Genomic DNA, 53,385 nt, shown 5'->3' on the forward strand with positions numbered 1-53,385 from the left:
CGCGACAGCGCATCCCACTCGACGTCAGACAACTCATAGCGACGACCCACGCCCTACATCATCCGACACCAAGATCCTTTGAAGACACTGCCTAGGGGGTGACGCGCTGGCGGTGGTAGTGGCGGGCGGCCTTGGCGCGGGCGCCGCAGCCGTCCATCGAGCACCAGCGCCGGGACCAGGATGCGGACGGCCCGTTGCTGCCCTGGGGTTCGGTCGCCGTGGTCGAGCGCCGCGACGACCACGGCGACCATGAGCCCCGCAGACGTCAGTGCGTGCTGCGCGGCCTCGGTGTCGCCGCCGCGCCCGAGCGCTTGAGCAGGAACGCCCCGCCGACGATGAAGACGACGCCGAGGATCCGCATCGTGTAGCCGCCGACAGACCTGACCCGTTCGTTCGCCATGGTGTGCCTTCTGCCCGAGGCGCCAATCGCGTAAACGGTGCGGCGTGGATCAGGCCGTTGCCGTCAGCCGGCGGTGATCTCACTCCACCTTGGTGAGAAGTGGTTTCCCCTTCTCGACGACGTACGTGGCCAGTTCGACAGCGATACCGTCGCCAACGTTGCGGGCCTGGTGGTGCACACCGTACGGGACAGTGAGCGCGTCGCCGGGATTGCACACCACGGGTGGCTGCCCCTCCAGCCGATATTCGAGCGTTCCCTGTAGAACGCAGATGATTTCCTCGCCGGGGTGGAAATGCTTGAACGCTGGCGAATCCGGAGTGAACTCCACCCGAGTCTGAATGACCTCTCGCCCAGGGATGCTGAGGTCGTGCCGTTGCAGATCGATCCGCCACAGCCCTGGTGCTGACTCCACCGCTGTGGGGCTGATCCCCTCGGGTCGGTCCTTGGTGCTCATGACGGCCTCCTGTTAGCCGTCGGGCCGACGGCCATTACTCGGATTGGTGCATCCCCGTCGAGGATAGGTAGCCGCAGACGGTCAGGGGCGGGGATGCCGACACGGAGGTTCGATTCCGCGAAGCCGGCCTGTGCCGGCGCGTAAATCGGCTTGTGCTGTTTCCTGAGGGCTGCTTCGCTGTTGCCTGTGACCGAGCTTCGTACGCCGCGACTGCGCCTGCACCCCATCGACACCGCAGAGGGTGAGCGCATCGTCGGGCGGCGCGCCGGGGCCGGGGACGACTGGGCCGAGGACTTCCCGTTCGACGGCGACGTCCTCGGCGTGCGGGGCTTTCTCGCCGCCACCGCCGCCTACGGCGACCGACGTCCGTTCGGGCACTACCGGATCACCCGCACGGCCGACGGCAAGGCCATCGGAGGAATCGGCTTCAAGGGTCAGCCGGAGGACGAACGCATCGAGGTCGGTTACGGTCTCACCCCGTCAGCCCGGGGAAACGGCTACGCGGCGGAGGCGCTCGCCGCCCTGCTCGACCTCGCGACAGCACACGGACTGTCCCGCGTCGTCGCCGAGACCACCGGCGACAACGTCGCCTCCCGGCGGACCCTTGAACGTGCCGGCTTCCGACACACCGGCACCAACGATGATCTCTACCAGTACGAGGTAGTCCTCGGTGCCCCTTCGCGACCGACTCGGACGCCATAGTCCGATCCCCCGCGGCCTGCGGCAGCCGAGTTCACCGACGGGGCAGCAGCCCTCGTTCGGTCATGTGGGCGCGCAACGTCTCGGCGTCCTCGGCGGACATCAGCCAGCGCGGGATCACGGTCGCGGGCATTCGGCCGACGTACACGACCCAGAAATCCCCGGCGTCCCGCACCTGGGCAACCCCGTCCCAGGCGATGCCGCCGGACTCCGAGCCGCTGCGCATCATGATGTTGTCATCGGTGATGTCGTAGGCGCCCTCGACGGCGTAGCTACCGGAACGGCGTCGGGCGCGCGCCAGCACCCACGGCCGGTACAGCATCGACAGCACGCCGGCCACGAGCAGCGCGGTCCAGAGCGGCGAACTCCGCTCGCCCCACCCGAACCCCCGCGAGACGACGAGACCGATGACCCCGACCGCCGTCAGGACCGCTCCGATGTAACCGAATCTGCGGAGCCGGACGTTGCCGAGCGCAGCGGCCACCCGACTCGGGTAGGCGGGATCGGCGGGGACGTCAAAACGGATGTGCACGCCAGAACGATAGTGCCTCCACCCGCCCCGGAAGGCGCCTTGCCCCGCCCCACCTCACAAGCCAGGGGCGTCCGGGTGCGGCAGTCTGATGAGGTGAACGCCGACGACGTCCGAGTGCCCCGGGCCCAGGCGGGGTCGAGCCCGCAGCATCTGTTGACGACAGTTCTCGGCGAGTACCTCGACTCCTCCGACGCGGACCTGCCGTCGACGGCGGTCATCGCGATTCTGCGGGAGTTCGGGATCAGCGAGTCCAGCGCCCGTGCCGCGCTGTCCCGGCTGGTCAAGCGTGGTCTCATCGCGACGCGGAGGAAGGGCCGGTCGCCGGTCTACCACCTCACCCCGCAGGCGATCGCCAAGCACCGCTCCCGGATGCGGCACTTCCTGAACTTCGGCTCCCACCCGGCGCCCTGGACCGGTGATTGGGTGCTGGCCACCTTCTCGGTTCCGAACGCCGGCCAGGCGTCCCGTCATGCGCTCCGCAGGTCGTTGACCGCACTGGGGTTCGTGGGCCTGTACGACAGCGTGTGGATCCGGCCGGGATCCGACGTCGCGCCGGCGCGGGAGGCGCTGCGCGCGCTGCTGCACCACGTCGAGGGCGCCCGATGGTCGGTCCTGCACGCCCGGTTCGACGAGGAGGCAGGGCCACACGGGCCGGCCTCCGCGTACGACCTGACCGGTCTCGCTTCCGCGTACTCGAGCTTCATCGAGCAGTACGCGGAGCTGCGGGTAGCCGCGCACGACGGGAAGGTGGACCCGGCCCGGGCGCTGGTGGCTCGGACCTCCGCGATGGATTCCTGGCGGAAGTTCGCCGACGTCGACCCGGACCTCCCCTCGCACCTGCTGCCGGAGTCCTGGCCTCGCCAGGAGGCCAGGGAGACCTTCCTGGACATCCACACCACTCTCGGCTCGCTCGCTCAGGCGCGTCTGGTCGAGGTGGCAACTCCGCACTGGCCGGATGCCGCCTCGTGGATCACCCACTTCCAGGCGTCGAGGGATCCCTCGCAGCCGGAGCCGACTGGCGGAAGGCACGGCAGCGGCCCACTCGCCGGTTGACGACGTAGCGGCCGGTCAGAGCCGGCAGTACATTGACACTTTTCGTTGCGACAATGATAGTAACTGCATACAGCTCCCATCGGAGCGCCTGCAGGGACCGCGGCCGGGCGGTCGCCGGCGCTGAATGAGCGGGCAGTGGCGACCGAGGGCACGGCCGCCGCCCAGGCCGCGACGCGCCCAAGTCGGCCAGACCCGTGGCCAGCGCTGACCACTCTCGTCGAGGCGCGAGTGACACCACCGCCACCGCTGGGAGCGCCACCGTGACTGTTCCTGGAGGATCCAATGAGAAGGCGAGCAAAGATCTACGCGGGGCTGGCGGCTGCCATCGTTCCGGTCACCTCCGTGATCATGGCGCTCGGCGGGACGCCGGCGTCCGCCGCCATCGGCGGCTCCGGCCCCTATCCCGCCGACTACGAAACCTCGGCCACCCTGGCCAACCACACCATCTTCCGGCCGCAGACCCTCCCGTCCGAACGCCTGCCCATCGTCGTCTGGGGCAACGGCGGCTGCTCGGCCAACGGCCTCTCCCAGGGCAACTTCCTGCGCGAGATCGCCTCCCACGGCTTCCTCGCCATCGCCAACGGCGCGCCGAACGGATCCGGCTCCACGACCTCCCAGATGCTCACCCAGTCCATCGACTGGGCGGTCGCGGAGAACTCCCGGCAGGGCAGCAAGTACTACAACAAGGTCGACACGAGCAAGGTCGCCGTCGCGGGCTTCTCCTGCGGAGGTCTGGAGGCGTACGCCGTCTCGAACGACCCGCGCGTCACGACGACCGGCATCTTCAGCAGCGGTCTGCTCAACGACGCCGACGACTACCAGCTCAGGAGACTGACCAAGCCGATCGCCTACTTCGTCGGCGGGCCCAGCGACATCGCCTACCCGAACGCCATTGACGACTGGGGCAAGCTGCCCGCCGGCCTGCCGGCCTTCATGGGCAACCTGAACGTCGGGCATGGCGGCACCTACGACCAGGCCAACGGCGGCGAGTTCGGCCGGGTGGCGACTCTCTACCTCAAGTGGCGCCTGAAGGGCGACACCACCGCCGGCCGCACCTTCGTCGGCGCCGACTGCGGTCTGTGCAGCAGCCAGTGGAGCGTCCAGCAGAAGAACCTGACGCTCGACGACGGCACGCCGCCGCCCACCACCCCACCGCCCACCACCCCGCCGCCGACCGGTACCCCCGGCTGCACCGCTGTCTACTCCGTCCAGGATCAGTGGAACGGCGGATTCGTCGCCAACGTCAGCGTCACCGCGGGAACCACGGCGCTGACCGGCTGGCGGGTCACCCTCACCCTGCCGAGCGGCGCGTCGGTCAGCTCGCTCTGGAACGGGGTCGGCAGCGGCACCAGCGGGACCATCACTATCGCCAACCAGAGCTACAACGGGCGACTGGCCGCAGGTCAGGCCACCAGCTTCGGCTTCCAGGGCACCGGCAGCGGTAGCGGAACCACAGCGAGTTGCACCGGAAGCTGACGCCCCGGTAGATCGAGTCGTTCGTTGGGCCGGTGCCCCGGCACCGGCCCAACGAGGCACGGCGGATAGGGAAGACTGGCGTGCATGGCTGATCTGAGCGATGCGAAGGCCGCGCTGCACGACTACCTCCGGGAGAACCGCGAAGACCTCATCTGGAAGCTCGACGGACTCAGCGAACGGGAGGTCCGGCTGCCCCGCACGGCGACCGGGAACAACCTGCTGGGGGCGCTCAAGCATTGCCTCAATGTCGAAGCGGGCTACTTCGGGCCCACCTTCGGTCGCGAGTTCCCGACGCCTGACGAGCTGGTCCCCATGGCAGCGTTCGACGAGGACCCGCAGGCAGACTGGTACGCCCGTGAGGACGAGACGAAGGACGGCCTGATCGACCTGTATCGCCGAGTCGGCGCGTTCGCCGACCAGACGATCGACGAGCTACCGCTCGACGCGCCGGGGCAGGTGCCGTGGTGGCGACCAGGTCGGCAGGACGTGACGCTACAGCGGATCATCATCCACGTGACCTGCGATCTGGCCCGGCACGCCGGGCACGCGGACATCATGCGCGAACAGCACGACACGGCGGTCGGCCTCCGGCGGAACAACAGCAACATCCCCGACGACTACGACTGGCCGGCGTATGTCAGCAAGCTGACGAAGCTGGCCGACCACTTCGGATGATCGGCAAAGCTGTCGGCGTGCGAGACGACCTCAATCAGATCGAAGCGGCTTTCCTGGGCACGCCACTGGCCGGCCTGCCGATCGGGCACGGCCCGTCGGGCACCATCCTCGTCGCCGACGTCGACCCCGACCGTCTGTACGAGTTCTGGCAGGCCGCCGAGGCGCTGGTGCCGGTCATCGGACGCCGGCCCGTCATGGTCACCGACGACTTCGACGACGCACTGACGATCCGGTCCGAGCCCGAACGGGGTCCGTCGGAGTTGGAGCTGCGCGCGTTCGTCGAGGCGGCGGCGTCTTCCGACCCCTGGCTGTCCTACCGCCACTACAGCGAGGACCAACAGGTCGACGCGGACGAGATCGAGTTCTGCGCGCGTGGCACGACCGGCGTCGACCTGACCGCCCTGGTGCCGGACGTGGTGCTGCCCACACCACTGCCGGTGCTGGAGCGGGCGCTGTACGACCGGCTGCTCGCCGACGCCGACCTGCACGCCCAGGTGCGTGGCAACGTGCGGCTCGTGACGCAGACCGAGTACTGGTACACGCCGGACAGCGTCCTGCTTATGTTGCTGCCCACCAGCGACGTCCGCGGGTCGGCGTACTGGGTGGACTTCTACGGTGCGCTCACCGAGGAGGACCGCCAGCGGCTCGCCGAGGTGCTGACGCAGTGGCGGCACCGGTGGGACGCCCGCCTTGTCGCATCGTGGGGCACGATGCTCCAGTTCCAGGTGGGTCGTCGCCCGACGCCGGGTGACGAGGCGTGGGCCGCCGCCGGTCAGCTCAAGGCGCTCGCTCCGGACCTCGAACTGAGCCAGTGGGAGGTCGCCGTCGCCCTACCGGCCGGTGACGCGTGGTTCGTCCACAACCGACCCTGACAGACCTGGCTACTCCGGTTGCCCCGTTACTGGCCTCGCGGTCTGCGTGGCCCCTTCCTGGCGCAGTTCGAGGACGTGGGGCTGGTCGTCGGTCCGGACGAACCGAACCTCCAGATCGAGGTCCGGGTGCCGGTAGCTACCGTCCGGGTCCGCCAGGAGGACAACCGGTTGCTGGGTCGAGGCGGCGAAGGTCAGTTGACCGTCGGTGAGTGCGACGTCGATCGGGTAGTCGTCGCGCAGAACGTAGCGGCCCGTGACGTTGGCAGGCGGCGCGGCGGTGACTCTGGTGGTGGCGTAGCGACGGTCCGCGGCGGCGCGGATGCTGACCAGCAGCTCCCAGCCATCCTCGGAGTTGGTCATCGCCGCTACCGCGGCGCCGCTGTCGGGCCACACGTAGGAGAAACAGGTATAACCGACGTTCGACCCGGTGTGTCCGAAACGTCGACGCTCGGCGCGGTCGTCGAGTTCGGTGCCGAGCCCGTAGCTGCCGCCAGGGATCTGCGGTGCGCACATCTGGGTGGCCAGGTCGCGGTCGAGCAGCTTCGAACGTCCCGAGACGGCTCGGGCGATTTCGAGGTCGAGCCGGAGCAGGTCGGTCGGGGTGCTCCACAGTCCGGCGGCGGCCAGCTCCGGTTGCGTTCGCCAGCCGCCCGGAATCCTGGTGCCGCCGCCGTGGTGGCCATGCGCCACCTGACCCGGTCGCTGGTGGGGAAACTGCTGGTCGAAGCTGCTGTCGGCCATGGCCAGCGGTTCCAGCACCAGAGTTCGCAGGAGGTCCTCGAACGGAGTTCCGGTCGCGTCCACCATCAGCTGCTGGAGCACCGAGTAGTGGCTGCCCGAATACCGGAAGCGGCTACCCGGTAACACTGTCGGTCGGACCGGTGGAGTGGTCGTCGCGCCGCTGCCTTCCAGGACCTGCAACAGCGACGGGGCGCGATCTGCGGGGTAGCCGCGGTACCAGGTGTCGGAGAGTCCGGCGGTGTGCGCCAGCAGCTGTCGTACCGTGACTCCCTGCTGGCCGTCACGGCCGGGCAGGTGCCACGAGGTGAGGTACTCGCCGATGTCGGCGTCGAGATCGAGGACACCGACCTGGACCAGTCGCAGCGCGCCGACCGCCGCGACATGTTTACTGATCGAACAGGCCGCGAAGGCGGTGCTCGCGGTCACCGGAGTCGACGTCCCGACCGCCATGACGCCAAACCCGGCCGCCCACACCTGCCCGCTCACGTGGCCGACGGCGATGCTGACCCCCGGCACGTCGTAGCTGCTCATCAGCTCGGGCAACGCCGCCGTGTCCGGTGAGAGCCGCCCGGACGACACCTGCCGGTCAAGTCCGCTCAGCAGCGAGACCCAGTCCTGGTGCATATCCACGACGTCGATTCTCGACCGCGCCCACCGGTGGATCAACTCCGGTCAACCGGTGGGGCTCGTGACGGTACGAGAGACCTCCCGGATCAGATCGAGCGGTTCCTCGGAGCAGTAGGAGGCGAGGGCGAGGTAGGTCTTGATGTCGCCGGCAGGGCGAGCCGTGACCAGCCGCATAGGATCGGGCGACCTCGTACGCCGGACTTGAGGAGCGCGCGTGACCCTGCTGGAGCGTCTGCACCTGGCCGGTATGCGCGAGGTCGTCACGGTGCAGCCGGTGACCGGCGGGCTCGCGGCTCTCGCGGGCATCGCCACCCGCCGGGATGCCTCGCCGGTGTTCGTCAAGGCGTTCGCCGACCGGCCGGCCGACGACGTCTTCGCGGCCGAGGCCGAAGGGCTGGCCGCGCTGCGCGAGCTGGGCGGTGTGGCGACACCCGAGGTGATCCTGGCGGATCGGGACGTCCTGGTGTTGTCGGTGTTGAGCGAGAGGCCGCGCAGCGAGGCCTTCTGGGAGCAGTTCGCACATCTGCTCGCCCGCCTGCACCTGAATACGACCCATCCCCGTTTCGGCTGGCACCACGACAACTGGCTGGGCCGTCGCCGCCAGGTCAACACGTGGAACGACGACGGCTTCGCCTTCTTCGCAGAGCACCGGCTGCTGCGTTGGCTCGACGAGCCCCGCGTCGAGGCGGCGCTCGACGCCCAAGACCGTTCGGCGCTGGAACGGCTCTGCGACCGCCTGCCCGACCTGCTGCCGGAGCGTCCGGCGTGTCTGACGCACGGCGACCTGTGGGCACAGAACGTCCTGGCCACAGCGGATGGAGAGCCGGCGCTGATCGACCCGGCCGTGTCGTACGTGTGGGCCGAGGTCGACCTCGCGCACGTGTGGTCCACCTCGCCTCCGCCCGAGGCACGACGGATGTTCGAGGTCTACGCCGAGCTGACCTCGCTCGACGCCGACTGGGAGGCTCGGATGCCGGTCATCCAGCTGCGACAACACCTCGCCGTGCTGGCCCAGTTCGACGACGACTGGGGTGCGGCCGATCAGATCCGCGCCGTCCTGGCCCCGTTCCGCACGCGATCCTGATCACAGGGCTGGCCGCCGACCGCCGCGACCGGGCCGGCCAGCCGACCGGTTCGACGGCAGCCGAGACCCGCGCGCGGAGCGGGGGTCGGGCCCTCGATTACGGTGACCCACTGGAATGGGGGGGGGTGGGCCATGGCACCGGAGGTGTCGCCGCGAAGGGCCAGGGCCGTGCTGGTCACGCTCTCCCTCGCCGCGTTCGCGTTCATCACGACCGAGCTGCTGCCCGTCGGTCTGCTGACCCGCATGGCACCCGATCTGGACCGGTCCCGCTCACAGGTGGGTCTGCTGGTCAGTGGGTACGCCGTGGTGGTGGTGCTGGCGTCCGTGCCGCTGACCCGACTGACTCAGCGCGTCCCCCGCCGGCACTTGCTCGGCGTCACGATGCTCCTGTTCGCCGCCGCGAACGCCGCCGCCGCGCTCGCGCCGACGTATGCCGTGCTGGCCGGCTCCCGCCTGGTGACCGCCCTCGCCCAGGCGCTGTTCTGGTCCGTCGCCACGGCGACAGTGATCGGACCGTTCCCGGTCGCGGTGCGCGGTCGGGCGGTGGCGCTGTTCGCGACCGGGGCGACGCTCGCCCCGGTGCTCGGCGTACCCCTCGGCACCTGGCTCGGGCAGCAAGCCGGCTGGCGCGCGGCGTTCGCCGTGCTGGCCGGGATCGGTGTGGCGATCGCCGCCGCGGTGGTGCTCCTTCTCCCCTCCTATCCCCCGGCCTCCGGCGGCGCCGCCCGGGGCAGCGCACCGGACGGCCGGCGCTTCGCCGTCCTGCTGATCGCCACCGCCCTCGGCATCGGCGGCTTCATGACCCTGCAGACCTACGTGACACCGTTCCTGCTCGACGTCAGCGGCTTCGCCGACGCGGTGCTGGCGCCGTTGCTGTTCGTCTCCGGGGCGGCCGGCGTCGTCGGCACCCTGGTCGCGGCCCGGACCCTGGACACCCGACCGATCGCTTCGCTGCTGACGCCGCTGGCCATCGGCACGGCCTCGCTGCTCGGGCTGTACGCGCTCGGCGCGCTCAAGCCGGGCGTGGTCGCGCTTCTCGCCGGGATCGGCCTCGCGTACGCGGCGTTCGGCTCCGCCGTGCAGAACCGGATGCTGCAACTGGCCCCGGGCAGCACCGACATCGCGTCGGCCGGGGTCAGCACCGCCTTCAACGCGGGCATCGCCGGCGGATCACTGCTCGGCGGGGCCCTCCTGCCCACCTCGGGGGCACGCCCCCTGGCGCTCGCGGGCGGGTTGCTGGCGCTGGCCGCCCTCACGCTGCTCGCCGTGGACGCGCGTCGCGGCCGCGTCGTCGCCGTTCCACCAACCAGTCCCCCGGCTACGCGCCGGTCCGACTCGCCTGCGGTCGGAAAATCTTCCGGTACGCGCCCAGCGTGACGCCGACGAGTCGTAGCGACGCGGGACCATCTGGCGGCGGGCGCTCACCCGCTGCCCGCGCTGACGACCGCCATCACGATCAGGGTGCGTCGCCGCCGCTGACTCATCAGCGCGAAACAGGCGGTGAGCACCACCAACTCCAGCTCGGCCCACTCGCCGGTGACGTCGACACGGATCGGCCCGCCGCGCCGGCCGGGGAGGCGTACCGCGAGGCGGTGCCCGTCGCGTACCAGCTCACCGCCGCATCGACCGGGCGCCCAGCGGGCCATCCCGCCGGGCCCCGGCACGTGCGACCGGCGCGGGTCGAGCCGTACCGGCACGCCGTGCTCGCCCTGGGAGGCGAACCCGATGCGTCGGCGGTCGGTCGGTGCGACAGTCCAGCGGCCGGTGCTGGTGCGGATCTCGCCGCACCGCCAGGTCCAGCCGGTCCGCAGCGAGGCGCGCGCCCCGGAGTCGAGGACGAAGGCCCCGTCCTGTTTGCGTACGGTCAGCGTCGTCATCGGTTCGCCCCTTCCGGACGAGGCCGGGGCAGGCCGAGGATGAGGATGACGCCGACGCTCAGGTGCAGCAGCGCGAGGGTCGCCTTCGCTCCCCCGCCGACGCCACTCGGTGGCCCGACCACGAGCGACAACAGCAGGACGACAACAGCGATCGAGGTCCACCAGACGCGGGAGCGGTCGGTGCGGCGTTCCAGCACCGCGAGCAGCGCCCAGCCGGCCAGTGCCGCGACCGCGGCGGCCACGATGACAGCGGTCACCGTGATCTGCCGGGTCGAGTTCGCGGACCTGACCGCCAGGTCGACTCCGGCCGCCGAGTGCAGGAGCGCGAACTCGGCCACCGCCACCACTATCGCGCCGGCCGCCACCGCGGCCCGTCCCAGGAGGAGATTGTTCGTCATGGCTTGAGTCTGCGGACCGGGCCGGGTCGGGCACGTCGGTCCAGACGCCACGGCGGGTACGTCCGCCGGCGGCTCGGCGTACTACCAAAGGAGGTGGTCCGGCCGGCCGCGATCCCAGTAGCGTGCGGCATGTGGATGCGGCGACGTGCGAGGTCAAGCCGCCGCGGACGTGGCGTTCCGTCCCGGTGGTAGTGACGACAGTGGCGATCGGCGTCCTCGTCGCGACCATGCTGTGGTCCGCCACCCGGTCCGACTCCGCCGGCCTGGTCGGCGTCGACGTCGGGCTGGCGGTGGCCGCCCTGGCCCTCGTACCGGTGGTCGTCCGCCGCCCGCCGATCGGTGGCGTGCTGGCCGGCCTGCTCGTCGCGCTGTCTCCGGTGGCCACGCCGGTGGCCAGCTTCGCGGTGCTGTTCATCGCCCGCAACAGGCCGTTTCGGCAGGCGGCGGCGGTGGCGGCGGTCGGCGTGGCGGGCGAGGCGATGCAGGCGCTCTGGCGGCCGGTGCCCAGCCTGCCGTACGGGTGGCGGCTGGTGCTGATGACGATCGCCTACGCGGCCCTGCTCGGCTGGGGCACCTGGGCACAGGCCCGCAACGCCCTGCTGGTGGCGCTGCGGGACCGGGCCCGGCGCGCCGAGCAGGAGCAGGAACGACGGGTCGGCGAGGCGCGGGCGGCGGAGCGCAGCCGGATCGCGCGGGAGATGCACGACGTGCTGGCCCATCGGCTCTCCCTGCTGGCGGCGGCCGCCGGCGCGATGGAGTACCGGCCGGACGCGCCGCCCGAGCGGCTCAGCGCCGCCGCCGGGGTGATCCGGGCCAGCGCACACCACGCCCTCGACGAACTGCGCGAGGTCATCACCCTGCTGCGCAGCGACGACACCGAGTCGCCGACCGACGCACCACCCGGGCAGACCCTCGCCGACCTGCCGCGCCTGGTCGACGAGGCGCGGGCCGCCGGGCAGCAGATCGAGGTCGACGACCCGCTCGGCCCGCCGGCCGAGATCCCCCCGGCGGTCGGCCGCACCGCGTACCGGATCGCACAGGAGGCACTGACCAACGCCCGCAAGCACGCCGCCGGCCAACCGGTCCGGCTGGTGCTCGGCGGCGCGCCCGGCTCCGGCCTGAGCATCGCGGTGAGCAACCCGACCACGCCCGACAGCGGTGCCACCGACAGCGCCGGTACCGGCCTGATCGGCCTCGCCGAACGGGCTGCGCTCACCGGCGGTCGGGTCGCCCACCACGTCGACGCCGCAGGCCGGTTCCACCTCACCGCGTGGCTGCCGTGGCCGACGTGACGGGTCCGATCCGGGTCGTCATCGTCGACGACGATCCCCTCGTCCGGGGAATGCTCACGCTGATGCTCGACGGCGCCGACGGGATCGTCGTGGTGGGCGAGGCCGCCGACGGCGCCACGGCGATCACGGCGGTGGACCGGCACCTGCCCGACGTGGTGCTGATGGACATCAGGATGCCCGGCGTCAACGGCATCACCGCCACCGAGCGCCTGCGCCGCCGCCACCGGCCACCCGAGATCATCGTGCTCACCACGTTCGACACCGACGAGCACGTGGTGCGAGCCCTCCGAGCCGGCGCGAGCGGCTTCCTGCTCAAGGACACCCCGCCCGAGCAGATCAGTCAGGCGGTCCGAGCAGTGGCGGCCGGCAACCCGATGCTGTCTCCGGGCGTGACGCGCCGCCTCATGCAGCGGGTCGCGTCGGGGGCCGAGTCCTACGAGCAGGCGCACGAGCGGCTGGCAGTGCTCACACCCCGGGAACGCGACGTCGTGCTGGCCATCGCGCAGGGTCGCTCGAACGCCGAGATCGCCAGCGAGCTGCTGATGAGCGTGACGACGGTGAAGGCCCACGTCTCGCACATCCTGACCAAGCTGGATCTCGACAACCGCACCCAGATCGCCCTGCTCGCCCACGACGGTCGGCTTCTCTGAGCCGGGGTCAGGCCAGCACCGCTGGCAGGACGAGCAGGGCGAAACGGATCACCCGCCCGGAGAGGCAGGCGACGGCGAACTCCCAGCGTCGAAGGCCCGCGGTGCCGGCGGCGAGGCTGACGACGGCCAGCGGTGGAACCCCGACCGCAGCGGAGGCCAGCACGGTCGGCAGGGCGGTGCGGCGGCGGGAGAGCCAGCGTCGGATCGGCTCGGTCCACCGCGCGGCCCGAGCCGCCGCGCGACCTGACTTTCCCCGTTTCGCGACCTTCTGGGCCAGTCGCCCCGACCCGCGACGCGCCGACTCGAACAGCAGCAGCTTGCCGACGGTCTGCCCGAGCGCCAGGGCGACCACCACGGCGACGAGAGCATGGCCGCCGCCACGCTGCCCGGCGACCACGGCGTAGGCCTCGGCGTTGACGATCGGGACGAGCGCCGAGGCGACACCGTAGCCGAGCGCCACCACGGTCTCGGCGAGGCTGCTCATGCCCGGCCGTCCCGTTCGAGCAGCCGGACCACCGCTGCGACCGACCACAGCTTCACTGCGACGACGGCGACGGCGACGCCCAGCGCGAGGAGGTACTGCCCGAAGGCGATGGCGCCGATGACCCCGGCGGTGTTGGCGACCTTGGCCGCTGGCGACCAGTTCAACGCCCACACCCGCCGGTCGATCAGGTGAAAGTAGTTGGGGCTCAGCACCGGCCAGCACAGGAACGCCAGCGACAGCATGGTGTCCAGCACCAGGAACGAGAGCAGGAAGACCACTGCCACGACCGCGACGTCCGGCACGAGGGAGACCAGGCCCACGCAGAGTACGGCGGTGCACGCTCGGTCGCTCACGATGTCGAAGACGGCCCCGGCCCGGGTCTCCTGTCCGAGCCGGCGGGCGGCCCAGCCGTCGAGCACGTCACCGATCCAGTAGATACCGTACGATACCGCCATCAATGCCACCGACCCGAAGACGAGGGCGACGATACCGACGGTGACAGCGGCGACCGTGCGAACGGCGGTGATGTAATTGGGAACCGTACGAAGCGGGCCGACGGTGATGGCGGCGCGGGAGTCGACGAGAGTCACCTCCGCAGAGTCGTCCGGCGGGCGTTTTCGCGGAACGTGCCGGGGTGCCGATCTGGTCCCGAGGGCGGTACCGGGGTGCCGGCCGATCCGGTACCTGGGTACTGGCCGGTCTTCCGGCTGGTCACGGAGACTGTGCGGGTGACGACTGGAATCCGCGAACGGTTGCGCGACCCCGAGCGAGTGCGCCGGCTCGCGTACGCTGCGGTGGTCTTGATCATCGCCGCGGTGGTCACCACCGTCGAGGACGGCGTGTCCGTGCCGTCGGGTTGGGCGTGGCTGGTGCTGCCGGTCGGCCTCGGGGCCACGGCGCTGCGCCCCCGCTACCGAACCCTGGTCTTCGCGGTCTGCGCGGGATTCGTGGCGATCGTGAGCACCGGCGAGTCGGTGCAGTTGGGCCTCGCGGCCGCCGGCCTGGTGTTCGTCTCGGTCTGCGAGGACCCGGCCCGCCACCCGTGGCTGGGGTGGGTGGGTGGCTTGGTCGGCGCGGCGGGTGCCCTCACCACCGCGCTGCTCAACGGACGAGGGCTGTACGAGCAGCCGTTCTTCTTCGTGACGGCCGGCTATCTCCTGGCGATCCTGTTGCGATCGTGGTCACACGGTCGCGCCCTGACCCGGGAGACAGACGACCTGCGCGGCCAGGCCGCCTGGCTCGAACAGCGCACCAACCTGGCCCGCGAACTGCATGACGTGGTCGGCCACCACGTCACAGCGATGGTGGTGCAGGCCGAGGCGGGCCAGCTCAGTGACGACCCGGGGGCGGCGCTGCGGGCGATCGCGGGCAGTGGCCGCACCGCGCTGAGCGAGCTGGACACGCTCGTCGTGCACCTGCGCGATCCGGACGCGTCGATAGCGGTGAGCGCGCCACCGCGCCTGTCCGACATCGACGAGCTGCTCGCCCAGCCGCTGCGCCAGCAGGGCGTGACGGTGCGGGTCCAGCTGGACCCCGAGCCGGGCCTGGACGAGATCGGTGTGTTGACCGCCTACCGCATCGCCCAGGAGGCTCTCACCAACATCGCCCGCCACGCGAAAGCCACGGCGGCCTGGGTCGAACTGGCCCGCGTCGGCGACCACGCCCGCCTGCGGATCAGCGACGACGGCATCGGGCCGCCCCGCGCACCCACGAGCGGCTCGGGCCTGCTCGGCATCGGGGAGCGCGTTTCCGCGCGCGGCGGGAGCTGGGAGCTGAGCCAGCGCCCCGGCGGCGGCACCGTGGTGCAGGCCAACCTGCCGGTGGCGGACAAATGATCCGCGTCGCTATCGCCGACGACCAGGAGCTGGTCCGAGACGGCTTCAGCCTGATCCTGCGGTCCCAACCCGACATCCAGGTCGCGGCCGAGGCGGCCGACGGCAGGCAGTTCCTCGACGCCGTACGTCGCGACTCCCGCATCGACGTCGCCCTCGTCGACATCCGCATGCCGGTGCTCGACGGCCTGCAAGCCACCCGCGAGCTGGCCACGATCCCGCACGCCCCGGCCGTCATCGTCGTCACCACCTTCGACGACGACGCCTACGTCCTGGACGCCATCGCCGCCGGCGCCCGCGGGTTCCTGCTCAAACGGTCCAGCGCCCGTGACCTGATCGCCGCGGTGCGCACCGTCGCGGCCGGCGAGGCGGTCCTCTCCGCCGAGGTCACCGGCGCCGTACTCGATCGGGTCCGCGCGACCGGCCCGGCCACCCGCGTGGAGTTGGCGGCCTACCAGCTGACCGCTCGGGAGACCGACGTGCTCGCCCTGATCGGCGCCGGACTCAACAACAACGAGATCGCCGAACGTCTCTACCTGTCCATGAGCACCGTCAAGACCCACGTGACCAACGTGCTGGCCAAGACCGGCAGCCGCGATCGCGTACGGGCCGCCATCCTGGCGATCCAGGCCGGCCTGACGCCCTGAATTAGGGATCGGTGCGTACCAGCCGACGCTGCGGGCTGGCCTGCCAACCCCCGAACAGCGCCCTCGCCACGACGGCGATGAAGAGGGCCGACGCGATGGTCAACACCACGGCCACAGGAGCGACGTGCTCCGCCTGCCACTCGACATCGCCCGCTGTGATGGCCGTCTGGTCGCTGCCGAAGACATCGAACCACGGCAGCAGCGAGGCCGGATACCACAACGGCGCGTATGAGTACGGCAGGCCGACACCACCGTTGAGCGTCCAATAACCGGCCACGTCGTAGATCAACACACTATCGACGACGACCGCCACATCGCAGGCAACCAGGGCCGCCACGCACAGCAGCACAGTGGCACTCTTGCCGTGCCCCCACCTGGCCAACCTGCTCGACAGGATTGCCCCCGTGCCGAGGAGCGCCGCCCAGACGCTGCCGGTGAGCGCCTCGATCGGCAGGTACTCGACACGCAGTCCGTGCGCAAACAGCACAAGCAGGAGCACAGTCGATATCCACATCAGGCTGAGCCGCAGGGTCATCGACCAGGTTGAAACCACGCCGCGAGGCTACCGTGGATCGGCTCGGTTCTGGCACCACCGACTCTGCCGGCGGCCTGTTCACGTCGGGCTTGGGGAGCGCAAGCTGACGCGGTCAGCGGCCGATCGGTCGTAGGGTTGCGGTATGGCACAACGACTCGTCAGCGTATGGCAACCATTCTTCCTTGCTAGCGAGAGTCAGGGCGCGGCCATCGACGCCGCGACAGAGTTGGAGGACCTGGGCTACTCACGAATCTGGTTCTCCGGTGGTTTCGGTGAGAACGTCGCTCCCCGCTTCCGGGAGATCCTGGACGGGACCACGCGCATCGGGGTCGCGACCGGAATCCTGAGCATCTGGCACTCGTCGCCACCCGAGGCGGCGGCGTTCGCCAAGGACGCGGAGCAGACCCATCCCGGCCGGTTCCTGCTCGGTCTCGGCGCCAGCCACGCGGTGGTGGTGGAAAGCAGCGGCACCGACTATCGCAAGCCGTACTCACGGATGGTGCAGTACCTCGACGGCCTCGACGCGGCCGGGCTTCCGCCCGAGCGGCGCATCCTGGCGGCACTGGGCCCGCGGATGCTCGAACTCTCCCGCGACCGCTCAACCGGGGCGCACCCGTACTTCGTCCCTGCCGAGCACACCGCGGAAGCCCGGGCGGCAATCGGACCCGACCGGCTGCTCGCCCCCGAGGTGGCGGTGGTCCTCGACGCAGATGCCACCACCGCGCGCGCCACCGCCCGCCAGTACACGAGCGGGTACCTCGCACTGCCGAACTACACCAACAACCTGCGGCGATTCGGCTGGACCGACGAGGACTTCGCCAGCGGCGGCAGTGACCGCCTCGTCGACGCCCTGATCCCGTGGGGCAGCGTCGAGAAGGTGGTGGCCGGGTTGGAGAGGCACTACCAGGCCGGCGCGGACGAGGTGGCGATCCAGGTGCTCAACGGCGGCGACGACACGACGTTCCCCGCCGACGCGTTCCGCGCCCTCGCCACAGCCCTGATCTGACTTCCGAAACCCGCAGCACCGCGATTCACGGTGCTGCGGGGCCGCGTCTGGCTCAGGCGGGGGCGAACTGCTGACTGCGGCGCTTCAGGGTTGAGGTTGGTGGCCGCGACACCGCTCAGGCTCGCCCGATGAGATCGAGGCCGGTCAGCTCCGCCGACAGCGCCCAGAGGCGGGCTGCCTCGCTGCTGTCCAGCGGGCTGTCGTCGGTGATGTGGCAGTCCACGCAGTAGTCGCCGCCGTTCGCGTCGAGGTGGGGTGACGTGGCGGCCCAGACCTGGGTCGCTGAGCCTTGCTCGACGGTCTTGAACAGGCCCGGCGCGGGAGTGCCGTCGGCGTCGATCCAGCCGGCGGCGACCATCTCCTCGACTGCGAGGTGCCGTTGCAGGGGAGTGAGGATCCAGCCGGGGTTGACGGAGAAGGCGCGGACGCGGTGCGGCCTGCCGAGCAGGTCGAGGTGGCGGGCGAACAGGATGTTCGCGAGCTTCGACTGGGTGTATGCCTCCCACTTGTCGTACCCGCGCTCGAACTGCACGTCGTCCCATCGGATACGCCACGCCGGGTTGCGACCGGAGGCCACCGAGACGACACGAGCCGTGTCGGGGGCGGTGAGCGCGGGCCACAGCAGGTTCGTCAGCGCGTAGTGGCCGAGGTGGTTGGTCGCGAAGTGCCCTTCCCAGCCGGGTCCAACTCGGGTTTCCGGGCAGGCCATGATGCCGGCGCTCGCGATCAGGATGTCGAGGGCGGGATGGCTGCGGAGGAACCGTACGGCGAAGGCACGGACGGAGGGAGGGTCGGCGAGATCGAGCTGGTCGACCTCGATCCCGGGTACTTCGGCGAGTGCCTGCTGGGCTGCGTCCGGCCGGAAAGCTGGGACGACCACCCGAGCCCCAGCTCGGGTGAGCGCGCGGGTCGTGGCGAGACCGAGGCCGGAGTAGCCGCCCGTGACGAGGGCGGTCTTTCCGGTGAGGTCGATCCCGGCGAGGACGTCTCCGGCCGTACTGTGGGCACCGAACCTGGTGTGGGTCGTGTCGCTGGTCATGCTGCGGACGCTAGGTGCTAGACCGAGGTCTAGGTCAATGACTACCGTCGACGCCATGGCGGACGGCGGCCTGAGCATCGGGCAGGTGGCGCAGCGCACCGGGTTGAGCGTGCACACCCTACGGCTCTACGAGCGTGAGGGCTTGTTAGCCAGCGAGGTGCGGCGCGACGGGTCCGGCAGGCGGGTCTACAGCGCCTGGAACGTCGAGTGGCTGGCGAACTGCGTGAAGTTCCGTGCCTCCGGAATGCCCCTCACCAGGATCAGCCGCCTGGCCCAGCTCGTTCGCGAGGGCAGCGGCAACGAGGCCGAGCGGCTCAAGTTGCTCCGCGAACACCAGCGCTACATCACCGATCAGGTCACGCAGCTGCACGACTGCCTCGAACTCATCAACGCCAAAGTGGCCAGCTACGAAAAGCACCTCGCCGCCGGCGCCTCCGGTGATCCCTGGCAACAGCAACCGCAGCCCGCCCCGACAGAGCACACCCATCAGCTGGGCTGACGAACACCGCCGGCCGGACTGGGATCGCTGGCGCTCACAACCGTTCGGGCGTCGGGTTGCGGTGCCTGGTTGGTGGGTAGGACCTGAATGTCGGGCGCATGGGTACGCTGCACCGGCGGTGGCCTCAACCAACTCCCGCCGCACCGCGACCACCCGCACCGACGGGTGGCATCGTCGGTCGTTGCCCGTATCCGCAGACGAGAGGCGAACCCACACCATGACCGCAGTACCAGGCCAACGGTCTACTGCTGCTGCGGGTTCGGCGGTGGCCGAGCAAGCAGCGGAGGAGGACCTGCGGGCGTTGTTCGGGCAGTCCATCGCCGTCTTCGCGTCTCTGGCGGGGCCATCGCACCTGGTGGAGACGGCGAACCCGGCGTTCTTCGCCACCATCGGCGAAGGGCGTGCCAGGGTCGGGGTGGCGATCGCCGAGCTGATGCCCGAACTGGCCGGTCAGGGATTCATCGCGCTCCTGGACCAGGTCTTCCGCACGGGTGAGCCCCACACCGGCCGTGACGTCCGGGTCGTGCTGGGCAGCGGCCCGCAGGCGCGGGAGGCATTCTTCGACTTCACCTACGAGCCGCGTCGGGACGCCGACGGCAACGTGACCGGGATCCGTGTGCTCGGCGTGGAGACCACGCAGGTCAAGCATGCCCAACGGCTGATGGCCGAACACCGTGCCCTGCTGGAGCAGATCGCCCGTCAGGCACCCCTGACCGAGGTGCTCGACGGGATGGCCCGCTGTATCGAGAACCTCGCACCGCAGGAGGTGCTCGTCTCCGTCCTGCTCGCCGATCCCGACGCCCGGCACCTGCGCCACGGCGCCGCGCCGAGCCTGCCCGACTTCTACAACCAGGCCATCGACGGCATTGCGACCGGCGAAGGTGTCGGCTCGTGCGGCACCGCCGCCCACCGGCGGGAACCAGTCATCGTCACCGACATCGCCACCGATCCGTTCTGGGACGACTTCCGGGACCTGGCCGACCAGGCTGGATTGGCGGCCTGCTGGTCCACGCCGATCCTGGCTCGCGACGGCGGCCTGTTGGGCACCTTCGCGATGTATCACCGCACCCCGCGCGTCCCGCAGGACACCGACCTCGCCCTCACCCGCCTCTTCGCCGGCACCGCGGCCCTGGCCATCGAACGCCACCACATCGAGGAGGCGAAACTCGCCGCCGAGGCACGCGCCAAATCGGCCAATGACGAGCTGGCCAAGGTGCTGGGCGTGGAGCGGGAACTGCGCGCCGAGGCTGAGCAGCGCGCCGCCGCCGCCGCGGAACTCGCCACCCAGATGCGTGCCGCCGCGGCCGCGCAGGCCGCCACGCCGCATCCCGAGTACTGCCAGCTCGGCGGCGCCGCCGGATGCACCGCGCCAGCCGAGGTCAAGATCGCCGATTCGTGGGGCGACGCGGCGTGGGGCTGCCCTGACCACGTCGAGGAGGCCATCCTCAACGTGCGGTCGGTGTTCATCGCCAGCGAGGAACTCGGCGGCCTGACCGCCTACCTCAACCGCTGATGGCTCCCGCGTGGCAGTCGGCCTCGTACCGGTGGTGAAGGAATCTCAAGAGATCTTCCACCTGTCGATTCTCACCCACAGCCATCGAGGCCAGTAGATCACACCAAGTGCTTGACCCTTCAAATTTCCACCGGTAGCCTTTTGGCACCCATCCATGGGTGTCTATTTAAGTAGGTGAACTGTGCTGTTGAAATCCCTCGCCCTCGCCGCGTCCGTCGCCGGCGTGCTGGCCACCGCGCCCGCCGCCTCGGCGGCAAGCTCCCAAGCATCAGACGAAGCCTGGCTACCCGGGAACTGTCCGCAGGGCACGTTCTGCATCTGGCCCAACTGGGATCACCCGGCGGAGGGTCCGACCGCGACTCCGTCGCTGGTGACCACTACCGAGTGGTCCGGCAACGTCCCGGCCTTCAACTTCTACAACCGCACCTCCCGCAACGCCGAGATCACCTGGTCCTACAACTACCTCGGGACGCAGCTTTCCGGCGCGATTTGCGCTCGCCCCGGGGGCGGGGACCTGTATGTGCCCATGTTCGTGACGAAGGTGAGTTGGCAGCCGCGCACCTGCTGATCCTCGCCCGCCGCCCGATCGTGGCGACGATCGCCGTCCACAACGCCCCGTTGGACCTCTGAGACGCTTCTCGCCGACCTCGACGTCCGGCCGAGTGTCCTTGACCAACAGCCCTCCCAGAACGTGGTTCAGCTTCCGCGATTCGGGTCGGCGAGAGCGTTCCAGTCCTCGGCGCTCGTCGGAAACGGCCCCCAGTGCGGCAGATAGAAGGGCCGCCGCGGTGGGTCGGCCACCGTGAAGGGTTTGAACGCGGGATCTGCGATCACCCGGTAGACGAACTCGGCCGTCGACATGTCGAGTTGGTGCCACGGTTCGATGCCGTCCCACCGCGCGACCACAGGCCACCGATCGGGCTCCACTGCGCGGTCCGCCAGCCAGTAGTACTCCCCTTCGGTCTGATCGCTGCCCCACTGGATCAGCCCCGGCCCCCTGTCGGGCTCGTACAGGTCGTAGGGGGCCCACAGCTGCGCGGACTCTTGCCCGGCTGCCCACTGGCGACAAGATGCCCGGGTTTGAAGCAACGGCTGCGCGTGGTCGTCGGTCGGCCGGAGAAGGTCCAGGTACGCGTAGAACGCCCCCGGCACGAACCGCCGGCACAGCTCTTTGAAGTCCGACGGCAGCACGACCCCCAGCTCCCCCTCCACCTGCTCCCAGCCGGCATCACCCTCAGGATCGTGGCACCATCCGGTCACCTCGATGATTCGGTCGATCCACGTCTGCTGATCATTCACGGCCGGCAAGGTAACAGCACGGGCGGACACCCCCTCGTCTGGACGTCAGCCGCTTGCTGAGCGTTGTCGCGGTCAGCTGCTGTAGCACGCAGAAGGCGTCAGGGCGCCCACCGCACGCCCGGGTTCACCCGCCCGGACCAGTCGAAGACGGCCATGTTGTCCCACTGGTTTCCGGTGCCGTTGATGTTGGCCGGGTCCCAGCCGTTGCCGCGGACGGCGTACCAGGTCGGTTCCCAGTAGAAGACGCCGATGGCGCCGGCGTTACGGGCGGTGTTCTGCACCCAGTCGAACTCCTGGGCCTGCCCGGCCCAGGTCGCGCTGATGCCGTCACAGGTCGCGTCGCCGATGGCGTTCGGCTCGCTGTCGGCGTTGTTCCGGGTGAAGGGGTACGCGGTCTCCACGATCACCACCGGTTTGCCGTAGCGCCCGCGCAGGTCAACGATGTTGTTGTAGAGGTTCGCCAGGCTGCCGTGCCACATGCAGTAGTACGACTGGGCGGTGATGTCCCACTGCACACCCTGGGCGCGGATGCCGTCGTAGAACCATCGGGCGTTGGCGTTGCTGTCGGCGTTGGCGGTATGGATCATCACCGGGATGCCGCTGCCGCACGCCTTGGTCGCGTTGTAGCCCTGCTTCAGCAGACCGGCCAGCGGGGCGAAGTCGTTGTTGACGACCTTGCCCTCGTTCCACAGCATCCCGACGTTGATCTCGTTGCCGATCTGCACACTGTCCGGTGGGGTGCCCTGCCCCCGAAGGCTGGAGCAGACGTCGTAGGTGAAGGTGTAAACGTCGGTACGCAGTTGGCTCAGGCTGTGGTCGGCCCAGGCGGCCGGCTTGTACTGCTTGCCAGGGTCGGCCCAGGTGTCGGAGTAGTGGAAGTCGATGAGCACCTTGAGGCCCTTCGCCCTGGCCGCCCTCGCCTGACCCAACACCGCGCTCTTGTTGTTGTAGCCGCTGATCGGGTTGTTCCAGACGCGTAGTCGGACGTAGTTGACGCCGACGGACTTCAAGATGTCCAGCGGGTCGCGGGCGACCCCGCCGGCGTCGTAGTACCTGGCACCGAGATCCAGGCTGCGCTGCAACGAGGAGACGTCGGCTCCCCGCATGGTGAGCGTGTTCGCGGCGGAGACGGGCTCGGGCGCGCCGGCGAGCGTGGTGGCGACGGCGAGGAGGCCAGCCGCGGCAGCCCCAATCAGGGCCCTGGCGCGGCGTTGGTGGGGTGTGGCCGAATGTGTGTTCACGAGGCTCCTTCAGCCCGCCGTGCAGGGGGCACCGTTCAGCGAGAAGCCGCTCGGCGGTGCGTCGCTGACGCCCCACCGCCCCTGGACACCGAAGGTCGCGGAGCCGCTCGGCGCGAGGACGCGGTTCCAGTCGACGTTACGAGCGGTCACTGTGGTCCCGGTCTGGCCGATCGTGGCGTTCCACCCCGAGGTGACCTGCTGGTCTCCCGGGAAGCTGAAGGTGACGGCCCAGCCGTCGATCGGTGCCGCCCCGGCGTTGTGGACCGTCGCAGTGGCCACGAAACCGCCCTGCCACTCGGACTGGTTCCAGGAGGTCACCCGGCAGGTCGAGGGCGGCGGGGGCGTCGGCGTGGAGGTCCTCGTCGGCAGAGTGACAGTGTTTGACGCGATCGACACGTTGCCCACCGCATCCCGGGCACGCACGTAGTACTGGTTCCGCAGCGGCGTCGACGCAGGTAGGTCCGCCGTGTACGTCGTACCCGGCACGGTGGCGACCAGGACCGAGGTGAACCAGCCGTCGAACTGGTAGACGTTGTACCCGAGCACGCCGACGTCGTCCGTCGACGGCGACCAGGACAACGTGCCGGTCGAGGCGGTCACCTCGCCGACGGTCAGATTCTGCGGCGCGCTCGGCGGGGTGGTGTCCGGGCCGGTGTCCGTCACCGGTGTGACCACTGTCAGCGCGTTCGACCAGTTCGAGCGTTGCCCGAGGCTGTCCCGGGCGATCAATCGGAACGTGTACTGCTGGCCCGACCCAAGGTGGCCGGTGATCGTGGTGCTGGTGACGGCCCCGACGCTGGCACTGAAGACGATGTCGCCGAACTCCTGGTAGTACGTGATGTCGTACCCGGTGATGGCGCAGCAGCCGGACGTGGCGGCCGTCCAGGTGAGGGTTACCGACGCGCTCCGGACCTCGCTGGCGGTCAGGTTGGTGGGCGCGCTCGGCGGGACGGGCGAGGTGCTCGGCGTACTGGACGGCGTAGTCGGCGTTGGCGGGGCGGTCCCGGCCGCCGCTGCGACGGACACCGCGGCCCCAGCGGGCGCCGGGGCGACCCCCGGGTACGCGGCGGGCGCAGCGGTGCCGGCGTCGGCCGCCGGTGCGGCGCTCAGAGCGGTGCCGAGCACCGCCGTCGACAGCACGACGGCGGTCAGCAGACCCGGCCGCAGGCGGCGGAACAGCGAGGACGAGCGAACGCCTGTCATACGTCGACGATGCAGCAAGAGATCGATGATCGCCAAGGTGTCTCACGCCTCGGCCGGCAATCGGCGCGGCTCATGCCTGACTTCTTACCGAACCATGACGTGCCCGTTGACCGTTGACCGCTGACCATGCGCCGGCCCGTACCGAGGGGAGACAGCACATCACCGGAGCCGTTTTCCGGCTTTGAGGAGATTTCGATGACCCGCAGAAAGAACGGGACCGCACTGGTCCAGACCCGGCCGGCCCGGCTCGCCATGGCCGCACTGGTGCTGGCGGCCACCGGCGCGCTCACCGCCACCTTCGTCTCCGGTGGTGGTAAGGGCACCGCGGATGCCGCCACGAGCCTGGACCAGTTCGTGTCGATCGAGAATGTGCCGCCGAACGTGCGGAACCCGAGGCCGACCGCCGGTGCGTCGACCGGCCGGTTCACCGTCGACTGCGGCACGAACGGCAACGGCAAGTTCAGCCCGGACAATCCGGTGGCCCAGCCCGGCATCCGCAACGGCGCCGAACACGTCCACGACTTCGTCGGCAACCTGGCCATCACCGCGAACTCCTCCGACGCCGACCTGGACGCCTCCGGCACCACCTGCCGCAACGGTGACAAGTCGTCCTACTTCTGGCCGGTGTTGCGGATCGACAAAACTGTCCGCAGCGGCAAGCAGGTCCAGCAGGCCCTCGCCCAGACCCAGCCGATGGTCGTCTGCCCGTCGGTCGACAAACGGCTGCGGGCCGTCCCCACCGGGGCCCGCGGCACCGTCGACCGCCTGTTGGCGGAGCTGGATCGCCAGCAGGCCGCAGCGAACCAGCGGATGACCGCCAGCCGGGGCCGCATCGACGCCGCCTTCAACCGGGAGGTCATCGACTTGCTGCGAGCCCGACGTGCCGCGATGATCAAGCAGATCAGCACCACGATCACTACCGCCGGCGGTAACCAGCCTGGCCTGGTCTCGCTTGTCGACTGTGACGTCAGCTACGACGACATGCACGCCCGGATGCCGGGCAGCGCCCACCGGGCGAGCGTCAAGGCCGCCCAGGCCGCGAATCCGCGCATCCAGTGCCCCGCCGTGCGGGACCGGTTGCCCGGCGTACCCGCTCGGGCGCTCGCCGAGGTGAACCGCAACCTCGACGACCTCGACCGGCAGATCTCCGAGGCGAACGAACGCCTGGTCACCAGCCGTGGCCAGGGCGGCCCGGTCTTCGTCGACAACGCCATCCTCGGACCGCTGCGCGCCAAGCGGGTCGCCGCGCTCGACCGGATCGCCACCGCGATCGGGCGGCAGTCCTCCCGCCCGCAGGGTCTCGAAGCGCTCGCCGGCTGCACGCTGGACCAGGCCCCGAGCACCCCGGCGGCACCGAGCAGCGCGCCCACCACCGCCGCCGCGCTACCCGACCCGCAGGGGCCCAACCTTGAGCTGCCCGGCAACACCGGCGGCATCGTCCGCCCGGCGCAGGTGCTGATCGAGTACCGCGGCAACCCCGTCAGCACTGTGGTGCCGATGCCGAAGTTCCTCCGGGCCCTCACCGGCGACGCCAAGCCCACCAGCCGTGGTCCGGCCAACGCCCGCGCCACCTGGACTTGCTCGGGCTTCACCGACCGGCTCTCCGACAAGTACCCGATCTGCCCCGCCGGCAGCCAGGTGCAGCGCGTCCACGACTTCCCCGGCTGCTGGGACGGCAGAAACATCGACAGCGACAACCACCGCAACCACGTCGCGTTCGCCGACAGGGCCACCGGCGCCTGCCCACAGGGCTTCCGGGCGATCCCGCAACTGCGGATCACCGTGGCTTACGACATCGCCCGCGACGTGCAGGTCAAAGGCCAGTACGCCCTCGACTCCTTCCCCGAGGAGAACCACAACCCCTTCTCCGACCACAACGACTTCGTCAACGTCAACTCCGCCCAGACGATGCAACGCATCGCCACCTGCATCAACAAGGGCAAGAACTGCTCCTGACGCCGGGGCCGCGTCGCTCGGGCGGGGCGGGTCGCGGCCGGCTGCCGGCGCGACCCGGTGTGTCGCCAATATCGAGGGGACGATTCACTGGGAGCGATACCAGTGGGGCAAAATTCAACCCTCCCGATCGTTACACTCGCCGGAACGCCGGCACCGCCGCAGACCTCGACCTGCGCCAATCCCCATCGAATGGAGACGCCTGTGACCCGCGACAAGGCGGCACCCCCCGGTATCGACCCCAACATTCCCAGCGTGGCCCGGGTCTATGACTTCTTCCTGGGCGGCAAGGACAACTTCGAGGCCGACCGGAAGGTCGCCGAGCACGCCCTGCGGATCACACCGGACGGGCCCGCAGCTGGCCAGGCCAACCGGGCCTTTCTGCGTCGAGTGATTCGCTTCCTCGTCAGCGAGGCCGGCATCGACCAGTTCCTCGACATCGGATCGGGGCTGCCCACCCAGGGCAACGTGCACGAGGTCGCCACCGAGCAGAACCCGAAAGCTCAGGTGGTCTATGTGGACAATGACCCAATAGTGCTGTCGCACGGGCGGGCCCTGCTCGCCGCGGAGGGCACCGCGACGGTGATCCAGGCGGACATCCGCGAGCCGCAGGAGATCCTCAACCACCCGGACGTACGCCGGTTCCTCGACTTCGAACGGCCGATCGGGTTGCTGCTCTTCGCGATCCTGCACCACCTCGGCGACGACGAGGACCCGAAGGCGGTGGCGGCCGCGTTGATCGACGCACTGCCCTCCGGCAGCTACGTGGCGATTTCGCACTTCCGCGACCCGGGCGAGCGAGACCCGGAGGGCTCCCGCAAGGCCCGCGAGGTCGAGCGGATCTTCAACGAATCGTTGGGCACCGGCCGCTGGCGTACGGACGAGGAGATCCTCTCGTTCGCCGACGGGCTGACGGTGCTGGAGCCGGGGCTGGTGCCGCTGGCCGAGTGGCGTCCAGAGCCGGACGCACCGGCTGGGGTGCAGACCGACACCTATCACACCTTCGTCGGGCTCCTCGCCCGCAAACCGTAGGCGCCGTCTTCGGGTGAGATCCGTCGGCGGGCGCGCCCCGCCGACGGATCCACGTGTCAGATCTGAACCGGGGTCGTACCGTCTCTGCCTACGGCGCGGGTTCCAGTACGACGACTGGGATCTGGCGGGTGGTCTTCCGCTCGTAGTCGGCGAAGCCTGGATACGCGGCCTTCAACGGGCTCCAGATCCGTTCCCGCTCGTCCCCGACGGCAACTCTCGCGACCAACTCGACCTTGTCCGTACCGATCTCCGCTTGGACCTTCGGGTTAGCGAGCAGGTTGTAGTACCAGTCGGGGTTGGTGGGCGCCCCGCCCTTGGACGCGAACACGGCATAGCCGCCGTCCACCTTCTGGTACATCATCGGGTTCACGCGACGCTGGCCGCTCTTGGCGCCGACCGTGTGCAACAGCAGCAGCGGAGCGCCAGCGAACTGACCGCCGACCTGCCCACCGTTGTCGCGAAACTCAGCGATGATCTTGTCGTTAAAGTCGCTCATGCTTCTCCCCGCGTCCGCGCACCGGTTCCGTCGACACGATTCTGACAGTCCCAGGCGCCCACTGCTCGATTGCGCCGACTGCAGTCGCCACGTGCGCCGACGTAGCGTCCCGGCCGTGGGCGAACGCCGCTTCGAGCGCTATGACCGATGTTCCCGGATCAAGCGCAAGAAGATGCGCACCCCGAGCACCGCGAGCACGACCACGGCTGGAATGGCCATAAGAGTCCACGGCCTACCGAGCAGGTTGGCGGTCCCAAGCAGGGCGACCGCGAGACCCTCCCATAGCAACTCGCGTCCACTGAGAAGCTCTCTGCGAGGCGAACGCTGGCCCTGCCGTCTTTCTGCCCGCAAGCGCCGAACTGCTTGCAGCGTGAACACCACGCCAAGTGCGAGGCAGGCCGGGCCCGCCAGAAAGTCCAACGCGTTCGGCACGATTCCTCCTAGAGGCTTTCTCGGCTCCCAGGGGGAAGCGCCGAGCGGCGGACCATCTTGCCATCACGGCCAATGGGCATCGCGAGGGTGAAGCTGGTTTGTTGCGCTGGTGCGCTGCCATGATCGAGCCATGCGGATACATCAGTATGTGTACTTCTTGTTGCGATCGGATCATCTCCCTGCACGCGAGATGGCGGCGCGGTTAGGCATGGAGCCAGACGAGAGCAGCGTCAAGGGGAGCAAGAGGGAGAGCCCTCCGGTGCCGGCTGTCCACTCGTGGAGGGTTGTGTGTCGTGACAGCGGCTTGACGGTCGATGAGCAGGTTGACCGCATCATCGACCGCCTTGAGCCTATCGCTGATCAGATCGCGGCCCTCGTGAGAGTGATCGACGAGTCGGAGGGGGAGGGCCTCACCTCGACACTCCAGGTGGTGCGTTACTTCAATGACGACGATGGCGACCAGCATCAACGACTCGGCTGGCACCTCGATCGCCGAGCCCTGGAGTTCCTTCACCACACCGGGGCCGAGCTGGACGTGGACGAATACGGAGATGACTGAAGCGTTCCTAGCGCGCTCCCGTGTGAACTCTCGGCAAGCCGGTCCGCCGAGGCTTGATGCGAGGTCAGGCCGTCTGTCGACGGGTTTACCGGTTCGGTTCGACCGACACGGTTGCTGTACTTGGCTGCTGCACTGCCGGCTTCGACAGCTCGGTTTCCCTGGTCCATCCGAGGAACCGCCGGTGCAGCACCCCTGCCGATGTCCAAGGCATGTCCGCGGTTGCCTGGACGAGGTACGACCCGAGATAGAGAGCCAGCGACACCGGAGCATCCGCATACTCCGCCCGCAGCTCGCGCTCCCTGGTCTGGCAGGGCCAGGGCAGGCCGCAGCCACCGCAGCTCCAGATGGGCATGACCGGGCCGTGGACGCTCACCGCACACCCGCCAGGAAGCGAGCGGTGATCGCCCGTGCCTGCCCGCTGCTCATTGCTCACCTTCCTGCGGCCAGTGGCCACGACTGATCGGATTCCGGTGCCGGGCGCGGCACGGCAGGTCGGCTCCGCAGCGGCAGACATGCCGCCAGAGTCGCCACGACCACACAGGGCGATGCCTGCGGGCAAGAGTCAGCGCTGTGGCCGAGAGGTATTCGTCATACGAGACGCGGCGCCCGGACCCTCCCTCGTTCGAGCACGAGGACGGCTTCCTGCCCTCGAAGCTGAGGGACGCGGCGACCAGGCGATACCCGCACCGCCCTCCGCATCCCGTGAGCAAGAAGCTACGGTGGGTCGCGGAGCGGAATGGGTAAGGTTCCTACCCCTGGATCAAGAGAGCAGCCCGACCTTGATCGCAAGGTCACGGGCGTCGTCACGAGTGGAACGCGGACCGTCGAGCAGGTCCAAGGTGATCTGGCGGGCGTACCCGTTGAAGCGGATCGTCTCCGGGGCCGACTCGTACGCCTGCCGGAGGGTCATCACGGCCGCTTCCTTGTCGTCCTTGCCGTAGTGCGCCCGCGCGACCTCTATGAGATGGCGTGCCCGGCGCGGCCTGGAAGGGATCGCCGCGGAATCATGACGGCGCGCCTGTCGCACCGCCTCACCGGACTTCTGCAACTCCACCGCAACGGTCACCGCATGAGCGCCCATGATGACCTGCGAGAACGACGTCTGCGGCTGATAGAAGCCCTGCGGCAGGCGCTGGGCCACCCGATCCGCGCGGTCCCAGTACCGCCAGGCCCGGCCTTCCTCGCCAGCACGGGCGGCGGTGTAGGCAGCCTCGAAGTTCAACGCGCCCCAGAGCGCCAACAGGTTCGTGTTCCCGTCGGCCGTACGCGGCTCCAGCGCCGACAGGAGGTCCAGTGTCACTGCCATCGCGGTGTCCCAGTCACCGGCATCCCGATGCACCTGGCACAGGAACCATCCCGCGCACGCCACCGCCTCCGGGTCGCCGGACTCCTGCGCCACCACCATCGCTCGGTCCGCGACCCGCCACAACAACTCGGCAGCGGGTTGGTAGGCGAGGAACATCTGCGTCAGCCCGAGCGTCTCCGCCAACAGGGCCTGAGCCTGCCGACGCTCATCACCCTCGTACGCCAACGCGGCGCGCTGCACATCGCGCAGCAGCCCCGGCAACAGTCCGCCCAGCACCGTACGGTGGTCCGACGACTGATGGCGTGCCCGCCATGCCATCGCAAGCCGGCCCCTCAGGCCCGTCAACGACTCCGGGGAAGCTTCGTCGGAGACTGCGAAGCGGTTCACCGCGTGCCGGACCGACGCCAGCGCCGGATGCTCCGGCCCGTTGACCACGGCAGACCGGGCGCTCAACTCCCCGACCAGGGCAGCCACCTCGACCTTGAGAGCACGCGCGATGCGATCCAGCATGTGAATGCGCGGCGGCAGGATGCGATCGGTCTCCACTGCCTTGACCCACTCGGCGCTACGACCCACCAACCCCCCGAGCACCGCACGAGTCTTCCCGGACCGCTCCCGGTAAACCTTCAACCGCTGCCCGAAAGTCAACTCCGGCAAGTAATCCATCCCGGACCTCCTCAAAGCACGGGACGCACCGTCGGCGCCCCGGCCGCCGTGCCACCCAACGCTACCGGCCTGTCCGCCGCCTTAGAACCCTTCACACGCCGCTCGGCGCCTTCCACGCCGACACCCAAGTCCCCGGGCCCGTCGCATGCAAGTCGGGGCGCGCCGTCCGGGCGGGGCCCGTCCGCGACCTCGGACGGCTGTCGGCGTCCGGCCGCCAACAGCTTCCCTAACTCCGCACGTTGCTGTCACCGCTGCTGTCAGCGACCTCCGCGCAAACGATCAGATCCGGCGACGAAGCTCCTTCCCGGGAACATCGTCATCCGGGAGCGAGACGCGGCCACGGCTGGGAGCCGATGAGTTGAAACGGAACTGTGGTGCGCCCTCCCGTGCCCTACCGCAGCCTGGTCGCCGCGCTGCTCATGTCTCGTTCAGGGCTCACATCACTGGTCGCTGCTCGAAGAATGGCGGGCAGGTCGCCAAGGGTCGCGAAAGCCGTCCCTCCCCAGCCCGGGTCGGTGTCGTTGTGCTCCGTGGTCCGGAAGACGGTCATACCGACCGCTGCCGCACCGGCCAGCTCGCCGTCAGCGCCGTCACCGACGAAGAAGCAGTCTGCCGGCGCGACGCCCAACCGCTCAGCGGCAATGCCGTAGATCGCCGGGTCGGGCTTGGCCAACCCGACTTCGCAGGAGAAGACCGTGACGTCGAAACAGCGGGCGAGCGGGCTGTGTGGCCATGCCTCGGCGGTCTCCGAGGTGGCGTTGCTGATGAGGGCCAGCGGATGCCCGTCGTCGCGTAACGCGTCAAGCACGTCCAGGGTGGCGGTCGAGACATTGCCCAGCACCCGGCGCGCGAGGGCCCGCCGATGTCCACCGGCCTGCGTCACCTGTTCGTCGGTTGGCGTGCCGCCAAGGCGTCCGGCGAGGATGCGGACGGTTTCCTCCACGTCCCACCGGACCAGCCGGTCACGCCAGGTGGCGTGGTACGCAGCGACCAGCGCGGCCGGAGCAACCCCGACCACCAGCGCCATCTCGCCAACGACCCGGTCACGCTCGTCATCGGCACCGTGGACCAGGGTATGGAAAAGGTCGAAGATCACTGGCCGATACATCTCCGCATCCTACTGATGCTGCAGCATGGTCGAGGCCCTCAAAGAGGACGTCCACGAGCCGGGCCGCCCCGGTTCTGCTTCACCGCCGTTCCTCACGGTGAGGTTGCATCCTGACGGCGGTCCTTGTGCTGACCCACCGCCCCGGTGGGTCACAGGCCGGTTCGCCCGTCAATGCATTCGCGCAGGAGGTCCGCGTGACCAGCGTGCCGCGCGTACTCCTCGATCACGTGGACAAGCACGTCGCGCATGGCGTGGCTGCCACCGTCGACCGGCACCTCGCGGCCCAGGTCGGCCTCCTCGAGGGCGTCAAGCCATTCGTCCGCCTTGGCGATCTCGGCCTTCCAGGTTGCAAAGGCGTCCTTCACCACCGCTGGGTCGGGGACCCCGCCCCCGAAGTCCCAACCCGGGTCATCCTCGTGCTCGTCTAGGCGCGGTGCGTCGGTCCGCCCCTGCAGCACCCGCTGGAACCAGTGGTTCTCCATCTGAGCCAGATGGCGGACCAGGCCGAGCAAGCTCAGCGTGCTGGGCGGTACCGAGCGTCGGCCGAGTTGCTCGGCGTCCAGTCCGCCGCACTTCATCTCTATGGTCAGACGGTAGTTGCCGAGGTACTCCCGGTAGGTCGCCTTCTCACCGACGGGCTGACCGAAGGTCCTGCGGTCCTCTTCGGGGGCCGTCCACAGTTTGCTCACGGCGCCACCCAAGCGCGGGCGGGTCGCACCAGTCAAATGAGTTGTGGTGCACCAACTTCGACGGCCGCCAGGAGGACAGACACAATGACCGCGGCTACTCCACGCGAACAGAAAGGCCACCTCCCGAATTCGGGAAGTGGCCTCTGACCTGTGCAAACTGAGAGTGGGCGGTGCTGGTATCGAACCAGCGGCCTCTTCGGTGTGAGCTCTCGGCAAGCCGGTTGGATCGGGCTTGATGCGAGGTCGCTCGGCCTGCTGGCGCGCTGCTCGGCTCGGTTCGGCTGGCCGGGTTGCTGTACTGACTGCTGCACTGCTGGCGTCAGACGAGGCGTTGGATGCGGACCTTCGCTCGGCAATCTTGGTGTGGCGGGCCGCGGCTACACTGACGCCCCTGAATCCCCTGCTCGGCAACCGAAACGGAGGCGCGATGGGTAATCCATTGTTGGACGCCGAGGATGCGCGGGAACGCCTGGAGGCATGGCAGGCCAATGCCTCGCGCCGGGCCGCCGACACGCAGGCCGCCAGTGCCGGCTTGCGCGCGCTGCGGGTCACGGCCAGCGACGCCCACGGGATCGTCGAGGTCACCGTCGACTCCACAGGGGCGATGGCCGACGTCCGGCTCTCCGCGCGTGTGCAGCGCGTGAGTCTGGAGCAGACGCAGCAGGCGATCATGGGCGCCTATCGCAACGCGCGGGTCAAGCTCGCCGAGGCCGCCGCCGAAGTCGTGCGGGAGACGGTCGGCGCCGACTCGGCGACCGGCCGGGCCCTGCTGGCCGGATTCCGGACCGCCGACACCGAGGACGAAGAGGGGCGTTACTGATGCACGGGGGGTTCGAGGTCGACGTCGAGGCCCTGCGCGCGCACGCCACGGCCATGTTGGCCATTCACGACCGCTTCGCCGCCGTCAAGGCAGCGAGCGCCACCATCTTCCAGGCCGACGAGGCGTACGGGCAGCTCTGCCAGTTCTTACCGCCCATCCTGGAGGGACGCCACCGGGACCAGGACAAGGGCGTGGGGATGCTCGCCGAGAACATCGCGCTGCTCGCCGCGGGAATCAAGAAAAACGCCGACGCCTACGAGCGGGCCGAGGAGTCGAACACCGACGGCTTCAACTCCTTCCACTCCGCGACCTGAGCCGGCCCGGCGCCCTCTCATGAGCAACCCACTGGTCGCCACGACCTCCGACATCGCTTCGACAAGCGCCGCGCACCGCGACGGCTGGACCGGCCTGCCGCTCGCCGACGACTACATGGGCATCAAGGCCGCCATCGACTCCGGCAGCTGGATCGACGGCTCAGTGGCGGGCCTGGGCGCCGCTCTCGACGGGGCGTCCATCGTCATCGACCCGTTCAGCACGCTCCTGTCGATGGGCATCGAGTGGGCCATCGAGCAGGTCGAGCCACTGAAGCAGGCCCTCGACTGGCTGGCCGGCGACCCCGAGACCATCGAGACGCACGCCTTGACCTGGGACAACATGGCCAGTGAGTTGTTCTCCATCGCCGAGGACCTCAAGGCGCGGCTGGTCGGCGACCTCGACGGATGGCAGGGCACGGCCGCCGACGCCTACCGCGACATCCTGACCATCAACATCGACGTCGCCGGGATCTTCGCGGGCACGGCCGCCGGCATGGGTGCCGCGACCCGTGGCGCGGGGGTCCTGGTGCAGACGGTGCGGGAGGTGGTGCGCGCCTTCATCGCCGACTGCATCGCCAAGGTCGTGGTGTGGCTGGCCGAGGTGGTCTTCTCTGTCGGCTTCGCCACACCGCTGGTCGCCTCCCAGCTCGCGGTCGCCGTCGTCCGCTGGACCGGCCGCATCTTCGGCTGGCTGATGGGCCTGATCAGCAGCCTCTCCGCCCTTCGCGCACTCCTCGACGTCTAGGCGGCCCACGATGCGACAACTCATGGCGGCTCTGCGGACCACCGCCGTCCTGGTGGTCCTGTTCGCTGTGGCGGGCCTCCACAAGCACCCCTCGGGCCCCACCCCACCGCACGGCGGTGGCGACGATGGCCCCAAGAGTTCCAAGTTCAACCCCGCAATGATGCCCAAGCGCGTGGGACCAGCCCAGCAGCACGGCATCAAGCGCGCCGGGGAGGGCCGCCCGAAGGACGCCGACACATCCGAGCCCGAGGTACCCAAGAGGACGAACCCCTGGGACGACCCCGAGTTCGCCGACGCCATGTACGACATGCACCGCTTCGGTGAGATGGGCGACGGGGCGATGGACAAAATCTGGGACGGCGACGGGAAGGGTAATGGCGACCACAAGCCCTCGTCCACCGAGCCCGGCAAGACGCTCTTCCCGCCCGGCACCACCAAGGAGCAGGTCGTGGGCTGGTTCAAGAGCATCGCCACCAACCCCGACAGCCGCCCTCAGCCACGTCCCGGCGGCGACGGCTGGATCGTCACCGGCACCCGCGACGGCATCACCTGCGTCGTTACCCTGGACAAGGACGGCAGCATCTCCGGCGGCCACCCCCTCAGCGGCGAGGGCGTCACCACCAACCCGCGCGCCAAGCGGCCGACCTAGCCACCGAACCCACGGGAGACCCATGGAAGTCAACGAATACTACTGGTACAGCGGCCAGATCACCGACCAGCTCGCACCCAAGATCAGCCCGAAGTACCGGCCGATCGTCCTGAACGCCGCCGGCGCCGGGGCCTGGGACCTGGCGATCACGACGCTCGTCGGCGCCCTGTGGGAGGAGGGCGTTGTGATCACCACGGCGGAGAAGGACGCGCTGCGGGAGCTCATGGAGTACCTCCAGGAACCACTGACGCGCCTGGAGCAGATCCGGACCTCGGACTGACGGCCGAAGCGTAGATCGGGCCCCTCGAACCCTGCACCGTGTCGACCAGCAGGGGGTTCGGGCCTGTTCGATGTTGTCGAAGCGGTCGGGGAAGCCGGGCCGGTACTCCAGTGTCTTGAAGTGCGCTTCGCTGTACGGGTTGTCGTTGCTGGTGTGCGGCCGCGAGTGGCTCTTGGTCACGCCGAGGTCGGCGAGTAGGAACGCCACGGGTTTGGCTGCGGGACCACTGTCGACGCCGCCGAAAGCTAGGGCGACGCTGGCTTGGAATCGACGTGACGCCTCATCGACGCCTGCTGGCACCTCGGCAGGCCCATGACCACCGACACCGCCAGCGGCGCCACGACGGCCGACCACCGTCAAGGCAGCCTTGACGGCCAACCGAACGCCTACGCCGGACTGCGCCCGCTGACCTCGACGTCCACCCCAGAGTCGCCATGCAGGTGCTGAGGCACGCCCGCTTCGCCGTGACGATGGAGATCTATACCCAGGTATCCAACAAGACGACCAGAGACGCCCTCAAACGCCTTGGCGATTCACTAGGCCAATGACGCCGTTGCTGTACTTAGCTGCTGCACGACAGCAGAAAGGCCACCTCCCGAAATCGGGAAGCGGCCTCTGACCTGTGCGAACTGAGAGTGGGCGATGCTGGTATCGAACCAGCGACCTCTTCGGTGTGAACGAAGCGCTCTCCCACTGAGCTAATCGCCCTCAGCGCCACTGACTCTACCCGATCGTGGATCCGGACCGGAAATCCGGGGTCAGTGCGTCGCGAGGTAGTGCATCGCCTCGGCCACCACGTCGATGCCGAGGCTGTACTTGAGGGACAGCCAGACCACCGTTGCCACGAAAACCACGCCGACGGAGCCGAGCACGATTCGCACCAGCAGCGACTGTCTCGTTACCCAGCGTGTCCATCCGTGGACGTGGCGGCGGGTGAAGCCGAGCAGCCGGCGCGCCCAGTGGTATTCGACGGCCCAGATGCCCAGGCCGGCGATCACCAGCAGCCAGCCGGGCCCGGGAAGCGGGATGAGGGCGATGCCGATGGTCACCACCAGCGCCCCGGCGATCGCGATGAAGATCTTGAGTGCGATCCGGCCGGTGGGGTTGGCGCGGATGAGGTCGAGGGTCAGCGAGATCCGCTCACGCCAGCGGGGCCGGCGCGGCCGCTCCTGCACGGCGATTCCGCCACCACGGCCGGCGTCGGCGTCGCCGCCGCCACCAACGCCGGTGCCGCCGCCACCAACACCGGCGCCGCCGCCACGACCAACGGCGGCGTCGCCACCACGACCGGCGCCACCACCACCTGGACGACCGGCGTCGGACGCCGGCCGACCGGCCCGTTCGGGCTGCTCCATCGGCACTCCGTACCCCCGCTTTTCGGCTGCTCGGACCGCGACTTTCGGCGGGCCGGGCACCGCCGCCGGATCCACTGAGGATTGCTTCGTCACCATTTCACCCCCCAGTGTCGCTCGGGCCCGTCACTGCAACGGCCGACTGGACGTTACCGGAGTAAGTCGACGACTGAGCCACCCGATACCGGGCGGGATCACGCACTGGGCAGAACCGGAAATCCTACATGAATGCTCACATTCACGCGGCCTTTCCGTCCCCCTTCCCACCACTGGGTGAAGTCAGCGTATGGCGGAGCGTAGCCAGGAGTAGCACCTGAGTATGGGAAAAGCGGGACACGCGCGTTCCGCAGCGGTGCCGGGGGGAGAACGTCCATGAGTGTCATCCGACCGACGACCGTAGAGGTCGAGACGTCGCTAAGGCTCGTCGCACCTGACGCCACCGCCTTGCCGGTGCGTGCCAGTCTGCGTTACGACCCTGCTGACCCGTATGCGGTCCATGTCCTGTTCCATGCCGAATCGGCAGGGGGCGAGGCGGTGAGTTGGTCGTTCGCTCGCGAACTTCTTGTCACCGGCCTGGACGAGCCGGCCGGCATCGGGGATGTGCGGGTCTGGCCCTGGGCCACACCGCGCGGCGATTTCGTCGCGCTGGCCCTCTCGTCACCGGACGGCAACGCCCTCTTCGAGGTGCCGCGCAGCGTCCTGGTGCGTTTCCTTCGACGGACCTACGTCGTCGTCCCGCGCGGCCGTGAGGCCGAGCACCTGGACGTCGACACGGCGGTGAACCGGCTGCTCGCCGGTCGCTGACCGCCCGAACGGGCAACACCGGCCACACCGGGGCCGCGCGGATCTGCCGAGTCCGCGCGGCCCCGGCACACACCCAGGGAGTACGCGGACAGTGCGCCCCGGGTCGGCCGGTGCTCAGCCGTGCGTGGTGATGCCGCCGTCGACGGGAATGACAGCCCCGGTGAGGTACGCGCCGGCGCGCGACGAGAGGTAGATGGCCGTGCCGGCCATGTCCTCGGGGCGCCCGATGCGGCCCAGCGGCACCTGCTGCTCGATGGCGGCCCGGCTTGCCCGGTCGTCGAGCGCGAACGCCATCATCTTGCTCTCGAACGGGCCGGGCGCTATCGCGTTGACGGTGATCTGCTCACCGGCGAGCTGGTGGGCGAGGCTGCGGGTGAGCATGTGCACGGCCGCCTTGGTGGCCGAGTACGCGTACACCTCCATCATCGGCACCCGGATGCCGTCGATCGACCCGATGTTGATCACGCGGGCCGGGTCGTCGGCGCTGGCGGCGGCGCGCAGCGCCGGCAGCAGCGCGGTGGTGAGCCGGAAGACGGCCTTGACGTTGACCGCCCAGAGCTTGTCGAACGCGGCCTCCGGGTAGTCCTCCAGCGGTGCGCCCCAGGTCGCGCCGGCGTTGTTGACCAGCACGTCGAGGCGGCCGAAGCGCTCACGCACGGCGGCGGCAAGCGTCTCGGCGCCGGCGTCGTCGCTCAGGTCGGCGGGGATGGCCTCGCAGCGACCCTCGGCGGACAGGGTGGTGGCGACCGCCTCGCAGACGTCCGCCTTGCGCGACGAGATGATCACGTGTGCGCCGGCTCGGACGAAGCCCTGGGCGATCATCAGCCCGATCCCCCGCGAGCCGCCGGTGACCAGGACCGTCTTACCTTCGACCGAAAACAGCTGCGTCATGCCCATCCCATCGCGAGTCGGCGGGGGCCGTCGGCCGGTCGAGTGGCCGGCGGATGCCGGGCGGACCGCGGACCGACGGCGCTACCGCCGGGTAACGTAGCCCGGCCGCCGGGAGCGAGACAAGCCCGGAGCTTGCCGCGGATTCCGCTACGAACGTCGATCGGGATGCGGTGACCTGCGGTTCGGGCTACCGTCGCAGGCGATGGTCTCCACCGATTCCTCCCCCGCGCCATCGATCGGAACGGCGTCTCCCGTCACCGACGAGATAGCCACGTTCGCGCTGGCCGATCTTGCCGGTGCCCCGGGCTGGCGTCGGCCGGTGATCGTCGAGCGGGAGCTGTTGATTCTCACCACGCGTGGGCACGGCGACGCGGAACTCGACTTTCATCTGCTGCCGTGCCGGCCCGGCACACTGCTTCGGGTCCGCCCCGGCCAGGTGCTCCGCTGCGCCGGCCCCCAGTTCGACGCCACAGTGGTCGCCTGGGATCCCGAGGCGCTGCGCGACTTCGACGTCGACCTGACCACTACCGCGACCTGGCGGCAGTTGGCCGGTGAGGACGAGGACGCGGTGATCAGCGAGGTGAGCCAGTTGGCGGTGGACTGTCGACGGCACCCCGACGGCCCCACCGCCCGCGCGCTGCTCCGGCACCAACTGGCCGTGCTGCTGCTGCGGCTGGCCGTGGCCCACGACGACCGGTCGCCGTCCCGACCCGAGGACGAGACGTTCCACCGGTTCCGCCGCGAGGTCGAGCACGGCTACCCGCACACCCGGCGGGTGGAGGACTATGCGGCGGAGCTCGGCTGCTCGGTGCGGACCCTGACCCGGGCCTGCCTGGCCGTCACCGGTCGCAGCGCCAAACAGGTCATCGACGAGCGGGTGGCGTTGCAGGCCAGCCGGTTACTGGCCGCGACGGATCAGCCGATCGCCCAGATCGGCCGGCGGCTCGGCTTCTCCGAACCCACCAACTTCGGCCGCTTCTTCAGCCGCGAGGTCGGGGTCAGCCCCGGCGCGTTCCGAGCCGCCCGGGACCAACCGGTGGCCGGACGGGTGGTCCGACCCCGACCGCCGGCCGAGTCGACGGGCGTCAACGGCGGCTGGTTCCGCCCCGGCACCCCCGGCGAACCCGCCAACGGCGGGTACGCCACGAGGTCCGGGCCGCCCGCCGGAGGGCCGGACGGCACCGGGCGGGCATGATGGCAGGGTGCAGATCTCCGCGCGCGGCGACTACGCGGTACGGGCGGCGTTGAGCCTCGCCACCGCGTACCCCTCGCTGCTGTCCACCCAGGCCATCGCCGCGGAGCAGGACATGCCCCGTAAGTTCCTGGAGGCGGTCCTGGCGGATCTGCGCCGGGCCGGCATCGTCCGCGCGCAACGCGGCGCCGAGGGCGGCTACACCCTCGCGCGCCCACCACGCGAGGTGACCGTCGGCGCGGTGCTGCGCGCCGTCGAGGGCCCGCTGGCCGGGGTACGCGGGCTGCGCCCCGAGGAAACCCGGTACGAGGGTTCGGCGGAGAACCTGCCCGGCCTGTGGGTGGCGGTGCGCGCCGCCGTGCGGCGGGTCGTCGACGAGGTGAGCCTCGCCGAGATCGTCAGCGGTCGACTGCCCGCGCACGTCCGCAAGCTCACCGCGCTGCCCGACGCGTGGGAGCCGCGCTGACCTCGGGTCGGCTCACAGCGTCCACACCACCTCCTCGGTGCTGAGCCGGGGCAGCCGCCGCTCCCAGGCGTCCGGGCCGGGGTGGCCCAGGTTGAGCAGCAGCAGCGCCTCGTGCCGGCCGTCGGGAAAGAACTCGCGGGTCACCCCGGCCGCGTCGAACCCGGCCATCGGGCCGGCGGCCAGCCCGGCGGCTCGTACGCCCACCAACAGGTAGCCGATCTGGAGGGTCGCGCTGAACCGGGCCTGCTCGGCGCGGGACGGACTGTCGCTCAGCCAGTCGCGGGCCTGCGGCCGGTGCGGGTACAGCTCGGGCAGCCGCTCGTGGAAGTCCACGTCGGCGGCGAGCACCACCACCAGTGGCGCGCTGGCCGTCTTCGCCCGGTTGCTCGACGAGACGTACGGCAGCAGCCGGGCCCGGGACTCCGGCGAACGCAGCAGCAGCACCCGCAGCGGCTGGCCGTTGTACGCGGTCGGCCCGTACCGGATCAGGTCGTGGATCGCCGCGACCTGGGCGTCGGTGACCGGCTCGTCGGTGAACGTGTTGGCCGTGCGGGCCGCCCGGAACAGCAGGTCCTGGGCGGCCCGGTCCAACGCGAGCAGGTCGGCGGTGGTCGGTGCGGTCACGTCGGCACGGCGGTGGTGTAGCCGCCGCGGTGGTGGACCAGTGGCGGGCCGTCGCCACCGTCGCCGAGCGCCAGCGGCTCGGCGATCACCAGCGTGTGGTCGCCGGCCGGGACCCGGTGCACCACCCTGCAGAGCAGCCGGGCCAGCACCCCGTCGAGCAGCGGCACCCCGAACGGTCCCGACGTCCAGTCCGGGTACGCGGCGAACCGGTCGATGCCGCTGGTCGCGAAGACCGTGGCGGCCTCCCGCTGCCCGGCGCCGAGCAGGTGGACGGCGACGTGCTCGGCGCGGGCGAGCACCGGCCAACTCGACGACGCCACCCCGAGGCAGAACGAGACCAGGGGTGGGTCCAGCGACACCGACGTGAACGAGGTCGCGGTGAAGCCCGCCCGGATGGGCGCGCCGATCTCACCGAGGCAGGCGGGGTCGGTGCCGCGGGCGACAGCGGTGACCACGGTGACGGTGCTGGCCTGCCGCCGCAGCAGTGCGCGGAACAGGTCCGGGTTCACCGGTCGCAGCTCGGCAATCTCCGCCGAGGGTCGCTCCACGGTGGTCATGCCGGCACCAGGGCCGACGTGGCGTACGCGCTGGCCGGTCGGGGCAGGCCGTAGTGCTCGCGCAGGGTCCGACCGGTGTACTCGGTGCGGAACAGCCCACGGGAGCGCAGCACCGGCACCACGTGGTCGACGAAGTCGGCGAGCCCGCCGGGCAGGTGCGGCGGCATGATGTTGAACCCGTCGGCGGCGCCCTGGGTGAACCACAGCTCGATCTGGTCGGCGACCTGCTCCGGCGTACCGGCGACGACCCGGTGACCCCGGCCCCCGCCGAGGCGGCCGATCAGCTGCCGGATGGTGAGCTGTTCCCGGCGGGCCAGCTCGGTGACGAGCTGGTAGCGGCTCTGGTGGGCCTGCACGGTGCCGGCGGCCGGCAGCTCCGGCAGCGGCCCGTCCAGCGGCAGGCCGGTCAGGTCGATGCCGAGCATCCCGGAGAGCTGGGCCAGGGCGTAGTCGGGGACGATCAGCTCCTCCAGCTCCGCGGCGAGCGCCAGCGCCTCGGCCTCGGTGCCGCCGAGCACCGGCGCGATGCCGGGCAGGACCTTCACCAGGTCCGGGTCGCGGCCGGCGGCGGTAACCTGCCGGCGCAGCTCGGCGTAGAAGCTCTGCCCGTCGGCGAGGGTCTGCTGCGCGGTGAAGACCGCCTCGGCGTAGCGGGCGGCGAAGGCTATCCCGTCCGGCGACGAACCGGCCTGCACCAGCAGCGGTCGGCCCTGGGGCCCCCGGGGGATGTTCAGTGGGCCACGGACCTGGAACTCCGGCCCGCGATGCGCCACCTCGTGCACCCGGTCGGTGTCGGCGAACACCCCGGCCGTCGTGTCGAAGACCAGCGCGTCGTCCTCCCAGCTGTCCCAGAGCTTGATCGCCACGTCGACGAACTCGGCGGCCCGCCGGTAACGGTCGGCGTGTTCGGGGTGGCTGTCCCGGTTGAAGTTGACCGCCTCCCGTTCCTGGGCGGAGGTGACGATGTTCCAGCCGGCCCGGCCACCGCTGAGGTGGTCCAGCGAGGCGAACTTGCGGGCGACGTGGAACGGCTCGTTGTAGGTGGTGGAGACCGTCGCGATGAGACCGATGTGTTCGGTCACCGCGGCGAGCGACGCGAGCAGGGTTAGCGGCTCGAAGACGGCCTGGATGTTGTGGCGGGGGTTCGGCCCGACCGAGAGACCGTCGGCGAGGAAGAGCGAGTCGAGGGTGCCGCGTTCGGCGATCCGGGCCAGTTCCTGGAAGTGCCGTACGTCGGTGACCCGACGCGGGTCGGTGCGGGGGTGCCGCCAGGCGGCCTCGTGGTGGCCGACGCCCATCAGGAACGCGTTGAGGTGCAGGGTACGGGTCATTGGTGTCCGTCCTATCCGGCAGAGACGTCGACGCGCCAGGTGGAGAAGCGACGTTCGAGGGCGACGAGGAGCTGGTTGACGACCAGGCCGATGGCGGAGATCGTGATGATCCCGGAGTACATGTCGGCGATCGCGAAGTTGTACTGCGCGTAGTTGATGAGGTAGCCGAGCCCGGCCTTCGCGCCGACCATCTCGGCCGCGACCAGGACCAGGATCGAGTACGCCCCGGCCAGCCGGACGCCGGTGAAGATGGTCGGCACGGCGGCCGGCAGGATCACCTTCTGGAACAGCCGCAGGTGGTTGAGCCCCATCGAGCGGGCCGACCGGATCAGCAGCGGGTCGACGCCCTTCACCCCGGCGATGGTGTTCAGCAGGATCGGCCAGGAGCACGCGTACAGCACCAGGGCGATCTTGGAGGTCTCCCCCAGGCCGAGGATGAGCACGAACACCGGCAGCAGGGCCAGCGCGGCGGTGTTGCGGAACACCTCCAGCAGCGGGCTGAGCAGCTCGGCGAGCGGCCGGTACCAGCCGATCAGCAGGCCGAGCGGAATGGCGGTGAGCACCGCCAGGCCCAGCCCGGCCAGCGACCGGGTGAGGCTCGCGCCCACGTGCTCGGCGAGCTGCCCGCTGCGCAGCAACTCCCACCAGGCCACCAGCACCTCCGACAGCGGGGGCAGGAAGACCCGGTCCACCAGCCCGAGCCGGGGTGCGCCCTCCCAGATCGCGGCCAGCGCGACGATGGCGACGGTGCGGTGCAGCACCTTCGCGCCGATGCCGAGCAGCCGACCGGCGCGACCGGGAACAGCACGGTCGGGCGCAGCGCGGGGCACTCTGGGTGGGCCTACGAGTCGGGTGGGACGTTCGGCGATGTCAACCAACGCGGGCCTCCTCGGTGTGGCGGACGCCGGTGCCCTCGGCCGCCTGGGCGGCCCGCACCTCGTCACGCAGCAGGGTCCAGATCTGGTGCCGGTGGTGGCGGAACGCGTCGGTGGAGCGGACGTCCTCGACCGCGTCCCGGTCGCCGAGGTCGATGTCGATGACCTGTTTGAGCCGCCCGGGCCGGGACGTCAGCACCGCCACCCGCTGCCCCAGGTAGACGGCCTCGTCGATGCCGTGGGTGATGAACACGATCGTCTTGCCGGTGCGGGCCCAGATCCGCACCAGCTCGTCCTGCAACGAGTCGCGGGTCTGCGCGTCCAGGGCGGCGAACGGCTCGTCCATCAGCAGCACGTCCGGGTCGTACGCGAGGCTGCGGGCGATGGCCACCCGCTGCTTCATCCCGCCGGACAGCTCGTGCGGGTAGCGGTCGGCGAACCCGCGCAGGCCCACCAGGTCGAGGTGGTGCTCGATCAGGGCGGCGCGTTCGGCGCGGGGCACCCCCTTGGCCTCCAGGCCGAACGCGACGTTGCCGGCGGCGGTGCGCCAGGGCAGCAGCGCGTACTGCTGGAAGACGATGCCCCGGTCCAGGCCGGGACCGGTGACGGGGCGACTGTCGACGAGCACCCGCCCTGCGGTCGGCTCGGTGAGCCCTCCGAGCAGGTCGAGCAGCGTGGACTTACCGCAGCCGCTGGGGCCGACGACGACCAGGAACTCGCCGGGGCGTACCCCGAGGGTGACCTCGTCCAGCGCGGTCACCGCGCCGGCTCCGCCGCGCCGGCTGGCGCGGACCGGGAAGGTCTTGCTCACCCGATCAAAGAGGATCTTGTCGGTGCTCACGCGTTCCCCCCGTCCACGAAGGGGTTGAACCGGTTGGTGTAGATGTCGCCGGGCTTCGGACGGTCGCCCTTGAGCTCGCCCTCGGCGGCGAGCCAGTCGATCCAGGTGCCGAACTCCTGCTCACCGATCACGCCGCCGCGCCCGGCGACACCACTGCTCTTCCAGTACGCGACCAGCGACGGGTCCTCGTTGCGGCCGCGCTTGCCGATGATGTCCCGCATCCGGGCGACCACTGTCTCCCGGGGTTGGGTGCGAGCCCACTCGATGGCCTTGCCGACCCCGGTGACGAACGCCTTGACGGTCTCCGGGTTGCGCTTGATGAAGTCGTCGCGGAAGACGTAGGTGCCGCCGCTGAAGGCGCCGAGCAGCTCGTAGTCGGTGAAGATGGTGCGGATGCCGCCACTGGCGACCGCCTTGTCGCGGATCACGCCGCCGAGCACCGCGACGTCGATCTGCCGCTGTCGCAGCGACTGCTCGGTGTTGACCGGTGGCAGGGCGACCAGCTCGACCTGCTTGATCTCGGCGGCGGTGAGACCGCCGCGGGCGAGCCAGGTCTTGAGCACGGCCTCGGCGTGCGCGCCGAGGGTGTTCATGCCGACCTTCCTGCCGATCAGGTCGCGGGGGCTGCGGACCGGGCTGTCGTCGAGCACGTAGTAGCCCTGGAAGGTCTGCGCGTCCGAGCCGTAGTAGCTGACCACGGCGGTGATCGGGGCGTTGGCGGCGGCGAGCTTGACGATGGCGCCGTTGAACGCGCCGCCGAAGTCGCTCTGCCCGGTGGCGGTGGCCTGGATGTCCTGCGGGCCACCGGTGACGTTGCCGATCCACTTGAGCTTGACGTCGCCGAGGTAGCCGAGGTCGGCGGCGAGTTCGGGGAGGGTGACCTGACCGACCGAGCCCTGGTAGCGCAGCTGGCTTGCCTGGGCGCCGTCGGCTGCCGCGTCACCGCCGCAGCCGGCGGTGGCGGTGAGCACGACCAGCGCCGCAACGGCGGCGAAGGTACGCAGAACGGCACGACGGGGTGGGGACATGAGGAGTCTCCTGATCTGTCCACGATGGGAGCGGGGACGCCCGGATGAGGGCGTGCGGGCACGCTGCTCCGCGTTGAGCGGGCGGGCGATGGGAGTGCGGCGCTGGAGCCGAGCCGGGTGAACCGGTCAGCTCAACAGAGCGCGCTCGCGTGCCGGACCAGGTCGACGTGCACACGAGCGGTGAGGAGAAGCTCATCCCGCTGCGACATGACCCCATGCTGCCCGGGATCGGAACGAGCGGTCAACGGCCTTCCAGAAGATGAGACTTCAATCGCTGCCGATGTTACAAAGCGCTACGAGCAGCGTTTACCGTGCCGCAACACCTATCTGGTGGATAGAGATTGCGGCACCCGGCGGGCGACCGTCCAGGGCGGACAGCGAGAGGGTTTCAAAACTTGACGGTTCGGGCATGTTCGATCTCGACACGGCAGGGAACGGTGACGAGGGGAGACCTCCGATGGGCCTCATGTTTCGCAAGCGCAAGAAGTACGGTCCGATCATCCTGAACTTCACCGAGAACGGCTTCTCCTCGTGGAGCATCAAGATCGGTCGCTGGTCCTGGAACTCCAAGGCCCGTGCGCACCGGGTCGACCTGCCGGGTCCGCTGAGCTGGAAGCAGGACAAGTCCCGGTCGTAAGCCTCCCGGGAGTCGAGCGGGGTGCCGGTGATTCACCGGCACCCCGCTCGGCGTCTGCGGGGTGGGCGCTCAGCGCGCCAGGGTGATGATCTCGTCGCCGGCCAGCCGCCCGGACTCGCGATCGCGTCGCAGCGCACCGGCGTCGATCAGCTCAGCGAGCGCCTGATTGGCGTCGGCGGCCCGATAGACGGTCGCGGTGAGGGTGTGCCGGCGCAGCTCGGTGACCGGCCGTGGCCCGCCCGCCCGCAACTCGGCCAGCAGCTCGTGGGCCAACGGTTCGAGGTCGGGATCGCCGACCACGTCGACGGTCGTGCCGGTGGGGTCGAGCGGGTCGCGGTAGCGCACGCCGAGGTCCGCGCCGAGCTCCCAGAGCGCGTCACGGACCGCCTCCAGACTCCGGTCGGAGCGGCTGCCGAACGCGATCACCCCGGCAGCCTCGCCGCCGGAGAGCACCGGTGCCACCTCGGCCACCAGGGGGAAGCCGGCGGAGACGAGCACGTCTCGGGCGCTGTCGCCGGTATGCAGCAGCAGCTCTCCGGTCCGGCCGTTGGTCGCGGCGGTGAGCAGCTTTGGCGTCATCGCGCCGGGCAGGTCCACGAAGGAGAACAGCGGCGCCCCGGCCGCCCCAGCAGCCTTCACCGCGACCGGTAACCGGTAGGCGTCGCCGGGCAGCAGGTGCACTGTGACCTCGGCGGGCAGCTCCGCCTCGATCGGGCCGAGTCGGGCCGGCAGGTCGGCGTCGGCGTCGGCGTCGGCCAGCACAAGCACCGTCACCTGCCGGCCGCGCACCTGGTCGCCGTGCGTGGCGACCAGGCGCAGCGCGGCCTCCGCGCTGCCCGCGTCGGCGCCCGCGAGGGCTATGGTGGCCCGCCGGGAGCGGTGCAGGGCCGCGGGCAGCCAGGTCGTCAACTGGCGGACCAGCAGCTCGCGGAGGAAATCAGTGGTCCGGTCGGTCGGCATCGGTCCGTTCTACCGTACGGGCGGTCAGGCCGGGACGGAGATCCCCACCCCGCCCCGAGTCTGGCCGCCGTAACGCTGCCGCTCGGCGTCCAGGTCGAGCCGACCGATCTGCTTGCGGGCGGCCAGCGCGGTGTCGTCGAGCAGGTCGGCCGGGATCAGCCAGACCACCTCGAACTCCAGGCCGTCCGGGTCCTTGCCGTAGAGGCTCTTGGTCGTGCCGTGGTCGGAGGTGCCGGCCAGTGCGCCGGCCGCGGCGAGCCGCTCGGCGGTGGCGGCCAGCTCGTCGAGCGTGTCCACCTCCCAGGCGAGGTGATAGAGGCCGACGGTGGACCGGCCGGCGGTCGACCGCCCGGCGCCCGTGCCGATCTCGAAGAGGCCGAGGTCGTGGTCGTTGGTGGAGTCGGGGGCCTGGAGGAAGGTGGCGCCCCGGAAGCCGTCCGGGGTCATCGCCACCGGGCGGAAGCCCAGCACGTCGCTGTAGAACGCGACGCTGCGGGCGAGGTCACTGACGTAGAGGACCGCGTGGTTGAGCCGGTGGATACCCATGACCCGAGACTAGCGCGGTTTGGTTGAGCATTCAACTATCGGGAGTATGATGGCGGTCATGACCCGCTGGTTGGACCCCGACGAGCAGCGCACGTGGCGCGCGTACCTCACCGCTTCCCGGGTGCTGATGGACACTCTCGACCGTGAGCTGCAACGCGACGCGGGCATGCCGCACGCGTACTACGAGATCCTGGTCCAGCTCTCCGAGGCCCCCGGTCGTCAACTGCGCATGAGCCAGTTGGCGCAGGCTGCGGGGTCGTCGCGCAGCCGGCTCTCGCACGCCGTGGCCCGGCTGGAGGCCGCCGGCTGGGTGCGCCGCGAGGACTGCCCCACCGACCGGCGCGGGCAGATCGCGCTGCTCACCGACGAGGGTTTCGCCACTCTCGCGGCCGCCGCTCCCGGCCACGTCGAGGGGGTACGCCGACACCTGTTCGACGCGTTGAGCCCCGCCCAGGTCGACCAGCTACGCCGGATCAGCGAGACCCTGGCCGAGCACCTGACCGGATCCTGACCAATCGACACCGGCGCGGGTCTTGTACTTACCGTCGTCGGATGAGCACGATGGGGCGTGTCTTCCGGCTTCGGTGAACTGACTGATCAGGCGCACCACCTCGTGTCCTCCGGCGATCTGGCCGGCGCACAGCAACTGCTGTCCGACGCGCTCACCGACGCCGACCCCCGCCCGGCCAACGCCACTCCCGAGCTGGCCGAGGCGGCCAGCCTCCAGGCGCGGGTGCTGATCGCCCTCGGCGAGCCGCACTCGGCCCGCGGGTGGGCCGCCTTCGCGTACGCGGCCACCACCCGCCTGCACGGCCGCGCCGACCCGCGCACGGTGGCCGCGGCGGCGACCCTGGCCGCGGTGCTGCACCGGGTCGGCAGCCACTCCCGGTCGGCGCGGCTCTACCAGGAAGTCATCATCGAGCTGACCGCACAGGACGGCCCGGAGTCCCTGCGGGTGCTCGCCGCGCACGCCGACCTGGCCACCGTCGAGTACGCGCGCGGCCAGTGCACTGTGGCCCGCGACCGCCTCCAGGACGCCTGGGAGCTGCACCGCGAGGTGTACGGCGACGGGCACCCCAGCGGCATCAAGATGCTGGCGCGGCTCGGGGCGATGCAGCGCGACTGTGGGCAGTTCGCCGAGGCACACGACAACCTGGCGCTCGCCCGTGAGCTGTGCCGCCAGCACCTTCCCGCCGACGACCCGCTGGCCACCCAGGTGGCGGCCCTGGCCCGGGCGGCCGCCAGTCCCGACCACGCCTGCGCCGACAACCCGCCCACAGCTCGGGACACACCGATCGTGCCGGCCGCCCGCGTCCCACCGCACGGCGACGGGCCGGTCGAATCCGGGTACCACCCGCAGGCAGCCGCAACCCACCACGCCGGGGCGGTACCGAACCCCCGGCTGCCCTCCGACCAGGCGGTCGGGTCGACGGGCAGCAGATGGTCGACCGAAGCGGCGGACGAGCCGTCGCCCCACCCCACCGACCCTCCGGTGCCCCCGTCGGTGGTCAGGCTGGCCGGCGGCACGGAGGAGCAGCCCGGGGTGTACCGGCTGCACCCACCCGCCGACCCGTACGGGTCGCCCGACCCGAACCCGCCGTCCGACCAGCAGCAACCGTCCGACCCGTACGCGCGGCCCGACCCGTACCAGTCGTCCGACCCGTACGCGCAGCCCGACCCGTACACGCAGGTCGAGCCGTACACGCCGTCGCGGCTGCTGCCGGTGCCCGTGCACCGCGCGCCGCCGGAGCAGCGCAACCGGCTGGTGCCGGTGCTGGTGGCCGGCGTGGTCGTGGTGCTCCTCGGCGCGGCAGCGGTGATCGCCGGGGTGGCCCGGGTCGACGGCGACGACGAACCGAACCCGCCGCCGGCCAGCGCCTCGCCCACGGCCGGCGCGCCGGCCAGCGCCGCGCCCGCCCCGGACGGCACGGCCCCCACGTCGGCTGCCGCCGCGGCGCCGCCCGGCACCCCACCCAGCGCGGTGACCCTGCGCGACAACCGGGACAGCATCGCGTTGAACTGGGCCTATCCGGCCGGCGGCGAGGGCCCGGTGGTCATCGCGGGCGGCCGCACCGGCCAGACCCACAACATCTTCGCGACGCTGCCCGCCGGCACCACCAGCTTCGTCATCTACGCGCTCAACCGCACCAACGACTTCTGCTTCACCGTCGCCGTCGCCTGGTCCACCGACACCGTGGCCCGTTCCAAGCAGGTCTGCACCAGCCGCCGCTGACCCGCGGGGTCGCCGTCACGGGCCGTCTACCTTTGGCCGTCCTCGGCCGGCAACGCTGGCAGGAGCAGGCACACCCGTAGTCCTCGCCGCTCCGGCGGGTCGGTCAGGGTGATGCTGCCGCCCGCGCGTCGGACCAACTCCCGGACAATGGCCAGCCCCAGGCCGGCGCCCCCGTCGTCGCGGGCCCGTCCGTCATCCAGGCGGGTGAACCGGTCGAAGACCCGCTCCCGGTCCGCCGACGCGATCCCCGGGCCGTCGTCGGTCACCGTCACCAGGTGGTACGCCCCGACGCCAGGCCCGGTCGTCGTCGACGTCGCCTCGGCCGCGAGCACGACATCACCCTGCGCGTGGCGTACCGCGTTGTCGACCAGATTGGCCAGCACGCGACGCAACTCCTCGACGGTGCCGACCGTCCAGAGCGGGCCGGCCGGCGGCGTCACCCGCACCGGCGGTGACGGATAGCGGGCGGCGACCTCGGTCAGCAACGCGCCCAGCTCCACCGGGCCGGTCCCCCGGGCCGGCGGAGCCTCGTCCAGGCGGGCCAGCAGCAGGAGATCGTCGACCAGGCGGCTCAACCGGTCGGTGTCCGCGAGCAGGTTGGCGGTCACCGCCGTCCAGTCCGTCCGGTCGGCGAGGCGCTGGGCAACCTCCAGCTCGGTCCGGATGTTGGTCAACGGGCTGCGCAGCTCGTGTGCGGCGTCGGAGACGAAGGCCCGCTGCCGCACGCGGGCGGACTCCAGCCGGCCCAGCATGCCGTTGAGGGTGACCGCCAGACGGTGGATCTCGTCGGCCGACGCCGGCACCGGCAGCCGGCCGGCGCCGGCCCTCCCGGTGATCTCCTCGGCACCTCGCCGTAACGCCTCAACCGGCCGCAGGGTCGCCCCCACCACCCGCCACGCCACCGCGGCCAGCACGGCCACCAGCAGCGGGAACGCCACCAGCAGGATGGTCCGGACCACATGCGTGCTGTGCCGCACGTCGGCCATGGAGCGGGCGACCAGCACGGTGAGCGGGTCGGCTGCGGTGCCGGCGGGTACGGCGACCACCCGGACCGGGCCGACGAGCCCGACCCGCTCGGCCGGCACCTCCAGCCGCTGCCGACCGTCGCGGTTCAGTCGCTCCGGGCGAACCATCGGCACCAGACGGTCGGCGTCGATCGAGGCCGCGCGGATCCGTCCCTGCCCGTCGACGACCTGCACGCGGACCTGCCCCCCGGCCACCGGCAGCGGGTCGGGCAGCGCGTCCTCGGCGGCGAGCAGGGCGACCGCGTCGGCGGTGCGGAACGCCTCGGTGTCGACAGTGCGCTGGAGCACGAAGCTGAGCGCGCCGAGCAGCACCACCCCGCCCAGGGCCAGCCCGATGGTGAGACCGACCACACCGATCGCCATGAGCCGCCCGCGCAGCCCGAGGGCCGGCATCCGGCCGAGCCTGGCCCAACGGGTGGGTGACGGGTCGTCGGCGGTCACGTCGCCAGCCGGTAGCCGGCGCCCCGGACCGTCTCCAGCCGGTCCCGGCCGAGCTTGCGGCGCAGGTAGCCGACGTACACCTCGACGGCGTTCGGCGCGGTCTCCAGGCTGGCGTCCCAGACGTGGTCCAACAACTCGACCTTGGAGATCACCTGGCCTGGCCGGCGCATCAGGTAGTCCAGCAGCGCGAACTCCCGCGCGGTCAGCGCCACCTCGGCGTCCGCCCGGGTCACGCGCCGGCGGGCCGGGTCCAGCCGCAGGTCACCGACCGCCAGCACGGTCGGGCGCTCCGGTGCGCCCCGACGCAGCAGGGCCCGAAGCCGGGCCAGCAGCACCACGTACGAGAAGGGTTTGGTCAGGTAGTCGTCGGCGCCGCAGTCGAGGCCGTCGGCCTGGTCGTACTCGCCATCCTTGGCGGAGAGCATCAGCACCGGCAGCCAGTGCTGCTCCGCGCGCAGCCGCCGGACCAGCTCGTACCCGGAGAGGCCGGGCAGCATCACGTCGAGGATCATGGCGTCGTACCCGCCGTGCCGGGCCGAGTCCAGGCCCGCCGGGCCGGTTGCCGCCACGTCCACCGCGAACCCCTCCGCCTGGAGACCGCGTTGCAGGGCAGCCGCCAACCGAGCCTCGTCCTCCACCACCAGCACCCGCACAGCTCAAGGGTGCCACCCGGGTCAATCGGCACGGTTCGGTGTCCTCAGCGCGTTCACAGCACCGACGAGGCAAGATGGCCGCAGGAGGTGCCACCATGTCCGTCCTGAGAAGCCGTCCCGTCCTTCGTTGGCTGGTTCCGGCCACCGCTGCCGTCGCCGTCATCGGCGGAGGCGCGGCGATCGGCACGTTCGCTGCCGAGGCCGAGCCGAGCCTGCCGCCCCGAACCGCCGCTCAGCTCCTGGTCGACCTGCAGACATCCCGGCTGGAGGGGTTGTCCGGGACCGTCGTGCAACGCGCCGACCTGGGCCTGCCGCCCCTCGTCGGGCTGGTTCCCGGCAACGAGCTGACCACCCTGCTGACCGGCACCCACACCCTGCGGGTCTGGTATTCCGGGCCGGACCAGCAGCGGGTCGCGCTGATGGACACGCTGGGCGAGCAGGACATCATCCGCAACGGCCGGGACCTGTGGACGTGGCAGAGCCGCAGCAACACCGCCACCCACCGCACGCTGGGCGGCGACGCCGGAGCCTGGAAGCCCGCTCCCGAGCCGGCGGCGAGCCTCCCGGCCACTCCGCAGCAGGCCGCCGACCTGGCGTTGGACGCGATCGACCCGAGCACCGAGGTCAGCGTGGGCCGGTCGGCCACCGTCGCCGGCCGGGACGCGTACGAGTTGGTGCTCCAGCCGCGCGACCAGGACTCGCTGGTGCACCAGTTGCGGATCGCCATCGACGCCGAGCAGCATGTGCCGCTGCGCTTCGAGGTGCTCGCGAAGGGCAGCGACCGGCCGGCGTTCGAGGTGGCCTTCACCCAGGTCGACTACCGCCGCCCCGACGCTGACCAGTTCCGCTTCAACCCGCCGCCTGGCGTGACGGTCGACGAGGAGAAGGCCGAGCGCCCGACTGGCAAGCCCGGTCACGTCAAGCCGACGGGTGACCCGCAGGTCCGCGCGGTGGGCGACGGCTGGTCGACGGTGCTGGTTGGCCGCCTCGACGGGGCCGATGTCGGCCGGAAGCCCGCCACGAAGCCGGCCGCTCCCCCGGCCGGCGCCGGGCCGGACATGGACATGTCGAAGCTGCTCGGCGGGCTGCCCGCGGTCAGTGGTGACTGGGGCAGCGGTCGGCTCCTCACCAGCAAGCTGTTCAGCGTCCTGCTCACCGACGACGGCCGGGTGCTGGCCGGAGCGGTGACGCCGGAGCGGCTCTACCAGGCCGCGCGCGGCTGATCTCCGCAGTGTTCGCGCCGGGTCGACCTGACGGTCGGCCCGGCGCTTCGCTGTGGGTCAGGCCGAGGTCAGGAGACGCCGAGGGCGCTGAGGTACGCGTCGGCGAGGACCGCGTGGCCGGGCAGGTACGGGTGGACGCGGTCGTCGGCCCAACGCGTCGCCGGACTCACCGCCAGCACCCGGTCGAACGCCGCCTGGTTGGGCACGTGCACCGCGTCGAACTCGGTGGCCAGCCCCGCCACGACCGCCGCGTACCGGTCGGTGTCGGCGCGTTGCGGGACGCTCCGGTCAGCCTCGATGAAGAACGGATCGCCGAGGATCAGTCCGCAGCCGGTGGCGTCGACCGCCCGACGGAGCAGGTCACGCAGGGTGCGCTCGTACTCCTCGATGCCGACGGCCTCATCCGGCCGGTCACCGTAGTGCCGCCAGATGTCGTTGATGCCGATCAGCACCGCGAGCCAGTCGGGGCGCTCGCCGATGGCGTCGTCGTCCCAGCGGGCGGCCAGGTCGCGCACCGTGTCGCCGCCCA

At 70.5% G+C, this 53,385-nt stretch carries 64 protein-coding genes, 1 tRNA gene and 2 pseudogenes (1 of these 67 only partly in view); 31 read left to right on the forward strand and 36 right to left on the reverse strand.

From position 1 onward, the window contains the following. Nucleotides 1-91 precede the first annotated feature (91 nt). The 3 genes from FB453_RS35255 to FB453_RS33060 form a co-directional block, all read right to left on the reverse strand. Complete coding sequence (locus FB453_RS35255) at nt 92-262, reverse strand: CGNR zinc finger domain-containing protein (RefSeq protein WP_486480587.1); 171 nt, start codon at nt 260-262, stop codon at nt 92-94. A gap of 3 nt (nt 263-265) precedes the next feature. Further along, entirely contained in the window at nt 266-400 is a 135-nt protein-coding gene (locus tag FB453_RS35260) for a hypothetical protein (protein ID WP_486480580.1), read from the reverse strand. 79 nt (nt 401-479) lie between these two features. Next, nucleotides 480-854, reverse strand: a complete 375-nt coding sequence (locus FB453_RS33060) for a cupin domain-containing protein (RefSeq protein ID WP_145796598.1) — start codon at nt 852-854, stop codon at nt 480-482. A 186-nt stretch (nt 855-1,040) separates the two neighbouring features. Here FB453_RS33060 and FB453_RS33065 point away from each other — a divergent pair, with 186 nt between their 5' ends. Continuing rightward, complete coding sequence (locus FB453_RS33065; RefSeq protein WP_222431454.1) at nt 1,041-1,556, forward strand: GNAT family N-acetyltransferase; 516 nt, start codon at nt 1,041-1,043, stop codon at nt 1,554-1,556. 31 nt (nt 1,557-1,587) lie between these two features. Here FB453_RS33065 and FB453_RS33070 read toward each other — a convergent pair whose 3' ends face one another. Next, nucleotides 1,588-2,085, reverse strand: coding sequence for a YcxB family protein (locus FB453_RS33070; RefSeq protein ID WP_145796603.1), 498 nt, complete (start codon nt 2,083-2,085; stop codon nt 1,588-1,590). A 93-nt stretch (nt 2,086-2,178) separates the two neighbouring features. Here FB453_RS33070 and FB453_RS33075 point away from each other — a divergent pair, with 93 nt between their 5' ends. The 4 genes from FB453_RS33075 (at nt 2,179) to FB453_RS33090 (ending at nt 6,161) form a co-directional block, all read left to right on the forward strand. Beyond that, nucleotides 2,179-3,138, forward strand: a complete 960-nt coding sequence (locus FB453_RS33075; protein WP_145796605.1) for a PaaX family transcriptional regulator C-terminal domain-containing protein — start codon at nt 2,179-2,181, stop codon at nt 3,136-3,138. Between the two features lie 282 nt (nt 3,139-3,420). Next, nucleotides 3,421-4,614, forward strand: a complete 1,194-nt coding sequence (locus tag FB453_RS33080; protein ID WP_145796607.1) for a cellulose binding domain-containing protein — start codon at nt 3,421-3,423, stop codon at nt 4,612-4,614. An 84-nt stretch (nt 4,615-4,698) separates the two neighbouring features. Continuing rightward, a complete protein-coding gene (locus FB453_RS33085; RefSeq protein WP_145796609.1) occupies nt 4,699-5,289 on the forward strand; it encodes a DinB family protein in 591 nt (196 codons plus the stop codon). 17 nt (nt 5,290-5,306) lie between these two features. After that, entirely contained in the window at nt 5,307-6,161 is an 855-nt protein-coding gene (locus tag FB453_RS33090; RefSeq protein WP_186718707.1) for a DUF4253 domain-containing protein, read from the forward strand. Between the two features lie 9 nt (nt 6,162-6,170). On the opposite strand, the gene FB453_RS33095 is transcribed toward FB453_RS33090, so the two are convergent. Continuing rightward, entirely contained in the window at nt 6,171-7,526 is a 1,356-nt protein-coding gene (locus FB453_RS33095) for a serine hydrolase domain-containing protein (RefSeq protein ID WP_486480588.1), read from the reverse strand. A gap of 48 nt (nt 7,527-7,574) precedes the next feature. Then, nucleotides 7,575-7,703, reverse strand: coding sequence for a hypothetical protein (locus FB453_RS35265; protein ID WP_486480581.1), 129 nt, complete (start codon nt 7,701-7,703; stop codon nt 7,575-7,577). Nucleotides 7,704-7,743: 40 nt separating this feature from the next. On the opposite strand from FB453_RS35265, the gene FB453_RS33100 reads away from it, so the two are divergent. Beyond that, a complete protein-coding gene (locus FB453_RS33100) occupies nt 7,744-8,613 on the forward strand; it encodes a fructosamine kinase family protein (RefSeq protein ID WP_486480582.1) in 870 nt (289 codons plus the stop codon). Between the two features lie 132 nt (nt 8,614-8,745). Beyond that, nucleotides 8,746-9,990, forward strand: a complete 1,245-nt coding sequence (locus FB453_RS33105; RefSeq protein ID WP_145796616.1) for an MFS transporter — start codon at nt 8,746-8,748, stop codon at nt 9,988-9,990. 44 nt (nt 9,991-10,034) lie between these two features. On the opposite strand, the gene FB453_RS33110 is transcribed toward FB453_RS33105, so the two are convergent. Beyond that, entirely contained in the window at nt 10,035-10,490 is a 456-nt protein-coding gene (locus FB453_RS33110) for a hypothetical protein (protein WP_145796618.1), read from the reverse strand. Continuing rightward, a complete protein-coding gene (locus tag FB453_RS33115; protein ID WP_145796620.1) occupies nt 10,487-10,888 on the reverse strand; it encodes a DUF6069 family protein in 402 nt (133 codons plus the stop codon). Before FB453_RS33115 ends, FB453_RS33110 begins: the two co-directional genes overlap by 4 nt. A gap of 131 nt (nt 10,889-11,019) precedes the next feature. Between FB453_RS33115 and FB453_RS33120 the strand changes: the two genes are divergently transcribed. Both FB453_RS33120 and FB453_RS33125 read left to right on the forward strand, forming a co-directional pair. After that, nucleotides 11,020-12,180, forward strand: coding sequence for a sensor histidine kinase (locus tag FB453_RS33120; RefSeq protein ID WP_486480583.1), 1,161 nt, complete (start codon nt 11,020-11,022; stop codon nt 12,178-12,180). Then, nucleotides 12,168-12,830 (forward strand): response regulator transcription factor, encoded by a 663-nt coding sequence (locus FB453_RS33125; protein WP_145796621.1) that lies wholly within the window; start codon nt 12,168-12,170, stop codon nt 12,828-12,830. Before FB453_RS33120 ends, FB453_RS33125 begins: the two co-directional genes overlap by 13 nt. A 7-nt stretch (nt 12,831-12,837) precedes the next feature. Here FB453_RS33125 and FB453_RS34555 read toward each other — a convergent pair whose 3' ends face one another. Continuing rightward, entirely contained in the window at nt 12,838-13,314 is a 477-nt protein-coding gene (locus FB453_RS34555; RefSeq protein WP_181541229.1) for a VTT domain-containing protein, read from the reverse strand. Further along, nucleotides 13,311-13,904 carry a CDP-alcohol phosphatidyltransferase family protein gene (locus FB453_RS33135; RefSeq protein WP_145796722.1) on the reverse strand — a complete coding sequence of 198 codons (594 nt, stop codon included), beginning with the start codon at nt 13,902-13,904 and terminating at the stop codon, nt 13,311-13,313. Before FB453_RS33135 ends, FB453_RS34555 begins: the two co-directional genes overlap by 4 nt. Nucleotides 13,905-14,042: 138 nt before the next feature. Between FB453_RS33135 and FB453_RS33140 the strand changes: the two genes are divergently transcribed. Then, a complete protein-coding gene (locus tag FB453_RS33140) occupies nt 14,043-15,149 on the forward strand; it encodes a sensor histidine kinase (RefSeq protein ID WP_186718708.1) in 1,107 nt (368 codons plus the stop codon). Next, complete coding sequence (locus FB453_RS33145) at nt 15,146-15,793, forward strand: response regulator transcription factor (RefSeq protein ID WP_112585182.1); 648 nt, start codon at nt 15,146-15,148, stop codon at nt 15,791-15,793. Before FB453_RS33140 ends, FB453_RS33145 begins: the two co-directional genes overlap by 4 nt. Before the next feature lies 1 nt (nt 15,794). Here FB453_RS33145 and FB453_RS33150 read toward each other — a convergent pair whose 3' ends face one another. Next, nucleotides 15,795-16,328, reverse strand: coding sequence for a hypothetical protein (locus FB453_RS33150; RefSeq protein WP_145796625.1), 534 nt, complete (start codon nt 16,326-16,328; stop codon nt 15,795-15,797). Nucleotides 16,329-16,470: 142 nt separating this feature from the next. Between FB453_RS33150 and FB453_RS33155 the strand changes: the two genes are divergently transcribed. Beyond that, entirely contained in the window at nt 16,471-17,334 is an 864-nt protein-coding gene (locus FB453_RS33155; protein ID WP_145796627.1) for a TIGR03620 family F420-dependent LLM class oxidoreductase, read from the forward strand. Between the two features lie 115 nt (nt 17,335-17,449). Here FB453_RS33155 and FB453_RS33160 read toward each other — a convergent pair whose 3' ends face one another. Beyond that, nucleotides 17,450-18,373 carry an SDR family NAD(P)-dependent oxidoreductase gene (locus tag FB453_RS33160; protein WP_145796629.1) on the reverse strand — a complete coding sequence of 308 codons (924 nt, stop codon included), beginning with the start codon at nt 18,371-18,373 and terminating at the stop codon, nt 17,450-17,452. A gap of 37 nt (nt 18,374-18,410) precedes the next feature. On the opposite strand from FB453_RS33160, the gene FB453_RS33165 reads away from it, so the two are divergent. The 3 genes from FB453_RS33165 (at nt 18,411) to FB453_RS33175 (ending at nt 20,953) form a co-directional block, all read left to right on the forward strand. Next, nucleotides 18,411-18,872: a MerR family transcriptional regulator gene (locus FB453_RS33165; protein ID WP_486480584.1), complete on the forward strand. Its 462-nt coding sequence runs from the start codon at nt 18,411-18,413 to the stop codon at nt 18,870-18,872. A 265-nt stretch (nt 18,873-19,137) separates the two neighbouring features. Further along, entirely contained in the window at nt 19,138-20,385 is a 1,248-nt protein-coding gene (locus tag FB453_RS33170) for a GAF domain-containing protein (protein WP_486480585.1), read from the forward strand. Between the two features lie 181 nt (nt 20,386-20,566). Further along, a complete protein-coding gene (locus tag FB453_RS33175) occupies nt 20,567-20,953 on the forward strand; it encodes a hypothetical protein (RefSeq protein ID WP_145796633.1) in 387 nt (128 codons plus the stop codon). Between the two features lie 128 nt (nt 20,954-21,081). Here FB453_RS33175 and FB453_RS33180 read toward each other — a convergent pair whose 3' ends face one another. The 3 genes from FB453_RS33180 to FB453_RS33190 all read right to left on the reverse strand — a co-directional run bounded on the left by FB453_RS33180 (nt 21,082) and on the right by FB453_RS33190 (nt 24,128). Beyond that, the gene (locus tag FB453_RS33180) at nt 21,082-21,714 is read right to left on the reverse strand and encodes an SMI1/KNR4 family protein (RefSeq protein ID WP_145796636.1); all 633 of its coding nucleotides are present in this window, start codon (nt 21,712-21,714) and stop codon (nt 21,082-21,084) included. 68 nt (nt 21,715-21,782) lie between these two features. Next, complete coding sequence (locus tag FB453_RS33185; RefSeq protein ID WP_145796638.1) at nt 21,783-22,925, reverse strand: glycosyl hydrolase 53 family protein; 1,143 nt, start codon at nt 22,923-22,925, stop codon at nt 21,783-21,785. 9 nt (nt 22,926-22,934) lie between these two features. Next, nucleotides 22,935-24,128 carry a cellulose binding domain-containing protein gene (locus tag FB453_RS33190; protein ID WP_145796640.1) on the reverse strand — a complete coding sequence of 398 codons (1,194 nt, stop codon included), beginning with the start codon at nt 24,126-24,128 and terminating at the stop codon, nt 22,935-22,937. Between the two features lie 195 nt (nt 24,129-24,323). Here FB453_RS33190 and FB453_RS33195 point away from each other — a divergent pair, with 195 nt between their 5' ends. After that, a complete protein-coding gene (locus tag FB453_RS33195; RefSeq protein ID WP_145796642.1) occupies nt 24,324-26,084 on the forward strand; it encodes a DUF1996 domain-containing protein in 1,761 nt (586 codons plus the stop codon). A 201-nt stretch (nt 26,085-26,285) separates the two neighbouring features. After that, nucleotides 26,286-27,113 carry an SAM-dependent methyltransferase gene (locus tag FB453_RS33200; RefSeq protein ID WP_145796645.1) on the forward strand — a complete coding sequence of 276 codons (828 nt, stop codon included), beginning with the start codon at nt 26,286-26,288 and terminating at the stop codon, nt 27,111-27,113. Nucleotides 27,114-27,201: 88 nt separating this feature from the next. On the opposite strand, the gene FB453_RS33205 is transcribed toward FB453_RS33200, so the two are convergent. After that, nucleotides 27,202-27,609, reverse strand: coding sequence for a nitroreductase family deazaflavin-dependent oxidoreductase (locus tag FB453_RS33205; RefSeq protein ID WP_145796647.1), 408 nt, complete (start codon nt 27,607-27,609; stop codon nt 27,202-27,204). A 562-nt stretch (nt 27,610-28,171) separates the two neighbouring features. On the opposite strand from FB453_RS33205, the gene FB453_RS33210 reads away from it, so the two are divergent. Beyond that, complete coding sequence (locus tag FB453_RS33210) at nt 28,172-28,600, forward strand: DUF4279 domain-containing protein (protein ID WP_145796650.1); 429 nt, start codon at nt 28,172-28,174, stop codon at nt 28,598-28,600. An 85-nt stretch (nt 28,601-28,685) separates the two neighbouring features. Here FB453_RS33210 and FB453_RS35270 read toward each other — a convergent pair whose 3' ends face one another. The 4 genes from FB453_RS35270 to FB453_RS33235 form a co-directional block, all read right to left on the reverse strand. Next, nucleotides 28,686-28,973 carry a hypothetical protein gene (locus FB453_RS35270; RefSeq protein ID WP_145796726.1) on the reverse strand — a complete coding sequence of 96 codons (288 nt, stop codon included), beginning with the start codon at nt 28,971-28,973 and terminating at the stop codon, nt 28,686-28,688. A gap of 387 nt (nt 28,974-29,360) precedes the next feature. Continuing rightward, the gene (locus FB453_RS33225) at nt 29,361-30,572 is read right to left on the reverse strand and encodes a helix-turn-helix domain-containing protein (protein ID WP_145796652.1); all 1,212 of its coding nucleotides are present in this window, start codon (nt 30,570-30,572) and stop codon (nt 29,361-29,363) included. Between the two features lie 391 nt (nt 30,573-30,963). Then, on the reverse strand, nt 30,964-31,680 hold the full coding sequence (locus FB453_RS33230) for an HAD-IA family hydrolase (RefSeq protein WP_145796654.1): 717 nt from the start codon (nt 31,678-31,680) through the stop codon (nt 30,964-30,966). Between the two features lie 149 nt (nt 31,681-31,829). Continuing rightward, entirely contained in the window at nt 31,830-32,369 is a 540-nt protein-coding gene (locus FB453_RS33235) for a DinB family protein (RefSeq protein WP_486480586.1), read from the reverse strand. A 427-nt stretch (nt 32,370-32,796) separates the two neighbouring features. Between FB453_RS33235 and FB453_RS33240 the strand changes: the two genes are divergently transcribed. The 5 genes from FB453_RS33240 to FB453_RS34560 are packed head-to-tail and all read left to right on the forward strand — an operon-like array spanning nt 32,797 to nt 35,177. Further along, nucleotides 32,797-33,189, forward strand: a complete 393-nt coding sequence (locus FB453_RS33240; RefSeq protein ID WP_112677061.1) for a YbaB/EbfC family nucleoid-associated protein — start codon at nt 32,797-32,799, stop codon at nt 33,187-33,189. After that, complete coding sequence (locus FB453_RS33245; RefSeq protein WP_145796660.1) at nt 33,189-33,503, forward strand: hypothetical protein; 315 nt, start codon at nt 33,189-33,191, stop codon at nt 33,501-33,503. The genes FB453_RS33240 and FB453_RS33245 overlap by 1 nt, the downstream gene beginning before the upstream one ends. A 19-nt stretch (nt 33,504-33,522) precedes the next feature. Continuing rightward, a complete protein-coding gene (locus FB453_RS33250; RefSeq protein WP_030333699.1) occupies nt 33,523-34,248 on the forward strand; it encodes a WXG100 family type VII secretion target in 726 nt (241 codons plus the stop codon). A gap of 10 nt (nt 34,249-34,258) precedes the next feature. Further along, nucleotides 34,259-34,897 carry an EndoU domain-containing protein gene (locus tag FB453_RS33255; RefSeq protein ID WP_145796662.1) on the forward strand — a complete coding sequence of 213 codons (639 nt, stop codon included), beginning with the start codon at nt 34,259-34,261 and terminating at the stop codon, nt 34,895-34,897. 22 nt (nt 34,898-34,919) lie between these two features. After that, nucleotides 34,920-35,177: a hypothetical protein gene (locus FB453_RS34560; protein ID WP_186718709.1), complete on the forward strand. Its 258-nt coding sequence runs from the start codon at nt 34,920-34,922 to the stop codon at nt 35,175-35,177. Nucleotides 35,178-35,225: 48 nt separating this feature from the next. Here FB453_RS34560 and FB453_RS33260 read toward each other — a convergent pair. Next, nucleotides 35,226-35,393 (reverse strand): annotated as a pseudogene (locus FB453_RS33260) (IS3-like element IS1141 family transposase); the annotation flags it as partial. 179 nt (nt 35,394-35,572) lie between these two features. Here FB453_RS33260 and FB453_RS35275 point away from each other — a divergent pair. Then, nucleotides 35,573-35,725 (forward strand): annotated as a pseudogene (locus FB453_RS35275) (site-specific integrase); the annotation flags it as partial. Nucleotides 35,726-35,813: 88 nt separating this feature from the next. Here the strand turns inward: FB453_RS35275 and FB453_RS33270 are convergent. Both FB453_RS33270 and FB453_RS35280 read right to left on the reverse strand, forming a co-directional pair. Further along, nucleotides 35,814-35,885: transfer RNA gene (locus tag FB453_RS33270), tRNA-Val, on the reverse strand. Nucleotides 35,886-35,935: 50 nt separating this feature from the next. Further along, on the reverse strand, nt 35,936-36,607 hold the full coding sequence (locus FB453_RS35280; RefSeq protein WP_486480589.1) for a TIGR02611 family protein: 672 nt from the start codon (nt 36,605-36,607) through the stop codon (nt 35,936-35,938). A gap of 294 nt (nt 36,608-36,901) precedes the next feature. Here FB453_RS35280 and FB453_RS33290 point away from each other — a divergent pair, with 294 nt between their 5' ends. Continuing rightward, a complete protein-coding gene (locus FB453_RS33290) occupies nt 36,902-37,333 on the forward strand; it encodes an SsgA family sporulation/cell division regulator (protein WP_007457244.1) in 432 nt (143 codons plus the stop codon). A 114-nt stretch (nt 37,334-37,447) separates the two neighbouring features. Here the strand turns inward: FB453_RS33290 and FB453_RS33295 are convergent, their stop codons facing one another. Then, complete coding sequence (locus FB453_RS33295) at nt 37,448-38,224, reverse strand: glucose 1-dehydrogenase (protein ID WP_145796664.1); 777 nt, start codon at nt 38,222-38,224, stop codon at nt 37,448-37,450. A gap of 202 nt (nt 38,225-38,426) precedes the next feature. On the opposite strand from FB453_RS33295, the gene FB453_RS33300 reads away from it, so the two are divergent. Next, nucleotides 38,427-39,419 carry a helix-turn-helix domain-containing protein gene (locus FB453_RS33300; protein ID WP_145796666.1) on the forward strand — a complete coding sequence of 331 codons (993 nt, stop codon included), beginning with the start codon at nt 38,427-38,429 and terminating at the stop codon, nt 39,417-39,419. Nucleotides 39,420-39,426: 7 nt separating this feature from the next. Continuing rightward, a complete protein-coding gene (locus FB453_RS33305) occupies nt 39,427-39,882 on the forward strand; it encodes an RrF2 family transcriptional regulator (RefSeq protein WP_030333674.1) in 456 nt (151 codons plus the stop codon). Between the two features lie 12 nt (nt 39,883-39,894). On the opposite strand, the gene FB453_RS33310 is transcribed toward FB453_RS33305, so the two are convergent. The 7 genes from FB453_RS33310 to FB453_RS35285 form a co-directional block, all read right to left on the reverse strand. After that, nucleotides 39,895-40,506, reverse strand: a complete 612-nt coding sequence (locus FB453_RS33310) for a malonic semialdehyde reductase (protein WP_145796669.1) — start codon at nt 40,504-40,506, stop codon at nt 39,895-39,897. After that, nucleotides 40,503-41,063: a flavin reductase family protein gene (locus tag FB453_RS33315; RefSeq protein ID WP_145796671.1), complete on the reverse strand. Its 561-nt coding sequence runs from the start codon at nt 41,061-41,063 to the stop codon at nt 40,503-40,505. Before FB453_RS33315 ends, FB453_RS33310 begins: the two co-directional genes overlap by 4 nt. Next, nucleotides 41,060-42,394, reverse strand: a complete 1,335-nt coding sequence (locus tag FB453_RS33320; protein WP_145796673.1) for an LLM class flavin-dependent oxidoreductase — start codon at nt 42,392-42,394, stop codon at nt 41,060-41,062. Before FB453_RS33320 ends, FB453_RS33315 begins: the two co-directional genes overlap by 4 nt. A gap of 11 nt (nt 42,395-42,405) precedes the next feature. Then, nucleotides 42,406-43,272, reverse strand: a complete 867-nt coding sequence (locus FB453_RS33325) for an ABC transporter permease (protein ID WP_145796675.1) — start codon at nt 43,270-43,272, stop codon at nt 42,406-42,408. Next, the gene (locus FB453_RS33330; protein ID WP_145796677.1) at nt 43,265-44,110 is read right to left on the reverse strand and encodes an ABC transporter ATP-binding protein; all 846 of its coding nucleotides are present in this window, start codon (nt 44,108-44,110) and stop codon (nt 43,265-43,267) included. The genes FB453_RS33325 and FB453_RS33330 overlap by 8 nt, the downstream gene beginning before the upstream one ends. Next, the gene (locus FB453_RS33335) at nt 44,107-45,138 is read right to left on the reverse strand and encodes an ABC transporter substrate-binding protein (RefSeq protein WP_145796679.1); all 1,032 of its coding nucleotides are present in this window, start codon (nt 45,136-45,138) and stop codon (nt 44,107-44,109) included. Before FB453_RS33335 ends, FB453_RS33330 begins: the two co-directional genes overlap by 4 nt. Before the next feature lie 131 nt (nt 45,139-45,269). After that, on the reverse strand, nt 45,270-45,347 hold the full coding sequence (locus FB453_RS35285; protein ID WP_349881247.1) for a putative leader peptide: 78 nt from the start codon (nt 45,345-45,347) through the stop codon (nt 45,270-45,272). Between the two features lie 248 nt (nt 45,348-45,595). Here FB453_RS35285 and FB453_RS33340 point away from each other — a divergent pair, with 248 nt between their 5' ends. Then, nucleotides 45,596-45,775 carry a DUF4236 domain-containing protein gene (locus FB453_RS33340; protein WP_030333600.1) on the forward strand — a complete coding sequence of 60 codons (180 nt, stop codon included), beginning with the start codon at nt 45,596-45,598 and terminating at the stop codon, nt 45,773-45,775. A 69-nt stretch (nt 45,776-45,844) separates the two neighbouring features. Here the strand turns inward: FB453_RS33340 and FB453_RS33345 are convergent, their stop codons facing one another. Both FB453_RS33345 and FB453_RS33350 read right to left on the reverse strand, forming a co-directional pair. Next, the gene (locus FB453_RS33345; protein ID WP_145796682.1) at nt 45,845-46,735 is read right to left on the reverse strand and encodes a hypothetical protein; all 891 of its coding nucleotides are present in this window, start codon (nt 46,733-46,735) and stop codon (nt 45,845-45,847) included. Between the two features lie 24 nt (nt 46,736-46,759). Then, a complete protein-coding gene (locus FB453_RS33350) occupies nt 46,760-47,281 on the reverse strand; it encodes a VOC family protein (protein ID WP_145796684.1) in 522 nt (173 codons plus the stop codon). Nucleotides 47,282-47,330: 49 nt separating this feature from the next. Between FB453_RS33350 and FB453_RS33355 the strand changes: the two genes are divergently transcribed. Together FB453_RS33355 and FB453_RS33360 are read left to right on the forward strand one after the other, a co-directional pair. Then, entirely contained in the window at nt 47,331-47,792 is a 462-nt protein-coding gene (locus tag FB453_RS33355; RefSeq protein ID WP_030333595.1) for a MarR family winged helix-turn-helix transcriptional regulator, read from the forward strand. A gap of 57 nt (nt 47,793-47,849) precedes the next feature. Beyond that, entirely contained in the window at nt 47,850-49,514 is a 1,665-nt protein-coding gene (locus FB453_RS33360; protein WP_145796686.1) for a tetratricopeptide repeat protein, read from the forward strand. Between the two features lie 26 nt (nt 49,515-49,540). Here the strand turns inward: FB453_RS33360 and FB453_RS33365 are convergent, their stop codons facing one another. Together FB453_RS33365 and FB453_RS33370 are read right to left on the reverse strand one after the other, a co-directional pair. After that, nucleotides 49,541-50,902 carry a sensor histidine kinase gene (locus FB453_RS33365; protein ID WP_145796731.1) on the reverse strand — a complete coding sequence of 454 codons (1,362 nt, stop codon included), beginning with the start codon at nt 50,900-50,902 and terminating at the stop codon, nt 49,541-49,543. 74 nt (nt 50,903-50,976) lie between these two features. Further along, a complete protein-coding gene (locus tag FB453_RS33370) occupies nt 50,977-51,633 on the reverse strand; it encodes a response regulator transcription factor (RefSeq protein WP_145796687.1) in 657 nt (218 codons plus the stop codon). A 95-nt stretch (nt 51,634-51,728) separates the two neighbouring features. Between FB453_RS33370 and FB453_RS33375 the strand changes: the two genes are divergently transcribed. After that, a complete protein-coding gene (locus FB453_RS33375; protein ID WP_145796689.1) occupies nt 51,729-52,856 on the forward strand; it encodes a sigma-E factor regulatory protein RseB domain-containing protein in 1,128 nt (375 codons plus the stop codon). Between the two features lie 68 nt (nt 52,857-52,924). Here the strand turns inward: FB453_RS33375 and FB453_RS33380 are convergent, their stop codons facing one another. Next, nucleotides 52,925-53,385, reverse strand: the 3' portion of a protein-coding gene (locus FB453_RS33380) for an SGNH/GDSL hydrolase family protein (protein ID WP_145796692.1). Its footprint extends 166 nt past the window's final position; 461 of the gene's 627 nt are visible here — the last part of the coding sequence; its start codon lies off the right edge, out of view; its stop codon occupies nt 52,925-52,927.

Source organism: Micromonospora sp. CNZ322 (genome assembly GCF_007827755.1).

What these genes read in the sequence shown, in the direction of transcription:
- FB453_RS33210 (WP_145796650.1), top strand. Translation starts at nt 28,172, where the DNA reads ATGCGGATACATCAGTATGTGTACTTCTTGTTGCGATCGGATCATCTC.
- FB453_RS33340 (WP_030333600.1), top strand. Translation starts at nt 45,596, where the DNA reads ATGGGCCTCATGTTTCGCAAGCGCAAGAAGTACGGTCCGATCATCCTG.
- FB453_RS33355 (WP_030333595.1), top strand. Translation starts at nt 47,331, where the DNA reads ATGGCGGTCATGACCCGCTGGTTGGACCCCGACGAGCAGCGCACGTGG.
- FB453_RS33230 (WP_145796654.1), bottom strand. Translation starts at nt 31,680, where the DNA reads ATGTATCGGCCAGTGATCTTCGACCTTTTCCATACCCTGGTCCACGGT.
- FB453_RS33225 (WP_145796652.1), bottom strand. Translation starts at nt 30,572, where the DNA reads ATGGATTACTTGCCGGAGTTGACTTTCGGGCAGCGGTTGAAGGTTTAC.
- FB453_RS33195 (WP_145796642.1), top strand. Translation starts at nt 24,324, where the DNA reads ATGACCCGCAGAAAGAACGGGACCGCACTGGTCCAGACCCGGCCGGCC.
- FB453_RS33165 (WP_486480584.1), top strand. Translation starts at nt 18,411, where the DNA reads ATGACTACCGTCGACGCCATGGCGGACGGCGGCCTGAGCATCGGGCAG.
- FB453_RS33160 (WP_145796629.1), bottom strand. Translation starts at nt 18,373, where the DNA reads ATGACCAGCGACACGACCCACACCAGGTTCGGTGCCCACAGTACGGCC.
- FB453_RS33110 (WP_145796618.1), bottom strand. Translation starts at nt 10,490, where the DNA reads ATGACGACGCTGACCGTACGCAAACAGGACGGGGCCTTCGTCCTCGAC.
- FB453_RS33345 (WP_145796682.1), bottom strand. Translation starts at nt 46,735, where the DNA reads ATGCCGACCGACCGGACCACTGATTTCCTCCGCGAGCTGCTGGTCCGC.
- FB453_RS33060 (WP_145796598.1), bottom strand. Translation starts at nt 854, where the DNA reads ATGAGCACCAAGGACCGACCCGAGGGGATCAGCCCCACAGCGGTGGAG.
- FB453_RS33245 (WP_145796660.1), top strand. Translation starts at nt 33,189, where the DNA reads ATGCACGGGGGGTTCGAGGTCGACGTCGAGGCCCTGCGCGCGCACGCC.
- FB453_RS33250 (WP_030333699.1), top strand. Translation starts at nt 33,523, where the DNA reads ATGAGCAACCCACTGGTCGCCACGACCTCCGACATCGCTTCGACAAGC.
- FB453_RS33145 (WP_112585182.1), top strand. Translation starts at nt 15,146, where the DNA reads ATGATCCGCGTCGCTATCGCCGACGACCAGGAGCTGGTCCGAGACGGC.
- FB453_RS33240 (WP_112677061.1), top strand. Translation starts at nt 32,797, where the DNA reads ATGGGTAATCCATTGTTGGACGCCGAGGATGCGCGGGAACGCCTGGAG.
- FB453_RS33115 (WP_145796620.1), bottom strand. Translation starts at nt 10,888, where the DNA reads ATGACGAACAATCTCCTCCTGGGACGGGCCGCGGTGGCGGCCGGCGCG.
- FB453_RS33365 (WP_145796731.1), bottom strand. Translation starts at nt 50,902, where the DNA reads ATGGCGATCGGTGTGGTCGGTCTCACCATCGGGCTGGCCCTGGGCGGG.
- FB453_RS33205 (WP_145796647.1), bottom strand. Translation starts at nt 27,609, where the DNA reads ATGAGCGACTTTAACGACAAGATCATCGCTGAGTTTCGCGACAACGGT.
- FB453_RS35285 (WP_349881247.1), bottom strand. Translation starts at nt 45,347, where the DNA reads ATGTCGCAGCGGGATGAGCTTCTCCTCACCGCTCGTGTGCACGTCGAC.
- FB453_RS33095 (WP_486480588.1), bottom strand. Translation starts at nt 7,526, where the DNA reads ATGCACCAGGACTGGGTCTCGCTGCTGAGCGGACTTGACCGGCAGGTG.
- FB453_RS33155 (WP_145796627.1), top strand. Translation starts at nt 16,471, where the DNA reads ATGGCACAACGACTCGTCAGCGTATGGCAACCATTCTTCCTTGCTAGC.
- FB453_RS33190 (WP_145796640.1), bottom strand. Translation starts at nt 24,128, where the DNA reads ATGACAGGCGTTCGCTCGTCCTCGCTGTTCCGCCGCCTGCGGCCGGGT.
- FB453_RS33295 (WP_145796664.1), bottom strand. Translation starts at nt 38,224, where the DNA reads ATGACGCAGCTGTTTTCGGTCGAAGGTAAGACGGTCCTGGTCACCGGC.
- FB453_RS33350 (WP_145796684.1), bottom strand. Translation starts at nt 47,281, where the DNA reads ATGGGTATCCACCGGCTCAACCACGCGGTCCTCTACGTCAGTGACCTC.
- FB453_RS33085 (WP_145796609.1), top strand. Translation starts at nt 4,699, where the DNA reads ATGGCTGATCTGAGCGATGCGAAGGCCGCGCTGCACGACTACCTCCGG.
- FB453_RS33080 (WP_145796607.1), top strand. Translation starts at nt 3,421, where the DNA reads ATGAGAAGGCGAGCAAAGATCTACGCGGGGCTGGCGGCTGCCATCGTT.
- FB453_RS33315 (WP_145796671.1), bottom strand. Translation starts at nt 41,063, where the DNA reads ATGACCACCGTGGAGCGACCCTCGGCGGAGATTGCCGAGCTGCGACCG.
- FB453_RS33335 (WP_145796679.1), bottom strand. Translation starts at nt 45,138, where the DNA reads ATGTCCCCACCCCGTCGTGCCGTTCTGCGTACCTTCGCCGCCGTTGCG.
- FB453_RS33105 (WP_145796616.1), top strand. Translation starts at nt 8,746, where the DNA reads ATGGCACCGGAGGTGTCGCCGCGAAGGGCCAGGGCCGTGCTGGTCACG.
- FB453_RS33290 (WP_007457244.1), top strand. Translation starts at nt 36,902, where the DNA reads ATGAGTGTCATCCGACCGACGACCGTAGAGGTCGAGACGTCGCTAAGG.
- FB453_RS35265 (WP_486480581.1), bottom strand. Translation starts at nt 7,703, where the DNA reads ATGCGGCTGGTCACGGCTCGCCCTGCCGGCGACATCAAGACCTACCTC.
- FB453_RS35260 (WP_486480580.1), bottom strand. Translation starts at nt 400, where the DNA reads ATGGCGAACGAACGGGTCAGGTCTGTCGGCGGCTACACGATGCGGATC.
- FB453_RS34555 (WP_181541229.1), bottom strand. Translation starts at nt 13,314, where the DNA reads ATGAGCAGCCTCGCCGAGACCGTGGTGGCGCTCGGCTACGGTGTCGCC.
- FB453_RS34560 (WP_186718709.1), top strand. Translation starts at nt 34,920, where the DNA reads ATGGAAGTCAACGAATACTACTGGTACAGCGGCCAGATCACCGACCAG.
- FB453_RS33375 (WP_145796689.1), top strand. Translation starts at nt 51,729, where the DNA reads ATGTCCGTCCTGAGAAGCCGTCCCGTCCTTCGTTGGCTGGTTCCGGCC.
- FB453_RS33300 (WP_145796666.1), top strand. Translation starts at nt 38,427, where the DNA reads ATGGTCTCCACCGATTCCTCCCCCGCGCCATCGATCGGAACGGCGTCT.
- FB453_RS33150 (WP_145796625.1), bottom strand. Translation starts at nt 16,328, where the DNA reads ATGACCCTGCGGCTCAGCCTGATGTGGATATCGACTGTGCTCCTGCTT.
- FB453_RS33255 (WP_145796662.1), top strand. Translation starts at nt 34,259, where the DNA reads ATGCGACAACTCATGGCGGCTCTGCGGACCACCGCCGTCCTGGTGGTC.
- FB453_RS33320 (WP_145796673.1), bottom strand. Translation starts at nt 42,394, where the DNA reads ATGACCCGTACCCTGCACCTCAACGCGTTCCTGATGGGCGTCGGCCAC.